Raw genomic sequence first — 57,671 nt, 5'->3', positions numbered from 1 at the left:
CAAGCATTGGCTGCAACAGAGACAAGGCCTTTTGCGCCTGCCTGAGCAAAGTAGGGGATCAACCCATCGTCGCCGCTATAAATAGCCAGTTCAGGTGCAGCTTCACGGAATTGCTCAAATTTACTGATGTCACCGCTGGCTTCTTTTAACGCCCATAAGTTGTCGTGGTGTGCAAGATTCTTTAGTACTTGTGGTGACACTTCGACGGCACTGCGACCCGGTACGTTGTAAAGCATACAAGGTAAGTCAGTGGCGTTAAGTAATGCATCAAACCACTGAGTCTGACCAATTACACCCGGCTTAGCATAAAGCGGTGAACCAAGTAGGTAAGCGTGAATAGGGTGCTGATTGCAAAACTCAACCCAAGCTAATTGTTCTTGTAAGTTGATACCACCTACCGCGACCATAAGGGGGACGTTAGGGGTCAAGTTACAAACAAATTCAACAATCGCTTGTTGTTCAGGCAGGGTAAGGGCTAAGCCTTCACCTGTGCTACCAAGCAACAAAATGCCATTGCCAGCGTGTTCTTGCTGACGAACGAGTGTTGTGAGTGTGTCAAAGTCAACTTGGTCTTGCGCGTCAAAAGGCGTCACCAAAGCTGTCCATAAAGGATAGTTGGATAAATCGTATTGTGATTTCATCTCTACCGAACTTATAGCATGTTCGGAGTAAGGAGGGTGTCCATACTTCGAACAATTAAAATTCGAAGAGCAATGGACTTAAAAAAGATAAGGCAAACTGGCCTTATTTATTCTAAGACCAGAAGCTCTCCACCAAAATTCTTGCGCCTTGCGCAATTGGTGACAGTCGCTGGGATTCAGCCCAGTCGCCCGAAGTAAACGTCTAGCAAATACGCTTGCTTCTCGGCGTTAATTCCCCTCGCTACGGCATCAATGGAGTTTGCTCTCCTCAACCGCGCTACCTGAATAACGCACCTCTTCCAGCCCTGGCAGCCGAGTCAATGCTCCACTGCGCTCAAATAGGGTGAGGCGGCATTGAAACATTTTAGCCGTCTAGGTGTCAAGTATCTTCGTTATAATCAACGTTTGTTTGATTTTTAAGTGTAATTGTTACATTTATTTTAATTTTGTTGTAAAATTATTAGTTGGTTATTCAATAAGGAAAGGAAATATGACCAGTAAATTACTTATATCAACTCTATTGTTTATATCGTTTTTATCATTCGGTAAAGATAAACTAGAAGTCATAGGGTGTTGGGACACGGGCTCGGCCTTATGCAGTCAAGTTAGCAAGCAACGTGAATATAGTCGCTTTTTAGCACAAACTGACGCATCAGAGGCGCTGTCAGACAGTGACAGTGCCATACTCAACTATGTAATCCAATCTGACACCAGCAATACGGTGACGCATTTTAAATTTCACGTATATAAAGACCAAGAATGGGCAGAAGGCCCAGATGGTCATGATATGTTCTATCCGGTAACGCGTATACGCATGATAAGTGAGACTGGCATTTATGGTGCCGCAAAGGCAGACATAGAGCGTGCCGTTTCACCTAGGGTGGCAACCGAGCAATTTATAGAAAAATACGGCAACAAAGGGGCTGTTAATGGTTCGGGAAGTGAGGTTATTAGAGACTCCAATGGGTATATAGATTATGACTCTGCTTGCGGGCCGACAGGTATTCATGTGTTAGCGCGAGAGGCTTGGAACATGAGGCAAAATTGCCATGATTTTATGGTCAGTATTGGTATGTTCTCGGGAGTAAAAGAGATCGAGTTGCTAATTTCTACCACAGAATCGATAGCAGGCAATGTAGAGTCAGGTATTGAAGGGATTATTAGTGCTGGTCTTGAGGCGAAAGTAGATTATACACAAGCCCAAAAAGTGACTATTAGGGCAAACCGACCGCTTCACTTTAACACTCCTGATGGGTACAAAATCATACTTTTCCCTAACCCCAACGGAGAAGCTGAGGTTGTTTCGTTTTATCTACCCAATGGCATTAAAATCCCTGTAGACCCAGACGGTAGCGTTAAGTTAAAAGAGGCGGCCGAAGAGCTGTTAAGTGGCAAGTACAATGTAACCAAAGATAACCTGATTTTTATTCAGCTGATGAATAAAAGAATGAATCACCTTGCATTAAGAAGACTAGAAGCGCTATTAAATGCCGGGTTGCAATGTGATAGATGCACAGTGACCATAGTTGATGAGATGACAGAATAAACGAAATAAGAGTATTTAGGAAAAGGCTTTTATAGCCTTTAACAAAAAGCCCGGTGCAAGGCCGGGCTGAGGATAAAGGAAATGATCAAGCAATTACTTATATCAACTCTATTGTTTATATCGTTTTTATCATTCGGTAAAGATAAGTTAGAAGTCATAGGGTGTTGGGACACGGGCTCGGCCTTATGCAGTCAAGTTAGCAAGCAACGTGAATATAGTCGTTTTTTAGCAGAAAATGATGCGCCAGAAGCGCTGTTAGACAGTGACAGTGCCATACTCAACTATGTCATTCAATCTGACACCAGCAACACGGTCACGCATTTTAAATACGAAGTTTATAAAGACCAAGAGTGGGCTGAAGGCCCTGATGGCCAAGATATATTGCATCCGGTAACGCGTATACGCTTTATAAGTGAGACAGGCATCCATGGTGCAGCAAGGGCAGACATAGAGCGTGCCGTTTCACCTAGGGTGTCAACCGAGCAATTTATAGAAAAATACAGCAACAAAGAGGCTGTGCAAGAGTACCGCAACCGTGCTCTCAATGACTTGGGGAGTGAAGTTATTGTAGATGAATGGGGTTACATTGATTATGACACTACTTGCGGTCAAGAAGGTGCTCCACTGGAGCGAGAACCATCAAAGATGAGGCAGCATTGCAATGATTTTGTGGCCAAAGTAAACCGACCGCTTCGTTTTAACACTCCTGATGGGTACAAAATCATATTTTTCCCTAACCCCAACGGAGCAGTTGAGGTTGTTGAGTTTAGACTACCCAATGGCATTGTAATCCCCGTAGACTCAGATGGTAATGTTAAGCTTAAAGAGGCGGCTGAAGAGCTGTTAAGTGGCAGGTATACTGTGACCAAAGATAACCTGATTTTTATTCAGCTGATGAATAAAAGAATGAATCACCTTGCATTAAGAAGACTAGAAGCGCTATTAAATGCCGGGTTGCAATGTGATAGATGCACAGTGACCATAGTTGATGAGATGACAGAATAAACGAAATAAGAGTATTTAGGAAAAGGCTTTTATAGCCTTTAACAAAAAGCCCGGTGCAAGGCCGGGCTGAGGATAAAGGAAATGATCAAGCAATTACTTATATCAACTCTATTGTTTATATCGTTTTTATCATTCGGTAAAGATAAGTTAGAAGTCATAGGGTGTTGGGACACGGGCTCGGCCTTATGCAGTCAAGTTAGCAAGCAACGTGAATATAGTCGTTTTTTAGCAGAAAATGATGCGCCAGAAGCGCTGTTAGACAGTGACAGTGCCATACTCAACTATGTTATTCAATCTGACACCAGCAACACGGTCACGCATTTTAAATTTCACGTATATAAAGACCAAGAATGGGCAGAAGGCCCAGATGGCCAAGATATATTGCATCCGGTAACGCGTATACGCTTTATAAGTGAGACAGGCATCCATGGTGCAGCAAAGGCAGATATAGAGCGTGCCGTTTCACCTAGGGTAGCAACCGAGCAATTTATAGAAAAATACAGCAACAAAGAAGTTGTGCAAGAGTACCGCAACCGTGCTCTCAATGACTTGGGGAGTGAAGTTATTGTAGATGAATGGGGTTTCATTGATTATGACACTACTTGCGGTCAAGAAGGTGCTCCATTGGAGCGAGAACCATCAAAGATGAGGCAGCATTGCAATGATTTTGTGGCCAAAGTAAATCGACCGCTTCACTTTAGCACTCCTGATGGGTACAGAATCACACTTTACTCCAATCCTAGAGGGAAAGTTGAGGTTGTTGAGTTTTATCTACCCAATGGCATTAAAATCCCCGTAGACTCAGATGGTACCGTTAAGCTTAAAGGGGCGGCTGAAGAGCTGTTAAGTGGCAGGCACAATGTGACCAAAGATCACCTAGCTTTTATTCAGTTGCTGAATAAAAGAATAGATCATCTTGTATTAAGAAGGCTAGAAGCGTTATTAAATGCCGGGTTGCAATGTGATAGATGCACAGTGACCATAGTTGATGAGATGACAGAATAAACGAAATAAGAGTATTTAGGAAAAGGCTTTTATAGTCTTCAACAAAAAGCCCGGTGCAAGGCCGGGCAAAGGGAGTTTGTTAATTTAAGTGCCGTGGCTTAGTGGCGCACTTTGATATTGCCTACACCCACTTCAACTTCTAAGTTGTATTGCCCAGAGCCGAAGTATTCTGTTTGTGAGCTGACCATTTTCTTATGAGACTGCGCTTTGCCTACAAAGCCTGATAGACTCGTTTTTCCTACACCAGATTCAAGGTTTACTTGTTTGAAGTCATCAATGGCTGTGTCGATCCGCACTTTACCCACACCAACTTCAACATCCGCTGTATTTTCAAGTGCTTGTATTTCAATTTTACCAACGCCGACTTCAACATCTAGACGCATACTTTTAGGCACTTTGACCTCCCAAGTTTGCTCTAAATTATCATCATCAATAGACAGTGATAACTCTTGGCGTTGACGCGAAGATTTGAGTTGTACTGCACTTAAGTCTACTTTGTCAGTAAACCAGCCATCATTATCTTTTGGCTCTAAACGAATTGTGACTTGAATTTGATCGCCTTCGTAGCTCGTCATTTCTAGGCTGCCGACTGGAAAATCGATTTCTAATTCAGTGCTGTTTTCAAGATTAAATGATTGTTCAATGGTTCTCGTGTCTTCGGCACAAACTGGCGCAGAAATAACAGCAGAGGTTAAAGCAGCTAATAATAATTTTTTCATCGTCGTCACCCTGATTGATGTTGTTTAATAAGTTAGACGACAGGTGGGTTGAAAAAGGTTTAAAAGAATTTAAAAAATTTTTAAGGCAACAGCGAAAAGAAATGCGATTGCCTTAGCGGTAGCTTTTTAACTAACTGATTTATAAGCGAGTTACATTAAAGCCTTGTGCTTTTAATTGAGTGATTAAGCCATGCTTTTCAGGTAAGTGAAGGGCACCCACAGCAATAAATAACGACTCTTTTGTTAATCTTGGAGCTAATTGCTCAACCCAATTATTATTACGCTGAGTCAGCATTACCTCTTCACTGAACTTACCATAGTCTGAATCATCAAAGCTTAGTTGGTAATACTTGTTTAAGGTGTCCATATCACCTTTTTTCCAGGCATTAACCAAATCTAGAAAGTAGTGTTCAACATCTTTTAATTGCGAAAGCGTAGTGCTTATCATCAAGTCGCTTTTTACGCCTAGTGAACTCATCATTTCAAGTTGTTGCTCTAAAGTTTCTAACTCGCCGATAGGTTTATTGTGCTTTTTAGCATGGACAATGACCTGTTTGTCGATCCCATAGTCTTCTAGGTAGCCCAAATTTTGATACTCAATCTGCATCATAGTGACCATCACAGCCCAAGGTGCTAGGTTTTCAAAAAGCGCAATATTGATCTGTTTTGCTGCAAAATATTGCTTTAATGCTTCGAAGTGCTCGGTGCTTATTTCATCTTTTAACGTTCTACCGTGCGGTAAAGTCATAAAAGGAATGGAGCGTTTTTGTATTTCAAATGCGTTGAGTGCCTCAACGTTTACTTCAACGATGACTTCATCAGTTTGCTCAATTGCTTGTGTGATCTTCTTTGGTAAACCATCCATGCTTTTATCACCAACATGAACCGTGCCAAATAAATAAGATGTGACACCCGCTTTTTCGACCTTGAACAGGGCCGGAGAAAGTGCGACGGAGTGACTAGAAAAGCCAATTAAAAAAGCTAAAAGCAGCGTAAAAAAAACGCGGTTTACAGTGCTGAACATAGTATTCCCTTGTAAAAAAATTTCCCCAACATAATAACAAGTTTGTATAAAAATGGGAGATTTGGTGATTTTTTGAATAAACAAAAAATGTGTTGTTAAATTTTGTATGTATTGAATAAGGCTGAGTTATTTTAAATTGATTGGATATTTATTTCTTATTTTTGGTTTTATTGAATTATAAATGTGCTTGGTAATGCTTTGAATCTGCAAATAACATAGGGTTTGCTGTTGACTTAATAGGCTACTCGCGGTACTAATAGAAAAAGAACGCAACGTGATGAATATTGTATACCGTTGCCGTAAATAATTCAGGTGATTTTTAAATGCTCAAAACAGCACATTCTCTACTAGTCGTGATTATCAACGTGGTGATTATTATTACCGCGGGGGCTGGTTAGTGCTGAAAGAAAAGTATTAAGCAAAAAGCCCCCCGCACTGAAAAGTTCGGGGGGCTTTTTCGTTTTAGGGTCGAATTTAAGTTAAATAGCAGTCAGATTGGGAATGAGGAACGAAGATGACAGGCGCAGAGTTACTAATAGATTTACTAGCCAAACATGGCGTTAAAGAGGTATTTGGTTACCCTGGTGGGGCAATCATGCCAATCTACGATGCGTTGTATGGCGCGCCTGTCAAACATTACCTAACTCGTCATGAGCAAGGTGCGGGATTTGCGGCAGTAGGGTATGCCCGCAGTACTGGCAAGTTAGGGGTATGTTTTGCTACGTCGGGCCCAGGCGCAACTAACTTAATCACCTCACTTGCCGATGCCATGATGGACTCAGTGCCTGTGTTGGCCATCACAGGGCAAGTTCCTACGGCGGCTATCGGCTCTGACGCATTCCAAGAAGTTGACGTGTTAGGCATGTCGCTTTCGTGCACTAAGCACAGTTACATGGTTGAGCGCGCTGAAGACTTAGCAGAAGTATTGCAAGAAGCCATGCATTTAGCATTATCAGGTCGTCCGGGCCCTGTGTTGGTTGATATTCCAAAAGACATTCAGCTAGCACAAGTTCCATTTCACCCCTGGCTTGCGCTTGAAGAAGAAGCGCCCGAGCTCGACATGAACGAAGTTGTCAAAGCGGAGCAACTGCTAGCACAAGCGAAAAAGCCGGTGGCTTATGTGGGTGGTGGGGTGCACAACGCCAATGCGCAAGCTGAGTTGATGCAATTTTTAAATAAAACGCACATGCCGGCTGTTTCAACATTGAAAGCGCTAGGCAGTGTTTTACCTAACTATGAATATGACCTAGGCATGTTAGGTATGCACGGTGGTCAAGCTGCCAACCTAGCTGTACAAGAGTGTGACGTTTTAGTCTGTATCGGCGCGCGTTTTGACGACCGCGTAACGGGCAATCTTTCTAAATTTGCCTCGAAGGCGAAAGTAATCCATCTAGATATCGACCCAGCAGAAGTTGGCAAGCGCAAGCCCGCTGCGGCATCTATGATTGGCGACCTTAAAGCCACCATCCCTCATTTAGCGTGCTTTGTGACAGATGCACAGTGGTTAGCACACACTTTGGAAATGAAGAAAATACATGCTTGGCGTTATGACTACCCAGGCGAAAAAGTCTTTGCGCCTTATCTTCTAAATGAACTCAGTAAGCGTATGCCAAATACTGGCGTGGTGTGTTGTGATGTGGGCCAGCACCAAATGTGGGTGGCGCAGCATATGAAATTCACCAGCCCACACAACCATTTAAGCAGTGGCGGTGCAGGTACCATGGGCTTTGGTTTACCCGCGGCAATCGGTGCACAAATCGCACGTCCTGATGACATGGTGATCACTGTCTCAGGTGATGGGTCAATCATGATGAACATCCAAGAGTTGGCCACCATTCGCAGAAATAATCTTCCTGTAAAGATCTTAATATTAGATAACCAAAGACTGGGTATGGTGAGGCAGTGGCAACAGCTGTTTTTTGAAGGGCGCTACAGTGAAACGAATTTATCGGATAACCCAGACTTTGTGCAGCTTGCAGCTGTTTTTGGTATTCCGGGGCAAACCATTACCCATGCAAGCGAAGTAGATGCGGCGGTGGATGCGCTAGTGGCATCTGAAGGGCCTTATATCTTACACGCTTGTATAGATGATAAAGAAAACGTATGGCCGCTGGTTCCGCCGGGTGCCGCAAATGATGAAATGATGACGGAGAATGCATAATGAAACACCAACTAAATATTGCAGTAAAACAACAAAGTGTCGCAATTGAACGTTTCCTACGTGTGGTCCGTCACCGTGGATTCCAGTTATTAGACCTAGCCTTGGAGGGACAAGATGAATTGTTTCAAGTCAAAATGACCGTGGACAGTGACAAACCCATCTATCTATTAACCTCGCAACTGAGTAAGCTGGTTGAGGTAAAACAGGTTGAGCTGCAACCGATGCAGCAACAGGCTATTGGATAATTGCTCTGCTATAAAGAGCGAAAGAAAAGAATAATTAATACAAGGTAATAAACATGAGTAATAAATCTGACCTGATCTGGTTCAATGGTGAAATGGTACCGTCTGAGCAAGCGACGACACACGTATTAAGCCATGCGCTTCACTATGGTAGTTCAGTGTTTGAAGGTGTGCGTGCCTATGACACACCAAAAGGTCCGGCGATTTTCCGTTTACAAGATCACACTAAACGCTTATTCGACTCTGCAAAAATCTATCGTATGCAGATCCCTTACACGGCTGAAGAAATCAATGAAGCCTGTAAAGCAGCGGTACGCGAAAATGGTTTAAAGAATGCCTACTTACGTCCATTCGCATTCTTAGGCAATGTGGGTTTGGGTGTAAATCCTAAATCACACAAAGCCGATGTTGCCGTTGCAGCAATGGAATGGGGCACTTACTTAGGTGATGGTGCATTAGAAGCGGGTGTTGATGCCTGTATTTCTTCTTGGAATCGTTTAGCACCAAATACGATGCCTACAGCGGCTAAAGCTGGTGGTAACTATTTATCTTCGCAACTTATCTCAGGTGAAGCAAAGCGTAATGGCTATGTTGAAGGTATTGCGCTAGATGTGAACGGTTACCTAAGTGAAGGCGCAGGTGAAAACTTATTCGTGATCAAAAATGGCGTGTTATTCACCCCCCCTACCACAGCGGCCATCTTACCGGGTTTGACGCGTGACACTATGATGCACCTTGCTCGCAAAGCTGGTTTAGAAGTACGCGAAGAACCAATTGCACGTGAAGCACTTTATCTTGCGGATGAATTCTTCATGACAGGGACTGCAGCGGAAGTAACACCGGTTCGCAGCGTAGACCAAATTGAAATTGGCACAGGTAAGCGTGGTGAGATCACCGAGCTATTACAAACTGCTTATTTTGATTTAGTAAAAGGTCAAAGTGAAGACGAAAACGGTTGGTTAACTTATATCGACTAAGACGCTTTTGGCGTTTAAGGTCTGGCTGCGACCTTAATAGCAGCCAACGAATTGAATATTGGGAATGAGGAAAGTCGGCAAGCAACCAGAAACTGCCGCATATTATTGAGGGCTAAACCATGGCTAAACTACGTAGTAAGACCACCACTGAAGGTAGACAACGCGCAGGTGCTCGTGCACTTTGGCGTGCAACAGGGATGACAGACAGTGACTTCGAAAAACCGATCATTGCTGTTGTGAACTCTTATACGCAGTTTGTACCGGGTCATGTGCACCTCAATCAGCTCAGCGATTTAATGGCGGATGCCATTCGTGAAGCGGGCGGTGTGCCTCGAGAATTCAATACCATTGCTATCGACGACGGTATCGCCATGGGTCATGGTGGTATGCTGTACTCACTGCCTTCACGCGACCTAATTGCTGACTCAGTTGAGTATATGGTGAACGCCCACTGTGCCGATGCCATGGTATGTATCTCTAACTGTGACAAGATCACCCCGGGGATGTTACTGGCGGCACTGCGTTTAAACATTCCGGTGATCTTTGTTTCTGGCGGCCCAATGGAAGCGGGTAAAACCCGTTTAGCCGACATTGATATTAAGCTTGACTTAGTGGATGCCATGGTAAAAGGCGCTGATCCATCGGTGAGTGATGAAGATTCAGAACAAGTTGAGCGTTCTGCCTGCCCAACGTGTGGTTCTTGCTCGGGCATGTTCACTGCGAATTCGATGAACTGTTTAATGGAGGCGTTAGGCCTAGCCTTACCGGGTAATGGCACAACTTTGGCAACACACAAAGACCGACATCAACTTTATATGGGTGCCGCAAAACGTATTGTGGCGCTGTGTTATGAGTATTATCGCAACGACAATGAAGCGGTTTTACCACGTAACATTGCTAATCAAGCGGCGTTTACTAATGCCATGACCCTAGATATTGCTATGGGTGGCTCTTCGAATACGGTTTTACACCTGATAGCAGCGGCGCGCGAAGGTGAAGTTGATTTTGACATGAGTGATATCGACCGCCTTTCACGTACTACACCATTCTTATGTAAAGTTGCCCCTGCGACTCAGCAATATCACATTGAAGACGTGCACCGTGCGGGTGGCATCATGGGCATCCTGAATGAGCTCGCCAAAGCTGAAAAGTTAGACCTATCAGTAGGCCATGTAGCAGGTGGTTCATTGGGCGATGTGTTACAGCGTTGGGATGCTACTGACAGCAATAATGAACGTGCGCAAACCTTCTACCGTGCAGGTCCTGCGGGTATTCGTACTACTCAGGCAATGAGCCAAGAGTATCGTTGGGACACCCTTGATATTGACCGCGAAAATGGCTGTGTGCGCAGTGTTGAGCACGCCTTCCGTCAAGATGGCGGGTTAGCGGTACTTTCAGGTAACCTGACCCCAGATGGTTGTATTGTAAAAAGTGCCGGTGTAGTTGACGAAATGCTTGATTTCACGGGGCCTGCCGTAGTGTTTGAATCACAAGATGACGCTGTGGATGGCATCTTAAATGGTAAAGTGCAAAAAGGTGATGTGGTTGTCATCCGTTACGAAGGGCCGAAAGGTGGACCGGGCATGCAAGAGATGCTTTATCCGACCAGTTATTTAAAGTCGATGGGCCTAGATAAAGATTGTGCACTGCTAACGGATGGCCGTTTCTCGGGTGGTACTTCTGGTTTATCTATCGGTCACGCTTCGCCAGAAGCGGCCAGTGGTGGTGCGCTCGCGCTGGTTGAAAATGGTGACCGCATTCACATCGATATTCCGAATCGCGGCATCCATCTATTAATTGACGATGCTGAAATGGCTGCGCGTCGTGAAAAGCAAGATGCCCGTGGCAAAGACGCTTATAAGCCATTAGATAGACAGCGCTTAGTGTCGCCAGCACTAAAAGCCTATGCTTTATTAGCAACCAGTGCCGATAAAGGCGCGGTGCGTGATTTAGCGAAACTCGAGGAGTTAAGTTAGTCATGGTGGCACAAGAGCTCGATTACTTTCGGGCCATCATCCAAGCGGATATGGCTCCGCTTGCGAAAGTCACAGAGGTCAGCGAGCTGACCTCGCTTAGCAAGCAACTTAACCAGCAGGTGTTTTTAAAACGCGAAGATCAACAACCTGTTTATTCATTTAAATTACGTGGTGCTTACAATAAGCTTCGCCAATTGCCTAAGGGCACTAAAGTGATCACCGCATCTGCAGGAAATCACGCCCAAGGTGTGGCATTGAGCGCGGCGCATTTAGGTCATCAAGCGACTATAGTGATGCCCGTCACAACGCCTGATATCAAGGTAAACTCAGTACGAAACCTTGGTGGTGAAGTGGTTTTACATGGCCATAATTTTGATGCCGCACAAGCTCATGCTTATGCACTGACTGAGCAACAAGGCGCGGTATTTGTACCGCCATTTGACGACCCAGATGTGATCATCGGACAAGGCACTGTCGCTCGTGAATTAATGCAGCAATTACATAACCTCGATGCTGTATTTATTCCTGTTGGCGGTGGAGGCTTACTCGCGGGAATGGCGGTTTATATCAAATCGTTACGACCAGATATTAAAGTCATCGGTGTTGAGGCAGCAGAAAGCGCCTGTTTAGATGCTGCACTGACTGCTGGTGAGCCTGTTGAACTTGAGCAAGTTGGCAGTTTTGCAGACGGCGTTGCTGTGAAAATCATAGGTAAAGAAACTTTTCGTTTAGCGCAAAAGTTCTGTGATGAAGTAGTAACGGTGAGCTCAGACGAAATCTGTGCTGCAGTGCAAGATATCTTTGTTGCCACACGTGCTATCGCTGAGCCGTCAGGAGCATTGGCCACGGCGGGCTTAACTAAGTGGAGCAAACAATGTGGTCAGACTGGGCTTAAACTCGCCGCAGTTTTGTCTGGTGCTAACTTAAACTTCGATCGCTTACGCTATATTGCTGAGCGCACCGCGTTGGGTGCAAAAAGTGAGGCACTTTTTGGTGTCACGATTAAAGAAGAAAAAGGTAGCTTCAAGCGCTTTTGTCATGCTTTGGGGGGCAGAGCCATCACTGAGTTTAATTACCGTTATGCTGGTGAAGGTGATGCGCAAATCTTTGTAGGCGTTGGCTTGCGCGGTGGGCAGCCAGAATTAGATGAGGTGAAGTCAGTACTGCAAACCAATGGGTATGGCTTTGAAGATCTTTCAGATAACGAGCTGGCAAAATTGCATATTCGTTATATGGTGGGGGGTAAACCGCCAGTGCCATTGAATGAGCATTTGTATCGCTTTGAGTTCCCTGAATACCCTGGGGCATTAGCACGGTTCTTAGAAACTCTTGGGAGTGAGTGGAATATCACTTTGTTCCATTATCGTAATCATGGTGCGGCAGAGGGGAATGTGCTTGCTGCGTTTGATATTGCGCCAGAGCAACTGAGTCTATTTAACCTGCATCTTGCTAAGTTAGGGTATAAGTATTGGGACGAGACTCACAACCCGTGTTTTGCTCAGTATTTACAGAACCAGGAGCTTGAACAACAGCAAGCAAGTTAAGCGCTTAGTGCTTGCAAATCACCCTTGTTTTTCTATAGTTTAGTCACGCCTAATTAGAAGAACAAGGGACTTTCATGCTCAAACGGTTTAGCTTGATAAGCTTACTGTTATTTTTTCTATCTCCAGCCTTTGCATTAGAGTCTGTGGTGCTGCAATTAAAGTGGACCCATCAGTTTCAGTTTGCAGGCTACTATATGGCGGTGGAAAAAGGCTTTTATGAGCGTGTGGGTTTGGATGTCACGATTATTCCGGCCGATATTGAAGATCCCGATACCCACTTTAAAGTGCTCTCCGGTCAGGCGCATTTTGGAGTAACTCACTCAGGTATTTTAGCCGATCGCCTACAAGGTAAACCGCTAGTTGCAATTGCTGCTATGTTGCAATCTTCTCCCTACTGCTGGATGGTCAAAGCTGACAGTGATATCTACAACCCTGTCGACTTCAAAGGAAAACGAGTCAGTCACCTTGGTGTGGCAGAGTTGATGCTGATGCTAGAGCAGGCTGGTGTCGGCAAAGATGACATTTCTTTATATGCGGGCTTTGAGCCAATTGCAGATTTCAAGGTGGGAAAGTTTGATGCCTTACAAGTGTATACCTCTAATGAGCCTTTTGAGATGCAGCAACAAGGTGTTGCCATTAGACAAATTTGCCCAAAACAATATGGGCTCAATTTATATGCTGATATTTTGTTTACCAGCGAAAACGTCTTACAGCATCGTCCTGAGCTAGTCGAAAAGTTTAAGCAAGCCAGCCTTCAGGGCTGGCGTTATGCTATGTTGCACTTACAAGAAAGTATCGAAATCACTCACCAGAAATACGCCACACATAAAAGCGTAGAGCAAATTGCCTATGAAGCTGAAAAACTCCGCCCTTATATCGCGCCACCAGGGGTGAGCATTGGTAATATGTCAGAGTTACATTGGCGATGGATAGGGCAAATTTATGGCTTAGATATGGCGCAATATGACGCTATTAGAGAACGCTTTATTTATGAGCTCAAACCGTCAGAGCCACTTTTTCCTTGGTCATGGATGTTGATAGCAGCGTGTGCAGTCACTTTATTCAGTATCCCTCTCTACTTACACCTTATATTCACCAAAAAGCGTCGCTATAAGCTGAATGAGTCAGCACAAGAAAATGAAAACGAGGTAGAATAGCCTTTTTTCGCGTCGGGGAAGTGCTGTGCCGTTATCGTCATTATTTATTCAGTTAGATCATTGCTTGCAGCAAACACGCGCCTATTGGCAGTGCGTTGCTTTTGATTACAGTGAATTTCCTTGGTGCGATGAACAGTTAACACATTTTCTAAATGAGCTCAGTGACGAGCAGGTACGAGAACTAGACGCAGATCAAACTCGTCTTTATGAAGTGTTTGCTGATTTTATTCCTGCTGTCGAAGAGTTATCACAGTTGATTTCCCTACCTTATAGCGCACAGCAAAGAGCCGATTTGCCTTTTTGGCTCAGTAACGGCATTAAAGGTCGTAAATTACTGCAGCTAAAAGATTTTGTCTCACACCTCGATAATGGTGAGCAGCCAGTATTAGAGTGGTGCGCAGGGAAAGGGCATTTAGGCCGTATCTTGGCGCATCAAGGTGCGCAGCATGTGCAAAGTGTGGAATTACAAGCCAATTTGTGTGAGCAAGGGCAGCATAGCGCAAAACAGCAGGGCTTAAACATGCACTTTCGCTGTGCGGATGTGTTGCAAGATAACACCGATGACTGTTTTACCCAGCAACAACATGCTGTGGCTCTCCATGCCTGTGGTCGTTTGCATCAGGTCTTTATCCAGCAGGCTATTAAAGCAGAGTGTGACAAAATTAGTTTATCGCCTTGCTGTTATCACTTGTTTACCGAGCCGACTTATGAGGCCATGAGTACAGAGGGCAAACAAAGCACACTGCAATTAACTCACAGTGATATGAAATTAGCGCTGCAAGAAACCGTTACGGCGCCGAGCAGAGTGACCAAGGTTAGGCAAACAGAGGTTACTTGGCGTTTGGGTTTTGATGCGTTGCGTCGAGAAGTGACGGGCATCGAGCGTTATGTCAGCGTGCCTTCTATTAATAAACAAATATTTTCTGGTGAATTTGCTGATTTCTGTCAGTGGGCGGCGGAGCAAAAGCAGGTAGAGTTACCTGAGTCATGTGACTATCAGCATTATCTGCGCTTAGGTGAGCAAAGAAAGAAAATCACCGACCGCATCGAGTTAGTAAGACACATATTCAGACGAGCCATTGAATTGTGGTTGGTACTAGATAGAGCATTGTATTTGCAACAGGCGGGCTATGATGTGCAACTCAGTGAGTTTTGTGAAAAGTCTCTAACGCCGCGCAACATACTCATTCAGGCAAATAAAATAACAAACTAAGGCCCAATTATGTGTGACCTCTACCATTTACTTAAAAACAATCAAGCTTGGGCAGAGCGCACACAAGCAAAGCCCCCAGAATTTTTTAGCAAACTGGCTGCGCAATAACAGCCTGAATATCTGTGGATTGGCTGCTATGATTCTCAGGTACCAGCGAACGAAATTGTTGATTTAATGCCGGGTGAACTATTTGTGCATCGCAATGTCGCGAACGTGGTGGTTCATACCGATCATAATTGTTTGTCGGTGATGCAATACGCTGTTGAAGTGTTAAAAGTGAAGCACATTATGGTCGTTGGTCATTATGGATGTGGTGGCGTGCAAGCTTTATTAGATGAGGCGCGATTAGGCTTGATAGATAATTGGTTAAGGCATGTTGCCGATGTAAAAGAAAAGCATCAAGGGTTGTTGTCGAGTGTCGCTGAGCAACAGCGTTGTGCAGCCCTGTGTGAGTTGAATGTCATTGAACAAGTGCGCAATGTGTGTTTAACCAATGTGGTGCAAGACGCTTGGTATAGACAGCAAGAACTCACCGTACTGGTTGGGTGTATGGTTTAGAAGATGGCTTGTTGAAAGCGCTCAACTCGCAAACTTGCCATGGCAGTGAAGTGGACCTAATGCATCGTAAGGCGGTAGAACATATTGCCGAGCGTTATCTTAAATGAGTATATGAATGTAGAAAGGAGCTGCTAGGCTCCTTTTTACAAATAGAATTAGCTTATTCAGCCTTATCTGCTGGATCTTGCTCAGCAAGTTTCGCCTCAAGCTGAGCAACTTTTTCTTCTAATTGCATCAGCTTTTCACGGGTTCTGATCAGCACTTGTGATTGAATATCAAATTCTTCACGGCTGACAAAATCCATCTCAGTTAACTTATTCTGGATAGCTTGTTTGGTTTTTGACTCGAAAGTCTCTGCTAGAGTTTTTACACCCTGTGGCATGTTGCTAGAAATCTGCTTGGCGATCTCTTCAATTTTAGCTGGGTTGATCATGATTGATTACCTGATATGAAGGCGATTAATTAAACTTACGCCATAGTAGCAAATTCGGTTTAGTTTCGGCACCTTTCTAGATCAAATGCTGTTTAATCATACTAGTTAGTCACTGGGCTTTGCGATAGAATTACCGCCCCAGAATTTCGGACCTGCCAAAAATGAAACTCAATCCTAAACAAGATGAAGCGGTTAAATATATCAGTGGCCCTTGCCTCGTTTTAGCGGGCGCAGGCTCAGGTAAAACGCGCGTAATTACCAACAAAATTGCTTACCTTGTGCAACATTGCGAATACCAAGCGAAGAACATTGCTGCGGTAACCTTTACCAACAAAGCTGCCAAAGAAATGCGCGAGCGTGTAAGTCAAACGCTGGGCAAGCAAGAGGCAAAAGGTCTATGGGTTTCTACCTTTCACACCTTGGGTTTAGAGGTCATCAAAAAAGAGCTTAAAACACTGGGATTTAAACCGGGCTTTTCGTTATTTGACGATCAAGACACCCACCAACTATTGGCAGAGTTGACAGAGAAAGAATTAGACAGAGATAAAGATTTACTGAATTTGCTGAAGATGCAAATTGGCAGTTGGAAGAATGAGCTTATTTTACCTGAACGCGCTATTCGCGAAGCCCGTGAACCACAGAAAGCCTTGTTCGCGCAACTCTATGCCCGTTATGCGGTGCAGTTACGTGCATATAACGCGTTAGATTTTGATGACTTAATTATGATCCCAACTTTACTGTTGGCGCAAAACCCAGATGTGAGAGAGCGCTGGCAGGCGCGTTTTCGTTATTTGCTGGTGGATGAATATCAAGATACCAATACCAGCCAGTATCAGTTGGTTAAATTGCTGGTGGGTGAGCGTGCGCGCTTTACCGTGGTAGGGGATGATGACCAATCAATTTATTCTTGGCGTGGGGCAAAGCCGCAAAACCTAGTATTGCTATCAAAAGATTTCCCAGGATTACGCTTGATTAAGCTGGAGCAAAATTACCGAAGTGCAGGGCGAATTCTGAAAGCTGCGAATATTTTGATCGCCAATAACCCGCATGAATTTGATAAAAAGCTGTTTAGTGAACTCGGTTATGGCGACCCAATTCGAGTGATAGCGACCAAAGACGAAGAGCACGAAGCAGAACGCGTAGTTGCCGAAATCATCTCCCATAAGTTTATGAAGCGTACCAGTTATAAAGATTACGCCATTTTATATCGCGGTAACCACCAAGCGCGAGTGTTTGAAAAAGCGCTAATGAGTAACCGCATTCCTTACAAAATAAGTGGTGGCATGTCGTTCTTTGCACGCAGTGAAATCAAAGACATCATGGCTTACTTACGCTTGTTAGTGAATCAGGATGACGACAACGCATTTTTACGTATTGTGAATACACCAAGACGAGAAATTGGCCCAGTTACACTCGAAAAGTTAGGTAGCTTAGCCAACGAAAAGCACATCAGTTTATTCGAGGCGTGTTTTGAGCCTGAACTGGCAAGCCGACTAGCAGGGCGTGGCTTTAATGCGCTCATGGGTTTCGCCCGTTGGGTGGTTGAGCTCTCAGATAGAGCAACGCGTGGAGACACATTAGAAGCGGTGAAAGACATGGTACGTGAAATTAATTATGAAGCGTATTTATATGAATCTTCACCTAGTGCAAAAGCGGCAGAAATGCGTATGAAAAACGTCTCTGAGCTATATCGTTGGATCACCGATATGTTAACGGGTGATGCTGATAACCCACCGATGACCTTGCCCGAAGTAGTCAGCAAGCTAACACTTCGCGATATGTTAGAGCGTAACGAAGAAGAAGACGATAGCGATGCAGTGCAGTTACTGACGTTGCATGCCTCGAAAGGTTTGGAATATCCGCACGTCTTTATGGTGGGGATGGAAGAGGGGTTCTTACCACACCAGACTAGCATTGACGAAGACAATGTAGAGGAAGAGCGTCGTCTTGCCTATGTGGGGATCACTCGCGCGCAGCAAACCTTGACTATGACATATGCTAAGAATCGCCGTCAGTTTGGTGAAGTATCTACACCGGAGTTGAGTCGTTTTGTGCAAGAGTTACCACAAGATGATTTACAAATTGAAGGTCAGAAGAAAACGGTGCAATCACAACAAGAACGCATGCAATCAGGCCAAGCACGCGTTGCTAATTTACGTGCTATGTTAAAGCGATAAAGGTTCTGACTCTGAGGTGAGTTCGATGAAAGAATTGCCTCGAGTATTTTTATCGTAGTTAACTTGCTTGCCGAAGAATAGCTGCAAGCCATGGTTTTCTAATAAGGTTCTGAAATTTAGAATGGCAGGGCCTTTGGCAATCACTTTGCAGTGACGCATCTTAGTCACTGCTAACACACCTTGTAGCTGCACTTCGTAACAAGGTTGCTGTAAAACGCGCTTACTAAAAGTCGAGCTGAGTAATAAGTACTGAAAGTTAATTTTACTAATCAGGCTTAAATCACAACGATCTTTACCGAAGTCATTAAGGCCAACGGCAAATTCCATCTGCGTAAGGGCTTCGAGGTTTTGCAATTGCGTACTAGATGCAAACCTGAGCTCTTCCTCACTAAATAATAAGCATACGTTATGTTTATGCTGTTTTAGTAAATGACAGAGGTGTGTAAAGTTATCGCTTTCGAGTACGACTGCGGCACAGCTAAATAAAAGCTCTTGATGATGTGTTTCACTTAAGAACAGCGCTTTTTTCAATAAAGCAAACTCGAGATCGAGTAATTCATTTTTCTCAGCGGTGAACTTCTTTAACACATCAAAACTGGTGCTGCCTAAAATAGGATGATTGCCGAAGATCTCGAGTAACTGAAGCTGTACTTGATTACTTGAGAAGTCGATGACATCGGTTGACCTAAAGTGTGTCGTTAAGCTACTTAAATTATGTTGTTCAGCTTCAACTTTATTTGAGGTAGTGCCTGCGGTCAGCAGAGGGTGATAAAACTCATAGCGACCTTTGCCTGCATTTTTAGCGTAATACATAGCGGCATCGGCATCGCGAATAATATCGTCAATATGTTGATAGCGTTTGTTTGAATAGGTAATACCAATACTGGCACCGCTGTAAACGGTTTGTCCTTTCATTACGAACGGCTGCTGCATCACTTTTATAATGCGTTTAGCGACGTCTTCAGCTTGTTGTTTATCACTGAGGTGATCTAATAAAATGACAAATTCATCACCAGCAAGACGAGCGAGTAAATCATGATCTCTAATACACTCACCAAAAGCTTTACTGACCCAGATTAAGAATTGATCACCGGCTTGATGGCCTAACTCATCGTTTATTTCTTTGAACTTATCTAAATCAATAAAGAGTACTGAAAAATTATAATCAGGGTGTCTTTGATATTTGAGTAATGTCTTTTCTAATTGAGTTAAGAATAAACTGCGATTTGGCAAACCTGTCAGCGGATCGTGATGCGCGTCGTGATAGAGCTGCTTTTCAATCTTTTTACGCTCTTCAATTTGCATTTGTAGATGCAAATTGCTTTGCTGTAATGCTTTGGTTTTATCTGCAACGCGCTGCTCTAACTGTTGGTGGCTTAGCTTCAGTGCTTGATTGGCAAGATGGGTTTGTAAAACCGATGCGATTTGATTTGAAATGAACGAAATAAGTTCAAGATCTTCATGCGTGAATTCATACGCGTCATCGTAAGCTTGGCAAGCAATGAGACCAATAACACCATTTGCTGTTTTGAGCGGTGCACCCATCCAGCTGCTTGCTGGTTTGATAATATCATCACCGCTGCGAATGACGATTTGTTGTTTAATTAGCTTATCGGCACGTTTGCGGTTAATTAGCTGACTGCGCTCTGTACTAATAACAAGCTCGCTATAGCCACTTGCAAAAGGGCGTGGGCAGTAATCACCAACTTCATCAATACAATAAGGAAAACTTAACCAGTTAGATTCTTTGTCATATAAAGCAATATAGAGATTATCAGCAAACGTAATTGAACGAATAATTCGATGTACTTGTTTGTATACATCGTCTATGTCAGTAAACTGTGTTGCTAGCTCAGAAATTTTGAAAAGAATTTGCTGGCGGTCTAACGCACGTTTTCGACTTTCTATTTCTTTATTGAGCGCTTCGTTACTTTGCATGACCGCACGAGTACGAATTTTTACTTCAGACTCAAGTAACTCACGTTTCTTAACACGCTCTATGGCTGTACCCAAATAAAGTGAGATAAATTCAAGTAGTTCCACTTGCTGTTCATTATAGCTTAGAGCAGCTTCATAGCTTTGCGTCACCATCACACCAATAATGTGTCTATTTTGGCGGATAGGCACGCCTAACCAGTGCTCAGCAGGTGTACCAAGCAATTTGAACTGGCCTTCCTCACTAAGACGACTCATTTCTTGCTTATTGATATGAACGGTTTCGCCTTTTCTAAAAGTAAAACCTGTCACACCTTCAGAAAAGTGATGTGACTCTTGAATTGGCACAGAGATACCATCTTTTTCATCAATAAAATAAGACAACTCTAAGGACTGGGTATATTGGTTTTGCAACACGACATAAAAGCTGTTGCTAGGTAAGTATTGCTTAAGAATATCGTGAATAGCCGGGTACAGCAGAGTTAGCTCAGCCACAGTATTCGCCAGCTCAGACAATTGTATGAGTGCATTCTGTAATTGATCTCGCTGTTTATACTTTTGTAAGAGCTTGTTTAGCTTCTTATTTTTATACTTTAGGCGAGTAGCTAAAAGTGCGGGATCTTCCAATGATTTTACCCAATTATTATTAATATTGCTTATTTATTAAGCTTATGATTCCACTTTTGTCATGGAGGGTCAAGGAGAAAATAGGGAGCAAAAAGGGGAGTTGAGAAAAATTGAATTTAAATGAGAGGTGATGGCCACCTCTCATTAAAAAGTATTACTTTTTAGTCATGAAATCGACTGCTGCTGCAATCTCTTCATCAGAACAATCCATACAAGTACCGCGAGGTGGCATTGCATTAAAACCATTAATTGCATGCTCTACTAATAACTCACGACCTTTTGTCAAACGAGCAGCCCAGTCATCAGCTGTTTTTGGCGCGCCTAGTGCACCTGTACCATGACAAGCAGCACATGACACCTGATAAACTTGCTCACCTGAACGAGGGCCGGTAGGCGCTGCTGGAGCGGCAGCTGCTGCACCTGCTAAGTATACTGAACCTACTGGTGCTAAGCGTTTTTTAATCGCTTCGTCAGTTAAAGCGTTATCAAAAGGTTGTGCGTAAACAGTTGTTGATAGCAATAATAAAGCTGCTGAAAGTTTTTTCATTTGTCTTGCTCACTTCGTTGGTGATGTGCTCAATCACGATAGATGACGGAATAATCACGCGATTATAACGCCACCTATTGATTTATAAAACGTTAACTTGGCAAATTAGACTAAAAACTGATTATTTTTTGCGTTAACGCAACTTTAGCCACTGACTTAGAGCGGATTAAGCTAACTCTACAAGCTTGGCCATGGCTTTTTGAATACCTGCGGATGCCTCTGAAATAGACTGAGCAAGCATGTAGGCTGGCGTACTAATTACCTTTTGAGCTTCATCAATAACTATGTCATCAACTGCACAGTTAATATGTTCAGCACCTAATGCAGACATAGCAGCGGCAGTGTCTGCGTCATTGCCAATGGTTGCTTTGATACCTTTAGCATGTATATGGCCAACCAATGCAGGGGCGATACAGACATAAGCGATAGGTTTCTTTTGCTGATTAAATGCTTCACAAGTAGTTTTTAAAGCCGCAAGAATTGTCGACTCACCGCCTTTAAACGCAAAGTCACTTAAGTTTTTCGCTACGCCAAAACCACCAGGGATCGCGAGTGCATCAAAGTCATTTGCATTAAGCGTATCAAGGTCATGTATTTCACCTCTCGCAATCCGTGCAGCTTCAATAAGTACGTTGCGCTTTTGGTCCATTTCTTCGCCGTTAAGATGATTAACCACATGGTGTTGATCAATATTTGGTGCGAAGCATTGGTAACTTGCTCCTGCCATTTCTAAATGCAACATAGTTAGAACAGACTCATGGATCTCGGCACCATCAAACACGCCACAGCCACTCAGTATTATCGCGACTTTTTTCATGGTTTTTCCTTCTTTAAAGTTGATAAACCTATTTATATTGAAAGTAGTGTATGTTCAGATCAAAAAATTATAAAGGATCTTGTTTGATCTCTGATCAAATCTTGGTAGTATGTCCGCCCGCTTTGGAAGAGTGGTAAATAATAACAGTGGCAATGACCGCCAATAAATTAGCTTTTCCACATTTCGCTTTATATTTCTGTTTAAGCGCAAAATGTTAAACCCCCTTAAAATCAAAGGTTTTAGGGCTGCTTTCTCGATCTTGAAATTTACATCCTGAATATTTACATCTTTATCTACAAAGTTATCCACAGATTGTTCTGCTTCGAATAGGCTTTATCTGGACATAATTACTCGAGTTATCCGCTTGCTTATGGCATCCTTACTGGGTTTTTAAAAGTTCATTTAGGATCCACTAAATTATGTCTCAGATCCCCGAAAATCCTTTGATCTTGGTCGATGGTTCTTCTTATTTATTCCGTGCGTATCATGCTCCACCGCATTTAACCAATTCAAAAGGTGAAGCGACGGGTGCCATCTATGGTGTGATCAATATGTTGAAGAGCCTGGTTAGGCAATTTAACCCGAGCCATATGGTTGTCGTATTTGACGCCAAGGGTCCGACATTTAGAAATGAAATGTACAGCGAGTATAAAGCGCACCGCCCGCCAATGCCTGATGATCTGCGTACTCAAATTGAACCGATCCATGAGATTATCAAAGCCATGGGTTTACCTTTAGTTAGCATCACAGGCGTTGAAGCCGATGATGTAATAGGTACCTTTGCACGCATTGCGTCTGAGCAGCAACGTCATGTGTTGATCAGCACGGGCGATAAAGATATGGCTCAGCTCGTGAATGAGCATGTCACCTTAATTAACACCATGACTGATACCGTTCTTGATCCACAGGGTGTGGTTGATAAGTTTGGTATTGGTCCTGAGCTTATCATTGATTATCTTGCTCTGATGGGTGATAAGGTCGATAACATCCCAGGTGTGCCAGGTGTGGGTGAAAAAACGGCACTGGCTATGCTGCAAGGCATTGGCTCAATTAAGTCACTCTATGAAAGATTGGATGATATTGCGGGTCTTGGTTTCCGTGGTTCTAAAACCATGGCTAAAAAACTCGAAGAACATAAAGCGCAGCTAGAGCTGTCTTATGAATTAGCGACCATTAAACTAGACGTTGAAGTTGAGCAAAACCTAGAGACTTTCGCGATTGCTGACATGAATAAAGATCGTTTGATCGAACTTTATGGGCAATGTGAATTTAAGCGTTGGCTCAGTGAATTACTAGACGGTAAAGAAGCGCCTAAAACAGCAGCAGAGCAAGCACTGCCTGAAGCGAAAAAAATCGAAGCGCATTACGAAACCATTTTAACTGAAGCTCAGTTAACCGCTTGGGCCGAAAAGCTTAAAAGTGCAGAGCTAATAGCATTTGATACCGAAACAACCAGCTTAGACTATATGCAAGCTGATTTAGTCGGTATGAGCTTTGCGGTGACAGAAGGCGAAGCCGCTTACTTACCGATTGCGCATGATTACATGGGCGCGCCGGAGCAACTTTCGAAAGCGCTAGTATTCGACGTATTAGGTCCAATTCTGGCTGATGACAATGTTAGAAAAGTAGGACAGAACCTTAAATACGATAAAAGCGTATTGGCTAGAGCTGGTTTAGAACTCAATGGTATTGCTTTTGATACTATGCTTGAGTCTTATGTATTTAATAGTGTTGGCACACGTCATGATATGGACTCATTGGCATTAAAATACTTAGGCCATAAGAATATCAGCTTTGAAGAAATTGCCGGTAAAGGCAAAGCGCAACTGACATTTAATCAAATTGAGTTAGAGAAAGCTGCACCTTACGCCGCAGAAGACGCTGACATCACATTGCGTCTGCATAATCAACTATGGCCTATGCTGGAAGAGCAATCAGATCTACTCCCTGTATTTAACGACATTGAGCTGCCGTTACTATCTGTGCTATCAGATATCGAACGTACCGGTGTGAAAATCGATAGCCAAATGTTGGCAGAGCAAAGTGTCGAAATCGCTGCGCGCCTAACTGAGCTTGAAAAAGAAGCGTACGAGATTGCAGGCGAAGAATTTAACTTAAGTTCGACTAAGCAATTACAAGCGATCCTATTCGACAAGCTTGGCTTGCCGGTATTGAAGAAAACCCCTAAAGGTGCCCCTTCAACGGCTGAAGAAGTACTGCAAGAATTAGCACATGATTATCCGTTGCCGAAACTTATCATTGAGCACCGTGGTTTAGCTAAGCTTAAATCTACTTATACCGAGAAACTGCCTAAGCTAGTGAACCCTGAAACGGGTCGTGTACATACCTCTTATCATCAGGCTGTGACCGCAACAGGTCGTCTAAGCTCAAGCGATCCAAACTTACAGAATATTCCAATCCGAAATGAAGCGGGTCGTCGTATTCGTCAGGCATTTATTGCCGATGAAGGGCACGTGATTTTGGCGGCGGACTACAGCCAGATTGAATTGCGTATTATGGCGCACTTGTCACAAGATGCAGGCTTATTGAAAGCATTCGCTGAAGGTAAAGACGTACACAGTGCAACAGCATCTGAAGTATTCGGTGTACCACTTGAAGAGGTCACCTCGGATATGCGTCGTAAAGCAAAAGCGGTTAACTTCGGTTTGATCTACGGCATGAGTGCCTTTGGTTTAGCGCGTCAGCTCGATATTCCACGTAATGAAGCACAACATTATATGGATAAGTATTTTGAGCGCTTCCCGGGTGTACTTGAATATATGGAACGTACGCGCGAAGAAGCAGCTGAAAAAGGGTATGTCGAAACGCTATTTGGCCGTCGCTTGCATTTGCCAGATATCAAGGCAAGAAATGGTGCGCGTCGTAAAGCGGCTGAGCGCGCAGCGATCAACGCACCAATGCAAGGCACCGCCGCTGATATCATCAAAAAAGCCATGCTGAAAGTGGCACAATGGCTTGCTACGCAAACGACCAATGACATCAAACTACTTATGCAAGTGCACGATGAATTAGTATTTGAAATAGCGAAAGATAAAGTAGAAGCGTTTAGCGAACGCATTTGTTCTTTAATGAGCGAAGCGGCCAATTTAGATGTGCCATTGTTAGTTGAAGCTGATTACGGCGACAACTGGGAACAAGCACACTAATTAGCTTACTCGAACTTTAAAAAAGAGGCTTTATGCCTCTTTTTTTATGTCTTAAGAAAATAGAGCAATTAAGTTAGTACTCAGATATAGCGGGGCTTACAAGGGCTATAAAGTAAAAAAAGCGTAAACTTAGGCAACAGAATGTTTAAAAAATATCAAATTGGCCTAAGTTTTGCTTTTTGGCATTTATTTTTTTGTATCCATTTGTTACAGTGCGCGCGTCCTCATCCTGTAGGACATCCTGTTGATGATGTATCTCTCGCAAGAAGATACTGAGTATTGATAGCTTCTCCCCAGAATTGCTATAGCGGCCCTCCTAGTTTTCGAGGGCCGTTTTTTTCTTCACGACTTTTATTATTTTTAATTCCTTCATAATTCCTCGACAGTTACACTGTACCTTTCTGACATTAATACCAATCCGCACTAACACTTAATCATTTATAGGGATTAAACCTGATGATAGCTGCGTTAAAGATTTCTCATTTAGAACAACTAAATAACGAAATATTTGCCTTGTCTACATGGATGTAGGTACCTCAGCGATAGCAGGACGCGTGAGCTGTGCTACCAACAAGGTTTTCTTGCCTCAAAATAGACCACTTGGTTAAGCGGATTGTTATAATTCAATTTTTGCGAAATCGGTTTTTAAATTCATACCGTAATGGCTAACAAATAATTTTAGATAGGACTCGTCATGCTTAAACCTGTACTTCTTTCTCTGTCTTTACTGTCGACTCAAGCATTTGCCGCCTGGCAATTAGATAATGATGCAAGCCAACTGAGCTTCACTTCTATTAAGAAAAACAGCATTGCTGAAAACCATCATTTTGAACAACTTGCAGCGCAGATAGATGACAATCAATTAAGCATGGTGATTGAGTTGGCGAGTGTTGAGTCGCTGATCCCGATTCGTAATGAGCGTATGCAAAAAATGTTGTTTAATGTCGCGCAATTTCCTAAGGCTGTGATTGAAGCCGATTTAGCGCCGTATTTAGGCAGCTTAAAACTAGGCTATCAGGTACTAAAATCAGTACCGGTGACACTTAATCTGCATGGTCAAAAGCAACAGCTCATGTTAGACCTTGCGGTTGTGCAAACGGCAAGGCAATTAATCGTTAGTCCAACTAAAGCAGTTTTAGTGAATGCTGCTGATTATAAACTTGAACAGGGTATCGAAGCGCTGCGTAAAATTGCAGGACTAGACAGTATTGCGCAATCTGTGCCTGTGACCTTTAATTTAGTATTTAACCAGCAAGACTTTTAGTTAACCTGAGCTGTGGTTAAGGGATTTATTCACGTGTTGATATTGAATTGATACATGTTTTTTAAAGTCTGCAGCCGGAAACTTTTAAGGATAACAAGGCGAGTTTACGAGTCAATAGCTCGCCTATTGTAAGTAAATTCAACGATGTTAGCGTTGAAAGTGGCCGCTGGAGAAAGATTTATTATCCAGAGTACAGGTTAGTTAGAAATGCAAAGCCTGAATGAATTACAAGCGGCGTTACTGACGCCACACGCGCCAACCGAAAAGTGGCCACAACAAACTTGCAGTAGCGGTGATATTCGCATTGATAAAGAAGGGCGTTGGTACTACCAAGATTCCGAAATTAAAAGGCAGGCACTTTGTCGGTTATTTGCCAGTGTATTGCAGTGTCAAGACGGCGTTTATACCGTTACAACACCTGCAGAACAATGTGAGGTTGATGTAGAAGATGTGCCATTTATCATTGTTGGTTGGCGAGTAATAAGTTCAGAACAAGGTAATGTGATTGTTTGCCAAGATAACCTTGAACGAGAATGGCCAATATTGGGCGAGTTTGAAATCGAAACTCGTTTATATCAAGGACAAGAGGTGCCTTACTTAAAGTTGAACTATGGCTTGGCGGCAAGGGTGAATAGGGTGGTTTATTATCAGTGGGCAGAAAGCGCTGAGCAAGATGGCAAAGGTCTCTATCTTAACTCAGCGGGGCAGTCATATTATCTGACTTAACGTGCTTATTCAGAGTCTGGCTGTTCGGGCTCTGACTCTGTTTCAACATCATCTTCAGGCTTATAAGGGCCTAAATACCAGTCATCAAGTTTCCAAGCAAGCTCTTTCAAGCCAATCCCTTTCAATGAAGAGAAAGCACACACGGTAATGTCTGCGTCGAGTTCAGCTAATTTCTTTTTAACCTGAAGGACTTCAGCTTTACGCTTACCTTGCTTTAATTTATCTGCTTTGGTTAATAGTGCTAAGACTGGGATTTCTGAATCGACCGCCCAGTTAATTAAATCCATATCCAGATCTTTAAGTGGATGGCGAATATCCATTAGGACAACGATGCCTTTTAGACTCTTACGCTTTTGTAAGTATTCGCCCAGCGCGCGTTGCCACTTTTTCTTCATCTCAAGAGGGACTTTTGCAAAGCCATAACCCGGTAAATCGATTAAGCGCTTATCTTCATCTAATTCGAAGGTATTGATAAGTTGCGTACGACCCGGTGTCTTACTGGTTCTTGCTAGCTTTTGATCGGTCAGTGCATTTAATGCGCTTGATTTACCCGCGTTCGAACGGCCAGCAAATGCGACCTCAATACCAGAATCAATTGGTAGACGGCTGATATCTGGTGCACTGGTAATAAATGTGGCTGTTTGGTATTTCATTCGTGACTTGATCACGGGCTCTCCTGACAGATTGAAGATATTAATTAGGCTATTTTATACCAGTTAGTTATTTGGCAAAAGCAAGCATTTACAGATGATTTCAGTGTGAAATGACTTTTTTATTGATTTTTAAAATTAATCTAGGTCAAAACCCTATAATTTATAAGTCTAATATGAGTAGAAAACGTGCCAGAAAAATTTAAATCGTGTAGAATAGCCAACTAGCAAAGTAAAAATAGCATTGATTTTTCCCTAGCAACCCTGAAAATAGGTGTTTCAATCGCTAGGTATTAATTACAGGGTCGGAAACAGAGAATTTACCATGAAAAAAATAGCATTAACTTTAACGATGTTGCTTGGTAGCTTGTCAGCGAGCAACGCACTAGCATTTGATGGCGATGCCGAAGCAGGCAAAGCGAAGGCTGCTACTTGTGCCGCGTGTCATGGTCCAGATGGCAACGCACCTGTAAACATTTATCCAAAAATTGCAGGTCAGCACGCTGACTATATTTATAAGCAGTTAAAAGAGTTTAAGCTAGGTATGACGTCTGGTGGTAAAGAAGGTCGTATGGATCCTGTAATGAGTGGTATGGCTATGCCGCTTTCAGATCAAGATATGAAAGACCTATCTGCTTATTTCGCTTCTCTAACTATGAGTGCAGGTACAACACCTGAAGATGTAGTTGAAGTAGGTAAAAAGTTATACATGGCAGGTGATGCTGAGCGCGGTATTCCTTCATGTGCAGCGTGTCACGGTCCACGTGGTAACGGTACATCACTTGCTAAGTTCCCGAAAATATCTTTCCAACATCCTGGATATATCAAAGCGCAGCTTGAGAAATTCCGTGATGGTTCACGTAACAATGACATGAATGGCATGATGCGTGATATCGCGAAAAAATTAACAGACAAAGATATTGAAGTACTTTCTAAGTACTTAGGTGGCTTACACTAATCGCTAAGCTACTAAAGTAGTATAGTTTAGTTATCTTTCTGATAATAAACTATATATTAGTCAAAAGGCAGCCTTGGCTGCCTTTTTTGATCCCCGAATACTTGTTAGATAATACCCATTCCATTTGTAAGACATTTGCCATAGATGCGTGTAAGTTATTGCTTAAATTTATCCATTAAATAAGTGTAAGTTATTGTTTTTATTTTGATCACATAAAGTTGATTCAGATCTTTTCAAAAAAAAGGTTATTAACCAGTTGTAACGAAATCATTAAGGAGTAGATTACTACGTGTTGCCAAGACAACAAAACAAAACGGAAACATCGCAACTGGAAGCGTAGGCAGCAATAGTTAGTACTAACTTGGTACTCTATGGATGAACAAGAAAGCGTTAGGAAGACCGAAAATAAAAAATAGTCTCATGGAAGTATAAAATAAAAACAATATGGACTATGTACGGAAGCACTAATAAAAATACGGATAGTAAATAAAAATAATAATAAGGCTTAAAAAAGTCGAAGGGAGAAGTGTCCAAGTTTGTGACGCTCAGATTAGATAGGCGGTAGAGAGCAATCTCTGCCGCCTTTTTATTTGTGCCGCGGTGCTTTGCTGGTACAATAGCCGACCAATTTCAAAGTCGGTATCTTATTCATCATGTCAGTATGTGGTTTATGTGGCTCAGATGAGTTACAGCCTTATCACCAAGATAAACGTCGCCGTTATTTACAATGTACGCAGTGTGCACTTGTGATTGTTGATGAGCGAGATCGTTTATCTCCTGAAGATGAAAAAGCCATCTACGATACTCACGAAAATAGCTTACATGATGAAGGTTATCGTCGCTTTTTATCTCGTGCTTTTGAGCCGACGATAGAAAGAGTACCTTCACACAGCAAGGGCTTAGACTTTGGTTGTGGGCCAGGGCCTTTATTGGCAGAAATGTTCAAAGAAGTAGGCTTTGAAATGGCTTGTTTTGATTTGTTCTATGCAAATGAGCCTGAAGTGCTGACTAAAACGTATGACTTCATAACGTGCACTGAAGTAATTGAGCATCTATCTCTGCCCGGTGAGGTGTTAGCAAAATTGCTGTCACTACTCGAGGCTGGCGGCCCTTTGGTATTGATGACTAAACTGATTATTGATCAAAATCGGTTTGCTCAATGGCACTATAAAAATGATTTAACCCATATCGCATTCTTTAGCCGTGAAACATTTGACTATGTCGCGGCGCGCTTTGACTGTCAGGTTGAATTTATCGGCAATGACGTCATTGTATTAACTAAGTCGAAAAAGTAACGACAGAGAAGATTTATGACTAGAAAGAAAAAATCACGTAAGGTAGCTCAAACGGGTACCCCGCGTTTAAGTAAAGAAAAGCTATTAGAGCTACGCGCTCTAAAAGACCAGCGCAAGAAAAAATCTAAGGGCGCCAAAGCTGGGTCGCGTAATGCACCGGAGGCGCTTAAAGAAGACAAGCAAGTAACTGCAGGCTCGGGTAAGAAAGACAAGCGTTTAGGCAGTAAAAAGCCAATTAGCTTGAAACCTGAAGCGGCTAAGCCTGAATCTGCTGCACCTAAGATGATGCGTCACTTAAAGCCTCAGGTTGAGTTAAAAGAGGTGAAGCCGTCACTTACTCCTGAGCAAGAGTTAGAACAGCTAGAGAATGATCCACGTCTAATGAAGCTACTGGAGCAGCATGAACGTGGTGAGTTGATTACAGGTAAAGATGCGAAGTTCTTCAATCGCTCAGTAGCACGTCACCAAGAGCTGTGCGAGCTACTCGGTATTGATGATGAGTTTGAAGAAGATGACATCATTGAAGATGATCCTTTAGAGAACTTCATGTCAGACGATTTGGCTAATGAGTGGTTTGATGACGACGATGAAGAGTATAAATAATGGCAACTGAGTGGATCATTGCACTGGTTATTGGTGCACTTATTATTGCTGGTTTATCTTTTTATGCAGGTAAGCTGATTTGGCAAGTGAAAGCTCAAAATGAACTCATTGCCAAAAAGCGTGCAGAACATGAAGCTGAGCAAAAGAAAAAGCGTCAAGAGCGTAATGCCAAGCTTGCTGACAGTATTAATCTCATTGCTAAAGCCATGAATCAAAAGCAATGTGAGTATTCGGAAGGGTGTTTGCGTATTTGGGTTCTTATTTCTCAATATGGTTTTGAGAAAGAAGTTAACCTAGAAGAAATTTACCCGGGCATTCATCAAATGTATGAAGTGGTAAAAGACATGCCGACGCACGATGCTCGTAAGAAGTACTCTAAAAAAGAAATCTTCAAAATGGACACTGAGCGCTGGCGTGCTGAAGAACGTCTTGAGAAAGACATTCTTAAAGATTGTGAGCAACTGGTTAGCGAGTTCCAAGCCTTGCCTGGCAGTGAGAACGTGGTATTCCAGTAATCACTTTTAAAAAGTAAAAGAAACGCGACCAAGGTCGCGTTTTTTGTGCTTGTTCCATTAATGACATAAAGCAGCGATAACGTTAAAATCAAAGAAAAAATAAAAGCATAAATATGGATCATTTAACTCGCGTTTATCATTTTCGTTATCTTCGACAGTTGCTTGAAGTGAAGCGCTTTTTAAAAGTTAACCCTAGTCTTTTGCCAGCTGTAATTTACTTGGTTTCAAGTGGTGCGGGTCTGTACTATCTGACGTGTTTGTTGTCTCACTTTGGTTTTGATGGGCTAAAACACATTGGGCTCGGTGATTTTCTTACGATTATTTTTTCAAGCTTTTGGTTACTCGGAGCATTCGTTGCCTTTCTGGTGCTATTGGTCTTCTTTATTCCCATAGATCGCGCTTCTTCAAGTATTCAATTTTTGTCTATTGGCAAATTTATGAGTGCCTTGAACCGGCCATTTTTAAAGATCCCCGTTTTATATGGCTTTAGCTCTTCAGTCATCGCTATTTTTTTTAGTGCAAATATTTTGGCAGAGAGTCGAGCTAGCGAAATCAAACATACAAAGCCAGATTTAGTCGAGGTCAGTTTTAACTATCCAGTGAATTGGCTAGGTAACACGATAACAAAATTAAATGCAGTAAAAGTGGTGGCCAGTACAAGTCGGTATGTGTTTATTTACCATCCAGATACAAAAAAATCGGTAGTGGTACCTCTGGGAAATATCGCCACTATTTTTAATGTAAAACAGGGGGAGATATGAATCGGATCACGACGGATGAAGCATATTTTGCTTGGTTTAAATCTTCATTAGAAAAAAACAAAGCTTTTTTCTATGAGCACCCCAGTGTGTTATTGTCCTTAACTTATCTGGCGCTCAGTTTCTCAGGTTTAATTTATCTCTATGTACTTGGGCGTGGCGTTGGTGTGGACATTATCAAATATCTAGAGCTGGTTGACTTCTTCATGGCGTTTCTGGCAACCCCTCAAATTTTATATTCTTGTATTGGAGCGATTAGCACCACTGCAATCGGGTTTTTCTTAATACAAAAAAGTGAGAAAGCAAAGTCAAAACGAACTGAGCCGAGTGTAGGTTGGAGAAGCTGGTTTGAGACATGGCGGCCTTTTTATAAAGTGAATCCTCTTATTTTAGGTATGTTTGCTCTTCTTACTATGCCAATGATTTACTCAGCTGTAAGCGGCCATAATGATGCAAAAAGTGTGCTCCAAGAGGGGGGTAAGGTTTATCAGATTGACTTGGTAAATCCAGTGTCAATTCATGAACAATCTATGCTTCGTTTTGACCATTTAAAGCTAGTCACAGAAACCGAGCGGTTTAGCTTTTTTTACTCTGTAGAGTTAAAGCAAGTTTTGTTGATTACTCGCGATAATATCGCCAGTGTGCAGCTTGCTAGCCAGGACTATGATAACTAGTCATGTCTTCTTATCGCTGTCTCTTTGTAGTGGTACCTTGAATTGGGTTTGTTGTCAGTATGGAGTCTATCTAAAGTAGATGGTGTCAGTTGTGTCGAGGGCTAAAAAAGGAAATACAAACCCGACATAAAGTCGGTGATACCTAGGGTATAGAGTCTTTTTCTGAGGGAGGCTTAACTAAACGTTTAAGATAGTAGCTGTTAGAGCGACGTAATCAATAGCCACGGGGCTATATCTATGAAGCTAATATGTTTAACTTGGTTGATATGGGGAGAGGCCATATTCGTCAACGACAGCTCATTAGACATTTCTTCAGCAGGGCGTTTTTCTTAGCAGTATGCTCAGCCGTTAATTTTATACTTACCCAAATTAAGTCGGTCAATATGCTGTATTTCAGGCACAAAAAAACGCCCAACGGGGGGCGCTTTTGATAAAGGAATTGGTTTTGCTAATTAGCCGCGAGGACCAGCTTGCTTAATCGCTTCTGATACATCGTACTTCTCAAAGTTAGCTTGGAAGTCAGTTGCTAATTTAGCTGCGTACTCAGCGTACTTCTCTTTGTCTTCCCAAGTATTGATTGGGTTAAGAAGTTCAGTTGCAACACCTGGTACTGCTACTGGTACGTCTAGATTCAGTGACTCGATGTGTTGAGTTTCAACATCAGCAAGGTTACCAGATACGATAGCATCAACAACAGCACGTGTTGTAGGGATGTCAAAACGCTTACCAATGCCGTAAGGACCACCTGTCCAACCTGTGTTAACTAGGTATACTTTCGCGCCAAACTCACGTACACGCTTCATTAGAAGCTCTGCGTAAACGCCAGCTGGACGTGGGAAGAATGGTGCGCCGAAACAAGTTGAGAACGTTGACTCGATGTCAGACGTTGAACCGATTTCAGTTGAACCTACTTTCGCTGTGTAACCACTTAAGAAGTGGTAAGCTGCTGCTTCTTCAGAAAGTACAGATACTGGTGGTAGAACACCACTTACGTCACATGTTAAGAATACAACTGCTTTTGGCTCACCTGCACGGTTTTCAACTTTACGCTTTTCAACGTGCTCTAGTGGGTAAGCTGCACGCGTGTTTTGCGTTAGGCTTGTGTCGTTAAAGTCTGGTACACGGTTTTCATCTAGTACTACGTTTTCTAGAATTGTACCGAACTTGATTGCGTTCCAGATAACAGGTTCGTTCTTTTGCGAAAGGTCGATACATTTAGCGTAACAACCGCCTTCGATGTTAAATACGCTGCCAGGTGCCCAACCGTGCTCGTCATCACCGATAAGGAAGCGCGTTGGATCTGCTGATAAAGTAGTTTTACCAGTACCAGAAAGACCGAAGAATAATGCTGTGTCGCCAGCTTCACCAACGTTTGCACTACAGTGCATTGGTAAAACACCTTTTGCAGGAAGTAGGAAGTTCTGAACAGAGAACATCGACTTCTTCATTTCACCGGCGTAATGCATACCTGCCAGTAGTACTTTGCGCTGTGCAAAGTTGATGATAACTGTACCATCGCTGTTTGTGCCATCACGCTCTGGGTCACATACAAATGAAGGTACATTTAAGATCTGCCACTGAGGTAAATCTGATGCATTGTATGATTTAGGTTCAATAAACATGTTTTTAGCGAAGATGTGGTGCCACGCTGTTTCAGTTGTTACAACAACTGGAAGGTAGTGTTCAGGATCTGCGCCAACTTCTAGGTGAGAGACGAAGTGGTCATTTTCCTGTACGTGTGCTTCTACACGTGCCCATAGCGCATCAAACTTTTCAGCATCGAAAGGACGGTTAACATTGCCCCATTGGATTTCAGTTTCGGTGCTTGGCTCTTTAACGATAAAACGGTCACTTGGTGAACGACCTGTACGACGGCCAGTTTTAGCTACGAAAGCTCCATTTGCGGCTAAAGTCCCTTCGCCACGGCTAATTGCGTGTTCGACAAGTTCAGCTGCAGTTAAATCGACAAAACGAGTAGCGCTTGATGTCATGTTATTACCTAAATGTGAGAATTGAACGGGATAGCTCTGAGTTCTTAATACTCTTAAGCTGAAATTATAGTAACAGATGAAATTGAGATATTCGAGCCTTTGGAAGGGTTAAAAAGGTATAAATTTGGTAAAAAACTTGAATAATTTCAATGATACCGGTGTCATAAAAAGCCATTTAAAATGACACCGGTATCATTTTTTAGACATAAAAAAGCCGTCGTTTTGACGGCTTTTTAGCTTATGCTGAGTCAATACTACTTTTAGTTAAAAATAGCCTTGATATCTTGTTCATCAAATCGGTAATTTTTCAGACAGTAATGACAACTGATATTTATTTCACCGTCTTCTGCAACTTGAGCCAGTAATTCATCTTGGCCTACATTCACCAGAGCATTGATGGTCTTGTCTCGACTACAGCCACAAACAAAGTTTAGCTCTTGGGGCTCGAACAATTGTGGGTTGTCTTCGTGATATAGACGTGTCAGTACCGTTTGAGCATCTAGATCTAGTAATTCTTCATCTTTGATGGTGTTACTAAGTGCTTCTAGATGAGTGAAATCTTGTTGTGATTTTTCTTTATTTACAGGTAAAACCTGTAAAAACAAACCAGCAGCTTTGAGTTGCTCACCCGAAGTGCGTGTTGCAAACCATAAACGCGTCTTTAACTGCTCAGACTGTTCAAAGTAACCTTCTAGACATTCTGCTAAATTATCAGAGGTCAAAGGTACAATACCTTGGTAGCGTTCACCTTTAGTTGGGGTGATAGTGATAACCATATATCCCTGACCCATTAGGTCTTGAATACTGCTACCCGTAACTTCGCCTTGTAAGCGCGCAATACCGCGCATATTTTGATTGTGGTCACCGTTTATTACCGCATATTTAACTGGGCCATCACCTTGCAGTTGCACCGCGATATCGCCTTCAAATTTTAAAGTGGCGGTCAGTAGGCTGGTTGCGACTAGCAACTCACCTAATAATTGCTTTACAGGTTCTGGGTAGTCGTGTTCACCGATAATGTCTTTAAACGTTTGTTCGATTTGTACTAGTTCACCACGAACGTCTAACTGATCGAAAATGTAACGGTGTAATAAATCTGATTGCATTTATAAAATCCTAGCTTGATTTTAACTTTAGTAATTCGCGACGTTGTTTTTTATCCGGTTTGGTTTCCGGGCGCGGCGCAAAAAAGCTGTTGTTCTTTCTAGCGATGGCGTTTTGCTCTCGCTTTTCTATACTGTGCTCAGCTTCTTCATATAATAGCTGAGCAAGTGGCGCGGCCTGACGCTTGTCATAGACCTTTAAAATCGTCACTTCCTTTTCCTCATAACCCTGAGCAAGGTTGACAGTCGCACCAATTTCAACCGTTTTACTGGGTTTACAGCGCTGACCGTTATAGTGTACTTTACCACCTTGGATCATTTCTCGAGCAATACTGCGGGTTTTGTAAAAACGCGCTGCCCAAAGCCACTTATCTAAGCGAACCGCTTCTATTTGGCTGTTTTGTTCAGAGGATTGTTTTTTCACAACGAGAATACCATCAAGGATTGAGGGATTTGTGAGGTGAAATTTATCATATATTCAGGCCCAACAAAAGCGGGCGCTGTTCACCCTTCCTTCAACATAATGTGGGTAATCTCACGTAATGCAAGTGTCACAAAGTTTCACATTTGTACGCTTGTTGAATTAATTTCGTCGCGGTACACTTGGCCGTTCAACAGAATAAGAAAAAGTCTCATATGGAATTACAATTACAACAGTTAACGAGCATATTTCAGAAGTTGCCGCATGCCAGACTCAGTCGTTTGGTGGTAGTACTGACTGTTGTTTATATTGCTTATCTATGCGCCCAACTCGTTTGGTTGTTTTGGCCGCAACCACAAAGCGCGAACTTAGCACCGCTTTCAAGTTCAGTAAGCAGTAAAACCAATAACGTCAACACCCAAGTAATTATTCAGCAAAACCTGTTTGGTGTTGCTAACGAAAAACCAAAAGCTCCCCCTAAGCCTGTCGCACGTGTTTCTGATGCACCTAAAACAACATTAAATGTGAAACTTACTGGTATTGTTGCTGTCAGTTTAAATGATACAGCGGGCTTGGCGATTATCGAATCACAGGGGCGACAAGAAACGTACGAAGTAAAAGATGCCATCACAGGTACGCGCGCTAAATTAGCACAAGTGTTGCCTGATCGAGTCTTGCTAGATGTAAATGGCCGTTTTGAAACGCTCATGCTTGATGGTCTTGCTTATACAAAACAAGTGGCCATGCCGGTATCTGGTCCACGTGAAGTGCGTGACGCACAGAGAAAGCCAAGCATCGACCGCTCTGAATTGGCACAGCGTCGCCAAGAGTTACTAAGAGAGCCAGGCAAGTTACTCGATTACATCAGAATCTCTCAGGCTCGAAGAAACGGTGAGTTAATAGGCTATCGTTTAAGCCCAGGAAAAGATCCTGAGCTATTTAAAAAAATGGGTTTAAAGAATAATGATTTGGCCATTGCAATCAATGGTTATCAACTAACGGATATGAGACAGGCAATGACTGCAATGCAAGAGCTCAGAGAAGCCACTGATGCCACAATTAGCATTGAACGAGACGGTCGTGTGATCGACGTACAATTCAGCCTGTAAGCACAATTTTTGGAGTTAATAATAATGAGAAATAAGCTAGACCTCAGAAAAATCAAAAAAGGGTTAGCTAAGTATGCGGCTCTGATGTTTGCAGCTGGGTTATCGTTATCTGTTTCTGCTGTTGAATACGCAGCGAACTTTAAAGGTACTGATATTAATGAATTTATTAATATCGTTGGTAAAAACCTGAACAAGACCATCATTATCGATCCTAACGTTCGTGGCAATATTAACGTGCGCAGTTATGAATTGATGGACGAAGAGCTTTATTACCAGTTCTTTTTAAATGTTTTAGAAGTATATGGCTATGCCGTTATTGAAATGGACAGCGGCATTTTAAAAATCTTACGCAGTTCAGATGGTAAGAAAAGTAATGTGCCCTTAGTTTCAGATAATACTTCGACGGATGGTGACACCTTAGTTACGCGAGTGATCCGTGTTAAGAATGTGTCTGTTCAAGAGCTTGGCCCATTAATTCGTCAGTTCAGTGACCAAAAAGATGGTGGTCATGTGACTAACTTCAGTTCTGCTAACGTGATGATGCTGACAGGCCACGCAGCGTCTGTAAATCGTCTCGTCGATATTATTAAATCAGTCGACCAAGCAGGTGACACGCTAGTTGAAATTATTGAACTCAAGCATGCAACTGCAGATGATGTGGTAAAAGTAGTTGAGAGCATTTATAAGTCATCTGGTAAAAACAGTATTCCTGACTTCCTAATACCAAAAGTTGTGGCAGATAACCGTACCAACAGTGTCATTGTCAGTGGTGAAGGTCAAGCGCGCTCTAGAGCGGTTGATTTAGTGAAGCGTTTAGATGGAGAACTAAAAAGCCAAGGTAATACGCAAGTTTTTTATCTTGATTATGCAAAAGCAGAAGATCTTGTAAAAGTACTACAAGGTGTAAGTAAAACGCTGCAAGAAGAAGCGCAAGGCGGTAACAATAAAAGCCGCAGCCGAAACAACAAGAATGAAACTAGCATTGAAGCGCACCCTGATTCAAACTCATTAGTGATCACAGCACAGCCAGATACTATGCGCTCATTGGCATCGGTGATTAAAAAACTAGATATTCGTCGTGCGCAAGTATTGGTTGAAGCGATCGTTGTTGAAGTGCTTGAAGGTGATGGTATCAACCTAGGCCTACAGTGGATTTCAGAGCAAGGTGGTATGCTGCAATTTAATAATGGTAGTAATGTGCCTGTGGGTTCATTAGCCGTTGCAGCTGAGCAGGCTCGTGATAAAACAATCAAGAAAACCATTACAGGAACCGAAAATGGCAACACAACACCATATGAAGAAACGCAAGAAGGTGATTTAGGTCCTTTGGCTGCATTACTTGGTGGCGTGAATGGTCTTGCTGCTGGCATTATTAAAAATGACTGGGGTGCTATCATTCAGGCAATTTCGACAGATACGAAATCAAACATCCTAGCGACGCCGTCTGTAACTACGATGGACAATGAAGAAGCGTCGATGATTGTGGGTCAAGAAGTGCCAATCATTACTGGTTCGACAACAAGTGGTAATAATACTAACCCATTCCAAACGGTTGATCGTCAAGAAGTGGGTATTAAGTTAAAAGTAACCCCTCAGATTAATGATGGTTCAGCGGTTCAGTTAACCATTGAGCAAGAAGTATCGAGTGTCAGCGGCGCAACTGCGGTAGATATCGCGGTGAACAAGCGTGCTATTAACACGACTGTTATTGCTGACGATGGCGGTATGGTTATTCTTGGTGGTCTAATTGACGAAGACGTGCAAGAAAGTGTGTCTAAAGTGCCACTGTTAGGTGATATTCCAATTCTTGGTCACTTGTTTAAGTCAACGAGTACAACTAAGCGTAAGCGTAACCTTTTAGTATTCATTCGCCCGACGATTTTGCGTGATAGCCGTAGCATGAACGAATTAAGTCATTCTAAGTATAACTTTATTCGTGGTGAGCAAAGTAAGCAGCGTGAAGATGGCATTGACCTGATGCCGTTTGAAGATTCGCCTGTGTTACCTGAGTGGAATGATGCACTGACATTACCACCAACATATGAGCAGTATTTAAAAGAGCAAAATAAGAAAGAGCGTAAAGATGATTGATACTCACAATCAACTAGAGAGTGAGCACGATGAGCTGCTCACTGACGCGCCATTAGAAGAGGTAGCACGCGAGCTGTCTCTTAAACTGCCTTTTTCTTATGCGCGCCGTGTAAATATGTTGCTAGCTGAAAAAGAAGACGGCCTTAAAGTTTTCTATACGGGTGATTTAAATGTTGCTCATTTGCTTGAGATTCGCCGAGTAGCAGGCGCTGAATTTAAGCTTGAACAGCTAGAAGCTGAGAAGTTTGAGTTTATGCTTGAAGAAGCTTACCAACGTGATAGCTCCGAGACTCAGCAAATGATGGAAGACATTGGTAATGAGGTTGACCTATTTTCATTGGCAGAAGAGCTACCGCAAACGGAAGATTTATTAGCGGCTGACGATGATGCGCCGATCATCAAGTTAATCAATGCCATGCTGAGTGAGGCAATCAAAGACGGTGCCTCAGACATTCATATCGAAACTTTTGAACAAGACCTAGTTATTCGCTTTAGGGTAGATGGCGTTTTAAAAGAAGTTTTAAAGCCAAATCGAAAACTTGCGTCGCTACTTGTTTCGCGTATTAAAGTAATGGCTAAGCTTGATATCGCCGAAAAACGTATCCCGCAAGATGGTCGTATTTCGTTACGTATCGCAGGTCGTGCTGTCGATGTTCGTGTATCAACTATGCCGTCAAGCTTTGGTGAGCGTGTTGTACTGCGTCTACTCGACAAAAATAATGCACGTCTAAACCTAGAAGATTTGGGTATGACAGAGCGTAACCGCGAATTATTCAGCGAGCTAATTGCCAAACCGCACGGTATTATTTTGGTGACCGGCCCAACAGGTTCAGGTAAAAGTACCACCTTGTATGCTGGTATGAGTCAAATTAACTCCAAAGACCGCAATATTCTAACGGTTGAAGACCCAATTGAATATGAAATCCCAGGTATTGGCCAAACTCAGGTTAACCCGAAAGTTGATATGACGTTTGCGCGAGGCCTAAGAGCGATTCTTCGTCAAGACCCTGATGTAGTAATGGTTGGTGAGATCCGAGATTTAGAAACCGGTCAAATTGCAGTTCAGGCATCACTGACGGGTCACTTAGTTATGTCGACCCTGCATACAAATACGGCCTCAGGTGCCATCACGCGTATGGAAGATATGGGCGTGGAGCCATTCTTACTGTCTTCTTCTCTGTTAGGTGTGTTGTCTCAACGTCTAGTCCGTACCTTATGTAATGATTGTAAAGAACCACATCAAGCCGATGAACGCGAATGTGAATTACTAGGTGTAGGCAAAGACAGCAATACAATCATTTACCGCCCTGTTGGTTGTGAATCATGTAATTACAACGGCTATAAAGGCCGTACCGGTATTCACGAGCTATTGGTCGTTGATGAAACAGTACGTGAGCTTATCCATAATGGTAAGGGTGAGCAGGCGGTAGAAAAGTATATTCGTACTTTCAGTCCTAGTATCCGTCAAGATGGGTGTTCTCGAGTTCTGAAAGGACAAACTTCTTTAGAAGAAGTGTTACGTGTAACCCGTGAGGAAGGCTAACCATGGCTGCGTTTGAGTATCGAGCGCTCGATGGTAAGGGCAAAGAAAAGAAAGGCATCTTAGAGGGCGATACCGCGAAGCAGATCCGTCAACAACTTCGAGAAAAAGGCATGATGCCTTTAGAAGTAGCGCCGGCTGCTGAAAAAGAAAAGCAGCAATCTGGAGGTGGTTTTAAACTATTTACAGGCTATAAGCCTTCTGTTTCTGATATCGCTTTAATCACTCGTCAATTAGCAACACTTATTCAGTCTTCATTGCCAGTCGAAGCGGCTGTGATGGCTGTGGCTGAGCAGTGTGAGAAACCTCGATTAAAACGTATGTTGATGTCGGTGCGCTCTAAGGTAGTAGAGGGTTACACGCTGGCTGATGGTATGTCAGAGTTTCCTCATGTGTTTGATAACCTATATCGCGCCATGGTGGCAGCGGGTGAAAAGTCAGGCCACCTTGATGAAGTACTGAATCGTTTGGCGGATTACACAGAGCAACGTCAGCATATGCGAAGTCAAATCACTCAGGCGATGGTGTATCCAAGCATTCTTGTAGTTTTTGCCATTGGTATTGTGGCGGTATTACTTGGTACTGTGGTACCGGAGATCTTGAAAACTTTCGAGAAATCTAAGCAAGCACTGCCTTGGACAACCGAGTGGGTAATGGCTGCAAGTAACTTTGTGCAAGCCTATTGGATGCCAACTTTCATTGGTATTGTGGTCCTAACAATTGGTATCAAACAGGCGCTGCTGAAATCAAAAATTCGATTTTGGTATGACACGCAATTATTGCGTCTACCAGGCTTAGGAAAAATTAGCCGCAGTATCAATACGGCACGTTTTGCGCGTACCCTCAGCATTCTGTCTTCGAGTGCCGTACCATTACTTGAAGGTATGAAAATTTCAGGGCAAGTACTCGAAAACGAGAAGATTAAATCAGCGGTCTCAGAAGCTGCGGTCAGAGTCAGTGAAGGTGCAAGCCTGAGGGCGTCGCTTCAGCAAACCAAGTTATTCCCGCCTATGATGTTGCACATGATCGCCAGTGGTGAAAAATCGGGTGAGCTAGAGCAAATGTTGGAGCGAGCAGCTAACAACCAAGATAGAGAATTTGAAACTATGGTCAGCGTGTCATTAAAGCTGTTAGAGCCTGCAATGATCGCAACTATGGCCATTATTGTGTTGTTTATTGTTATGGCAATTTTGCAACCAATTATGGAAATGAACAAAGCCATCGGCTTATAGTCAAATAAAGAGTTTAAAAATAACAGCTATTAGCAGCTAATGAGGTATTCATTGTGAAAAAGCAATCAGGTTTCTCCCTACTAGAAGTAATGGTGGTACTGGTTATCATCGGTATGATCTTATCAATCGTTGCCCCAAACATTATGGGCCAACAAGAAGAGGCTGCTTTAGATAAAGCGGGTTTAGATATTCAACAGCTTGAAGATGCGATGAATATGTACAAGCTGAAGAATAAGAAGTATCCAACGACTGAGCAGGGCTTAGAAGCACTTGTAACTAAGACGACAATTGACCCCGTACCACGTCGTTTCCCTGAAGGTGGCTTTATTTCTAAATTACCTGAAGATCCATGGGGCAACCCTTACCAGCTAGTTAGCCCAGGTGAGATGGGTAAGATCGATATCTTCTCAATGGGCCCTGACGGTGAAGTGGGTACTGATGATGATATCGGTAACTGGACTGACGAAGACGAAGTGCGTTAATACGTATGCGTTTAGGCTTAGGGCAAAATATCAATAAGGCAAAGGGCTTCAGTTTACTTGAAGTCCTTGTTGTACTTGTGATCATCGCCATGTCAGTGAAAATGGTGAGTTACACCTTTAATGATGCCGAAGCCGAAGAGTTAGAAAAACAAGCGCTCAGAGTATACAGAGTAATTAATCTTGCCTCTGAGTTTGCAGTATTGAACCAAATTGAGCTTGGCTTTCACCTTGATAAAAATGTCTTAGAATTTTTAGTCTTTGATGGTGAGAGGTGGTCGGTATTTGATGCTGAAGAATTATATGAACCCATTACCTTCGGTAAAGAATACAAAGTTAATCTGAATATCGAAGATTTATCTTGGTCGCAAGACAATTTGCTAGAGCAAGTCAACTGGCGCGAATTAATGGGCACTAGTGATGATGAAAGCTTGCTTGAACTAAAAAAGCTCAAAGTGCCGCAAGTACTAATTTTATCTTCGGGCGAAGTGAGCGCGTTTCAGTTTAGTGTTGAGCTATCAGAGCGAGATGCGGAACAAGCACGTTACTTTATCGAAGGTGAGTTTATCGCCCCTGTTAATTTACGAGTGGAGCCTGAAGTATGAAGAAGCAATCAGCTGGCTTTACTCTGTTAGAAGTGATGGTGGCTTTGGGGATCTGTGCCATGGCAGGCATTGCTGCTATGCAAGTTACAGGTGAGCATGTTTCCCATATTGCTTCACTAGAAGAACAAACCTACGCATCTTGGGTGGCAGAGAATCGTTTGGTGATGATCCGCGCACAGGGTGATAAGTGGAATGGTAAGAATAACAACAAAGGTGAAGAAGAGTTAGCTGGTATGACTTGGTACTGGCAAGAGAAAGTCACCAGAACCAATGACCCAAGTTTTGTCAAAGTGCAAGTTGAAGTATTCAGCGATGCTGAATATAAAAATTCTTTGTATGACTTAAGTACATTCATTTTAAAGGGTAAGTAACGATGCGATTTACTTATCCTCAGAAAAACCGTCAGCGTGGTTTCACTTTGCTTGAAGTCATGATTGCCCTGGGTATTCTCGGCTTTGTGGTGTTGGCGACTCACCAGATATTAAATTCAACGATTCAGGCGAAACAAGGCTCTGAAGAAGTGATTGCAGAATTAGATGCGCTCAATACGACTTTTCGCTTGATGGACCAAGATTTTAACCAAATGACCAAGCGTGAAACGCGTAACGAAGCGGGCGACTTTACACCGAGTTATATTCTTCATGGCCGTTACAATTTAGACAGCCAGTATGACGGCATTGCCTTTGTGCGTGATGGCTGGACCAACCCCATTAGTTTATTACCTCGCTCTGAATTGCAAGCTGTCGGTTATCGTGTGGTTGATGATAAGTTAGAGCGCCTTTATCGTGTCTACGTTGATCAGCTAGATGGTACAGAACCTCGCAGTCAAGTCATATTAGAAAACATCGAAGATTTAAAATTTGAATTCTTAGACGATAAACAAAAATGGCAAGAAAATTGGGAAAAGAAAGCGCTGCCCTTAGCGGTTTCTGTAACCATTAAAATGCAAGAAATGGAGCCTATCACGCGTTTTTTCCTCACACCAGGTGATGGCAAGGTGGCCAGTAGCACATCGAATACAAATGATGGTATTAACACTGGTGGTGGGAGAACAGGCCCATGAACCAGTTAACCTATAAGCATGGCCAGCAACAAGGCGCTGCACTGATCATTGTTTTATTTATTGTTGCCTTAGCAGCTGTAATTGCCGCTGAAATGGCGACGAATTTAATGATTCAGGTACAGCGAGCTCAAAATATTCAAACTCATCAGCAAGCAAAATGGTATAGCTATGGCGCTGAAGAATTAGTGAAAAAAGTTCTGATTGAAAGTAAGAAGAAAGACCCTGAGAAGGTACATTTAGGTCAACCTTGGGCGCTAGAAGAAACCCCGTTTCCTGTAGATCATGGAACCTTGAGTGGACAAGTGACCGATCTTCAAGCGTGTCTAAACTTAAACGCACTGCGTGCGCCAAAGGCACAAAATGCCAGTATTAATGATACGAATCCAGCGCATAAAGCCTTTTTAGAGCTGTTGAAGAACATAGAAGATTTACCCTCAGATGAGAGTGAAGAAACCTTGGCTGACAGTGTATATGATTGGCTTGACGCCGATAGCATCACGTTTCGTTCGGGTGCAGAAGAAGATGAATATATGTCGTTGCGTACACCTTATTTAACTGCAAATAACGCATTTGCGTCAGTGTCTGAATTACGTGTGATCAGAGGTTTTAATCCATTAGTCATGGAAAAGTTGCTCCCTTATGTATGTGTTATCCCTGGCAGTGAAGAATTAAAAATTAACGTGAATACCATTTTGCCAGAACAAGCATTATTACTCAGTGCATTAATCAATGGGTTAAGTGAATCAGATGCACAAAGTATCATCTCTGCACGCCCAGAGCAGGGATATGACAAAGTGGAAGATTTTCTTTCTGAAGCCACCGCTCAAGGGGCTCAGAATATCAAGCAAGTAACCGATCTATTTACCGTAAATAGTGACTATTTCAAGTTGCGCGCAAAAGCCATGTTCGATGAACGGCTTTTCACAATGACCTCAATTATTCAAATAAAAGAAGGTCAAGCGAGCATACTGGCGCGAAAATTTGGAGGCGTACAGTGACAGAAAAATTATTGATCCGTATTGATCAATCTGCCAAACAGGCAATTCATTGGTTAGTATATTCAACTGACCAGCAAATTATAGCCAGTGGTGAGTATAAACAACTATCAGATTTGGCCGAGTTAACTGAGAAAGCTCAGAGTCGAGAAACCAGTATATTGCTTTCTGCATCTATGGTTCAGTTAAAAACTATTGAACTACCAACAAAGTGGAATAGAAAACTAGAACAAGCACTGCCATTTATGTTGGAAGAGCAACTGGCCAGTGATGTTGATGATGTATTCATTGCAATAGGTGAGCCGGGCATTAAAGATAATAAACCGACTATTAATATTGCACTTTGTGATCGAGTTTTACTTGCTGAGTTATTTGCAGCTTTAGATGAGCATCAGATTTTTGCTAAGCAAGTAGTACCTGATTCACTATTGCTACCAGAGCAGGCAGAAAATGAACTTGCAGTTGTTGAGCTCGATGGTCAATGGCTGTGTCGCTTAGGGCAATGGCATGCGTGTGTAATTGAGCCAAGCTGGGGAGCTGACTATTTGCATGCGTTAGCGGTTGATAAAATTTCTCATTATAGTCCTGCTGACGCCTTGCCAGAGGTAGCACCTAAGGTTGCAAAAGAAGCTGAATATGAACTGCCGCTTGCATTACTGGCTAAAAATTTAACCAGCACAGCATTCAATTTACGCCAAGGCATCTTTGCCGCGAAGAAGAGTACGCCACAATGGTGGAAAGATTGGCAGTCAGGCTTAATTGCAGCATCAGTGGCCCTGTTAGGCTTTGTGGTTGTGCAAGGTATTCAAGTTGTACAATTGAAAGATCAGGCAGAAAAAGTGAGAGCTGATGCAGTTGCGACGTATCAACAAGCATTTCCAAATAAGCGAGTACGTGAAGCACTGCTTAGACGTCAAATTGAAGGTGAATTAAAAGCCATTTCAGCGACAAAACAAGGCGGTTTCTTAGATTTGGCGGACAAGTTTGTGTCAGTTTATAGCCAAGTCAAAGATTTCCAGCCTGAGACTTTACGCTATGACCATAAACGTAATGAATTGCGTATTCGTGTAAAAGCCAAAGACTTCCAAGTGTTTGGTCAAGTTAAAACGATTCTTGAGCAAAAAGGTTTAACAGTGCAGCAGGGTTCATTAAATAACGATGGTGATGCTGTGATTGGTGAAATTAGATTGCGAGGTGATGTATGAAACAACAAGCAATCAACTACTGGGGCTCGCTAAAAGAGCAAGAACAACGTTTACTTATTATCGCGGGAGTTGTTTTTATTGTTTTCGTTTTAGTCATGGGAATATTAAAGCCACTCAATAAAGCGGTTGCTGAAGCTGAGCAAAAACTAAAGCGTGAGCAAAACTTTCAAGTGTTTGTTGAACAAAGCATTGGCAAGTTGAAAGCGGCGGGTAACTCAGCCCGTACTTCTTCAGGCAATTTGTCGCAGCTCGTGAATCGCAGTCGAGGCCGCTACGGCATCGTTATCAGTCAGATGCAGCCAAATAACGACAGTCTTCGTGTGAATATTGAAAACGTTGAATTTAATAAATTGGTTGGTTGGCTCGACGAACTTGTACATCAACATGGTGTCACTGTGGCAAACCTAGATATCTCACAAGGTGAAGACACAGGCTTTGTGCGTGTAAGTCGATTGGTGTTAGAGAAGTAGTATGAAGCAAAAAATTTATTTAGTTCTATTATTTATTTTCTCGTTTTTGGCTTTTGCTCTATCTCAGCTGCCCGCATCAGTTGCGGTGCAAGTCGCACAAAGTTACTTGCCTAAAAACGTGGCTTTTGGCAATTTGACCGGCTCAATTTGGCAGGGGCAAGTTAGTGAAGTACGCGTGAATAGAGTTCAGGTTTTCAACGTTCGTTGGCAGTTAGAGCCTATCGCTTTACTAACAGGCAACCTTGCTGGTGATTTAACTTGGGGTAACCCGAGAGCGAGCGAAGAAATGTCAGGAAAAAGCCATTTCAGCCTGTCATTGTTAGACCAACAAGCAAGCTTGAAAGATGCTGTACTGCGTTTTGAAGTTGAACAGCTAATGGGACAGTTAAACCTCCCGTTACCTGTTAAGGCAACGGGTCGCGTGATTTTTAACATTGATGAATTTGAAAGTGGTAAACCTTACTGTCAGCAAATTAAAGGCGATGTATTTAGTCCAAATATTCGTGTTGAAGGGTTAACTGGTTGGTTCTCAATTGGTGAGTTGGGCGCAGATTTAAACTGTAAATCGGGTGACCTAGCTGCGGTGGTTCAGCCTGATAATCTATTGGGCTTGCAAGCGGATGTTCATTTAGGAAACAACTTTCAATTTAAAGTTGCTGGTAATGTAAAACCAGATGCCTCATTACCGAAAGAAGTGCATGATGCGGTTAAATTCTTAGGTCGTCCTGATGCCCAGGGCCGTTATCCGGTGAACTTGTAAGGCTTGTTATGTTAGAGTTTTCGTTTACAGAGCAACATAAAGCGTTGCTCATCGATTATTTATCTAGCACAGAGCATGCTCTGCCTTATGCTGTTTGTGAAGGCTACCTGTTTGCAATCATTTGCAGCCCAGCAGGTATTGAAATGGAGCAGTGGCTTACAATCGTCAGTGGCGGTGATGAGCAAATTGCAGAAGAGCATGTTTTTGCTTTAATGGCACTGCATCACGATATCAGTGAGCGCGTTTTTTCAGGTCTGTTCCAGTTGCCTTATGCGTCAACAGCTGTAGTTGAACTGCAGCAATGGAGCCAGGGCTTTTTAGCTGGGATTGAGCACTTTTATGCTGAGCTAGTTAATAGTGCAGTTTTAAATGATGAGCTTAAGCAAGCATTGATTAGTAGTACAGAGCAACTAGGTTTCTTCGCTCTAGAGCAGTCGCAAATTGCCGCTTACTGTGATGCCAATAATGTTGAGCTAAATAGCTTTTGTCAGCAGCAGCATGCAATTGCGAACGAGTTTGCCTTGGCTTATGTGCAATTAGTAGAAAACAGCGCTGTTGAGAGTGGCTTGTATGATGAAGAGGGTTAAAACCTGAGAGCCATTTACAGGGTAAGCGAGCGCTTACCCAAGCTCTAATTCAATACTCGTGCAGCCTTTTGCACAACTTACCAAACCTTTATTCTTATCTTGCCCATTTAAATCTAATTGTAGTGGCTTGTTGCATTGCTCGCATAACAAGGTTTGCCCTTTGCTTAGTTTTTTAAGTATGTTTTTGTGCTGGTTAAATGCTGCTGCACGCTTTTTATTAAAAGCGTCAATATCGATATTCATTACAACGACTTCCCTTCAAAAATAGATTCACCAACGATTTTACAAATCACATTTAGCTTATTGCCATAAAAATAGAGGTTCAAATCATTTTCTTTGCAGTAACGAAGGTGGAAGGCCTTTAATTTATCATCAGTGCCTAACGCATCATTTAAATATTCTAATTCGGTTTCATCTAATTCAAGTTTTTGCGAAATTTGTGTTCTAGCTATTTTAGCTGAAGTGCTTCTCGCTACTTTACTTTGTTCACTCAGCAAGCTCACGCCTTCACCTAATAGTGCTTCTCTTGGCTCTTTAATGGCCGGATGATCGATAGTAAAAAGTGCCAGAATGACAACAACAAGTAACAAAAACTTTTTCATTGGATACCGTAATATTGATCTAAACAGGAAGAAACAATTGAGAGTGTAATAAAATGGGGCTTTCAAAAGCAAGTGATTAAGTTATAAACACTATACAAGCTCGTGCCCAGTTAAGGGAAACTTCAATAATTTCTGAACCAATTGTACCCAGCTTGAATTTGCTTGCATATAATATCCTTATAGATAAAAAGGTCACTGTAGCAAGTACCTGTCGATCACAGCCATAAGGAGCCGAGATGGACAAACAAATAAAAGTAAAAAACATTCCGAGCGATGTAAAAATACAGAAGCCGGAACTCCAACCTGATAGGTTTAACCCTCGCAGCCGAATTTATGTGCGTGCAGTTAAAGGACTACACCAGCAACTTCGCAAGCGCTTGGGTTTTATCGGCATGCTTGCGTTCATGCTTATGCCCTGGATAAATTTTGAGGGGCACCAAGCCGTTTATTTTGATCTCTACGAGCAAAAGTTTAATATTTTCGGATTAACGCTGATGCCACAAGATTTAACGGTGCTGGCGTTTTTCCTTATGATCGCTGCATTTGCACTGTTTGTAGTGACCACGTTTTATGGTCGTGTTTGGTGTGGTTACACTTGTCCGCAAACCGTTTGGACTTTTATTTTCTTGTGGTTTGAAGAGAAGTTTGAAGGCAGCGCTAATCAACGTAAAAAACTCGATAGTCGAAAAATGGACTTTGATAAATTTTGGCGAAAAACGGCAAAGCATAGTAGTTGGATTTTATTCTCTTTGTGGACCGCCATTAGCTTTGTTGGATTTTTCACTCCAATACGTGAATTAGTGCCTGATTTACTGACCTGGAGCGCAGGAAGTTATGCAGTTATCAGCATCTTAGTGTTTACGGCGTGTACATACGGTAACGCAGGCTGGATGAGGGAGATTATGTGCTTACATATGTGTCCTTATTCACGTTTTCAATCTGCCATGTTCGATAAAGACACCTTTACAGTTAGCTATGACGCGAAACGCGGTGAGTCACGTGGTCCTCGCTCTCGTAAACAAGATCCCAAAGAAATGGGGCTGGGTGACTGTATCGACTGTAATCTGTGTGTTCAGGTATGTCCTACAGGCATCGATATTCGTAATGGCTTGCAATATGAGTGTATCAACTGTGGTGCATGTATAGATGCGTGTGATGGGGTGATGGATAAAATGAATTACCCTCGTGGTTTAATTTCTTACACCACAGAGCGCAACCTTGAAACACCAGATAATAAAACTAAAGCATTCCGTGGTAAGTTGGCAGGTTATTTATTAATCATGACAGTGTTAATTGCTGCACTGGTGGTGAATATTGCGATGCGCAAGCCAATGGAACTCGATATTATTCGTGATAGAAATCAGCTTTATCGAGTCAATTTCGATGGTTTAGTTGAAAACACTTACACCCTAAAAGTCATCAATAAAACCCAGCAAACACAACAATACGACATTGCGGTTGAGGGGCTAAATAACTTTAATGTGCTTGGCAAACTAGCGATTGAAGTTCAAGCGGGTGAATCGATGAATGTGCCACTTTCTGTGATCATTGACCCTTATGACCTTAAAAAGCCAGTGACTGAATTCCATTTTAGAGTTCAAGTGAAAGGCGACCCGACAGTGTCACTATCACAGCCTACCAACTTTTTTAAAGGCAAATAATTAGATACACTAATTAAACCAAGCAAAAGCGGGTATTCCCCGCTTTTTTTATGCCAAATGAGGAATACATGAGCGAGTTTAGTTTTGCGAATTTAAATCCAGATCGTATCTTGGATGCCATAGAAAGCATTGGCGTTTACCCTGAGACAGGCTTGCTACCTTTGAACAGTTATGAAAATCGCGTTTATCAGTTTAAAGCCGAAGACGGTAAGCGTTATGTCACTAAATTTTATCGTCCCGAGCGCTGGAGTGAGGCGCAAATAAAAGAAGAACATGCTTTTGCATTTGAGCTCGCTAATGAAGAAGTGCCTATCGTCGCGCCAGTCGAAATAGCTGGCGAAAGCCTATTCGAGCATGCCGGCTACAAATTTGGGCTCTTTCCTAGTGTGGGTGGGCGTCAGTTTGAAATTGACAATTTAGACCAGCTTGAAATGCTTGGCCGATATATCGGACGACTACACCTAGTTGGTAAGAGTAAACCATTCCAGCATAGACTGAGTATTAATACCCAGAGCTACTTATTCGACGCCAAGGAAGTTATTGAAAATAGTAAGCTTGTGCCTATACATATAGAAACCGCATTCTACACTATTTTAGAACAGGTTATTTCGCAAACTGCGCAAATGTATCATGTCGATAAGCCTATTCGTTTGCATGGTGATGCACATGCTGGCAATATTCTCTGCACAGGCGATTCACTGACCTTAGTGGATTTAGATGATTGTCGCTCAGGCCCAGCAATCCAAGATTTATGGATGATGCTCAATGGTGATAAAAACGAGCAATTAATTCAGCTCGATACACTATTGATAGGGTATGAAGAATTTAACTCTTTTGATGCAAAAGAGCTGCAACTGATAGAACCGCTACGTGCGATGCGAATGGTGCATTACATGGGGTGGTTAGCTGCCAGGTGGGAAGATCCTGCATTTACACGGAACTTTTCTTGGTTTGCAACAGACAAATACTGGGAGCAGCAGATCTTAGCATTGAAAGAACAGCTTGCAGCGTTACAAGAACCTGCATTACAACTGTTTCCATAAAAAATTGAGAAATAACTATGTTAAAAGCGTTAAAACTATCCATTCTATTTTTCTGTTTGCCGTTGTTAGCCATGGCTGCAGAATTTGATTTTAAAGAAGGTGTGCACTACCAAACTTTAACCACCCAAAAAAGTGAGCAAGAAAAAGTAACTGAGTTTTTTTCATTTTACTGCCCGCATTGCTTCCGTTTTGAACCGGTTGCTAAAGCGTTAGAGCAAAGCTTGCCAGAAGGTGCTGTGTTTGAAAAAAGCCATGTGAACTTTTTAGGTGGTTTGCCTGCGCAAGTACAAAGTAATTTAAGCTATGCCTATATCGTGGCAAAGCAAATGGGCAAAGGTGATGAAATTGCAGCTAAAATCTTCGACAGTATCCATTTAAAAAAAGCGCCATTGAATGACATTAAAGATGTGAAAAAGCTACTGGATCTTAATGGTATCAGCGAAAAGCAGTTTGATGCTGCACTAGCAAGTATGCCAGTAATTGCGGCTGAAAAGCTGATGCAAGACGACCAAAATCGTTTTTCAAAAGCGGGCGCACTTTCTGGCGTGCCTACATTTATCGTGAGTGATAAATATAAAGTAAATACCAACAGTTTAAAAAGCCAAGAGCAATTCAACGCATTGGTTAAACATTTATTAGCAAAATAATACGGAGAATAAGATGTTAAAGCTAATTAAAGCCGCTGCGCTGGCACTCATGCTTCCTGTAGTTGCAAACGCAGCTCAGTTTGAAGAAGGCGTTCACTACGAAGTGGTTGCCGAGCGTGGTACTAAGAAACCTGAAGTGACAGAGTACTTCTCATTTTTCTGCCCTGCATGTAATGCGTTTGAACCATTGATCGCTCAGGTAAAACCTAAACTGAATGAAGGTGTAAAGTTTAAAAAGAGCCACGTAGATTTTTCAGGCCCTCGTGATCCAGAAGTACAAAAGATTATGGCTCAAGGCTTAGCACTTGCTGAAGTGCTTCCTCAAAAAGATAAAATCATTGCTGCAATTTTTACGCATATTCATGCAAAGCGTAATAAGATCAATGAACTTGCGGATATGAAAGACATCTTCGTTGCACAAGGCGTAGACGCTACTAAGTTTGATAAAATGTACAAAAGCTTTGCTGTACGTACTAAGACTTCAAAAATGGCGCGTATGCAACAAAAGTGGTCTGAAAAGCGTGCGCTTACAGGCGTTCCAACGTTTATCGTAAATGGTAAATATAAACTGCGTTTACGTGAGTCAAAAACGACGACTCCAGAGCAGATCAGTGCATTAATTAATTATTTAGCTGCTAAATAATTAATCATAAATTGAAATAGAGCCTCGCACTTGCGAGGCTTTTTTATTGGAAAAGATATGCATAAGATATTGGTTTCAAGTTGCTTACTCGGACAACCCGTCCGTTATGATGGGCAATCTAAAGGTTTAACAAATGATATTTTGACTCGGTGGCTGCAAGAAAAGCGAGTTGTTGCATTTTGCCCTGAAGTTACGGGTGGCTTACCAACCCCCAGGGCACCTGCAGAGATCAATGCCGAAAGGGTAATCATGACAACAGGTGAAGATGTCACCAGTGAATTCCAGTTGGGTGCTCAAAAAGCACTCGCATTATGTGACGCGCAACAAATCAAATTTGCGTTGTTGAAAGAATCTAGCCCTTCATGTGGTAGAAATACTATTTACGATGGGTCGCATAATGGAGTTAAAGTGGCTGGAATGGGTTTAACTGCTAAAAAGCTTGTTAAAGCAGGCATACAGGTTTTTAGTGAAGAGCAATTGCCACAGCTAGTCAGTGCTCTGGCAATTGCTGAAAAGAATTAGCGGGATTATTTACGCTGTAAAAATACACCAGACTCCACATGATGTGTATATGGGAACTGGTCGAAAATCGCAATGCGAGATACAGAATGTGTTTCGCATAGCATGTCTAAATCACGCTCTAATGTGTCTGGATTACATGAGATATATATAATATTGTCGTAATTAGATACTAAACGACAAGTGAGTTCATCCATACCTGCACGAGGTGGGTCAACCAAAATAGTTTGGCAGTTGTAGTCTTGAAGGTTAATGCCATTTAATCTTGAAAATTGGCGTTCCCCTTTCATTGCTTGCGTAAACTCTTCACTCGACATGCGAACAATATCTAAGTTCTCAACTTTATTCGCTGCAATATTAATTTGTGCCGAGTTTACCGAAGATTTAGAGATTTCAGTTGCTAGCACTTTATTAAAGCTACCAGCTAAAGCAATTGAAAAGTTACCGTTACCACAATATAGCTCAAGTAAATCATTCTCCAGTGGTGCACAAAGGTCTTGCGCCCATTCCAGCATTTTCTCATTTACTTTCGCATTTGGCTGCGTAAAGCTATTTTCAACTTGTTGGTACTGATACGTTTGGCCATTTACAGTCAACTGCTCTGTAACAAAATCATTGCCTAAAACAATCTTTTGTTTGCGAGCGCGACCAATAAAGTCAATCTTATAGGTTTTCTGAAGCTCAAAACGTAATGCATTAATTGCAGCTAACCATTCATCATCAAGCTGTTTGTGATAAAGCAGGCTTACCAGGATCTCACCACTTAGCGTCGATAAATAATCGATTTGGAAAAGCTTGCGGCGAAGTATCTCGTTATGACGTAACTTTTCCATCATAATTTGCATGATTTCACTAATAAGCGGCGCGGCAGGGTCAAATGTTTCCACTCGAATTTTTTGCTTGCTCTCTTGATCAAACATAATGTGATAGAGATCGTCACCATCGTGCCATACTCTAAATTCAGCACGTTGACGGTATTGCGTTTTTGCTGATACAAAGACTTCAAGCTCTGGTGCGTTAAAGCGAGCAAATTGAGCACTAATACGCGTTTGCTTTTCAGCAAGCTGCTGTTCATAAGTGGCGGTATCAATAGTGATGACTGGCATAGTTAAACTGACCTTACAAATTCGAGAGCGGGTATTGTAGGGGGCATAGGTGATTTGTCCAGTTTCTCGCTAAAATTTGTTGTTTTTTTATACTAAACGCTCAAGGGTCAATAACTACTGCCGATATAAAGTAATAATTAAGATGTACGCATGGTTGCTACTATTTTGGAGATAAACATGAAAATCGGACAATTAAACCAGCTTCTCAACCCTTCTTTTGCTAATAAAGCAAACAGTAAAGCGGGTTTTAAACCGAATATCCAAAGTAGTACTGATGGTTTTCACGGAGATAAAGGTAAAATTGCAGCAAAGCTGCTTGATGATAAGTTAGCAAAAGCCTTGGATATTGAAAAAACAGAGCCTAAGGCAGCGCCTTTATTTGATTTTGATACCGTTATTAATAATGTGCTTGATTTCGTAAAGGGGTCAATAAGTAAAGCGAAAGCTGATGGTCGAGATGACCAAGCAATTCAAGATATGTTGAATGCAACACGTAAAGGTGTGCAGATGGGCATAGATGATGCGACATCAGAATTGAAAGCTTCGGGATTATTTAATCAAGACATAGAAGAAGGGATCGAAAAATCTAAAGAAGGGATTTTTAAGGGATTAGATGATTTTGAGGATGAGCTTTTTAATCCACAACCTGACTCTATGCAGGTGAGCGCTGCGCAGTATGCGAGCTTGTCGAATCAAGCTGATTATAGTTTCACAACAGCAGAGGGAGACGAAGTAACCATATCACTGAGTGATGTTCGCTCAAAAGGTCAAGCTGTCAGCTATGCTCAAAACGGTGATAATTATGGTCTTGTTGTATCAGAGCAATCAAGTGAGGAAGTCAGTTTTTCGATTAGTGTTAATGGCGAACTCAATAAAGAAGAGCAAAAAGCTATTAATGAAATGATGAAAGACATTCGCAATGTCAGTGATGCGTTCTTCTCAGGTGAATATGATGATGCGTTCGAAAAAGCGTCGGCATTAAATATAGAGAGCGATCAAATTACCAACTTCACGATGGATTTGCGTCAGACAAAAACAACCGCTGCAATTGCTCAATATCAACAAGCCAACCCCATAAAAGAGTTAGAACAAGCGTTTCAACCTCTAGATAAACAATTAGAGAGTATTCATTCAGAAGGTAAAGCATTAGGCATTGAGCAGCAATTGCCAGATATCATGGCGTGGATGAACGATGGACAAGCAAGAATGGCTCAGCTTTTAGATTATGCGCAAGGTTTCTTCAATCAACTTGATAATAAGTCATAGAAATCAGCTTAAGTGACTTGGCAACTTATATAGGCTCGGGCAAACTTGCACCTCTATACAGAGGAGTCTTAGTTTGCCGCACATTTTAGTTTTTGATTCAGGTATTGGTGGGACCAGTGTCCTAACACATATCCAAAATACACTACCAGGGGCAGACTATACCTACATAATGGATAATGCTTTACTGCCCTACGGTCTTCAGACTGAAGAAACAATTCAAAATAGACTGGCAAGTCTCGTTAATAAAATATCTTCAAATCTTTTTGGGGAAGTTGACTTAATAGTGATCGCTTGCAATACAGCTTCAACTTACGCACTGGCACATATTCGCCAGTTTACTCAAATTCCGATTGTTGGCGTGGTACCTGCAATAAAGCCTGCTGCACAAATTAGTATTAGAAAGCATATTGCTTTATTAGCAACGCCTGCTACTTCAAATAATCAGTATACGCAATCTTTAGTGAGTGAGTTTGCTAGTGATTGCCAAGTAAGTTTCTACCATTCAACAGAGTTGGTAAGGCTAGCAGAGCGTAAGTTTTGGTTAAATGAAGATGTACGAGAGGGTGTTAATAAGGAGCTATCAGCTATTAAGGTCGATAATCAAGCTGATGTTCTGATTTTAGGGTGCACACATTTTCCAATATTGAAGTATGAAATAGCTGAGTTTTATCAGACGCAATGTGAATTAATCGACTCCGGAACTGCAATAGCAAAAAGAGTGCAGTACTTATTGGCTGACAGTATAGGTGAAATAGTTATAAAAAAGCCGCTACAGTTTTATGCAACGGCTTTAAATGAGGTCCCTGCTAATACAGGGTACGATGTGAAAAGTTTACATCTTTAACTTGCAACAGCTTCTTCAGCTGTCTCTGGTTTTTGTTTTGCAGCTCTAACCTTCAACGTACGTTGTTGGAACTCTTTTTCATTCAATGCTGCAATGGCTTTATCAGCATCAGCTTCTGCCATCTCCACAAAACCGAAACCACGACGTTTACCTGTATTTTTATCTTTTAATAAACGAACGTTGAATACACGGCCCTGTTCAGAGAAAAGCTCTCGAACGACACTTTCATTTGCTTTATAAGGTAAGTTACCTACATAAAGCGTTTTTGTTTTTACTTCAGCATTGTCAGATTGTGGGGTTACATTACTTGCCGACATAACAGTTGCAATGAAACCACCGATGAGTGTGCCAATAGAAAAAGTAGCACCAAGACTAAGAGAAGAGTCTGCAAAAAGAGCATTAGCAGCAAAATAGCCGATTATCGCAATTGCTAAAACAATAAAAAGAGACTTTTGTTGAGTTGGGTTCATAGGGATCTACCAATATACAATGGGTATACAATAATTTAACAAACGAGCTGCTATCTTAGCGTCTTAAAATGTTTAAGCAATAATTAAAAAGAGAAATTAGCTATTCGAAGTGGGTAAATAGAGCGTTTTTTATTCTAATAAGTCTTTTTTGTTCTCTTTTTGAGCGGTTGAGCATGTTTCTTAAAATTAATTGAAAAAAGGGCTTGCGCACTTTTAATTTCTCCCTATAATGCGCACCCACTGACACGGAGCGAGACGCTGAAAAGCAAATCAAAACGATGTCGAGTCAAATAAAACTTAATCTT

General features: G+C 42.2%; 55 protein-coding genes, 1 pseudogene and 1 riboswitch (1 of these 57 running past the window's edge). Of the genes and pseudogenes, 41 read left to right on the top strand and 15 right to left on the bottom strand.

The window, feature by feature from the left end; genetic code table 11:
* On the bottom strand, positions 1-641 hold the 5' portion of the coding sequence (gene dapA, locus ACGHEH_RS13215; RefSeq protein WP_390446128.1) for a 4-hydroxy-tetrahydrodipicolinate synthase. It extends 244 nt beyond the left edge of the window; 641 of the gene's 885 nt are visible here — the first part of the coding sequence; the start codon lies at positions 639-641; the stop codon falls past the left edge of the window.
* Between the two features lie 114 nt (positions 642-755).
* A riboswitch (Lysine riboswitch) is annotated at positions 756-948 on the bottom strand.
* A 183-nt stretch (positions 949-1,131) separates the two neighbouring features.
* Between dapA and ACGHEH_RS13210 the strand changes: the two genes are divergently transcribed.
* The 3 genes from ACGHEH_RS13210 (at position 1,132) to ACGHEH_RS13200 (ending at position 4,197) form a co-directional block, all read left to right on the top strand.
* Positions 1,132-2,187, top strand: a complete 1,056-nt coding sequence (locus tag ACGHEH_RS13210; protein ID WP_390446126.1) for a hypothetical protein — start codon at positions 1,132-1,134, stop codon at positions 2,185-2,187.
* A gap of 81 nt (positions 2,188-2,268) precedes the next feature.
* Positions 2,269-3,192 carry a hypothetical protein gene (locus ACGHEH_RS13205; RefSeq protein WP_390446124.1) on the top strand — a complete coding sequence of 308 codons (924 nt, stop codon included), beginning with the start codon at positions 2,269-2,271 and terminating at the stop codon, positions 3,190-3,192.
* A gap of 81 nt (positions 3,193-3,273) precedes the next feature.
* Complete coding sequence (locus ACGHEH_RS13200) at positions 3,274-4,197, top strand: hypothetical protein (RefSeq protein WP_390446122.1); 924 nt, start codon at positions 3,274-3,276, stop codon at positions 4,195-4,197.
* 98 nt (positions 4,198-4,295) lie between these two features.
* Here the strand turns inward: ACGHEH_RS13200 and ACGHEH_RS13195 are convergent, their stop codons facing one another.
* Entirely contained in the window at positions 4,296-4,916 is a 621-nt protein-coding gene (locus tag ACGHEH_RS13195) for a hypothetical protein (protein WP_390446120.1), read from the bottom strand.
* Between the two features lie 139 nt (positions 4,917-5,055).
* The gene (locus ACGHEH_RS13190; protein ID WP_390446118.1) at positions 5,056-5,940 is read right to left on the bottom strand and encodes a TraB/GumN family protein; all 885 of its coding nucleotides are present in this window, start codon (positions 5,938-5,940) and stop codon (positions 5,056-5,058) included.
* Between the two features lie 514 nt (positions 5,941-6,454).
* On the opposite strand from ACGHEH_RS13190, the gene ilvG reads away from it, so the two are divergent.
* From ilvG to can, 8 genes and pseudogenes are all read left to right on the top strand, one after another.
* Positions 6,455-8,101 carry an acetolactate synthase 2 catalytic subunit gene (ilvG, locus tag ACGHEH_RS13185; RefSeq protein WP_390446116.1) on the top strand — a complete coding sequence of 549 codons (1,647 nt, stop codon included), beginning with the start codon at positions 6,455-6,457 and terminating at the stop codon, positions 8,099-8,101.
* Entirely contained in the window at positions 8,101-8,346 is a 246-nt protein-coding gene (gene ilvM / locus ACGHEH_RS13180; protein ID WP_058031265.1) for an acetolactate synthase 2 small subunit, read from the top strand. The genes ilvG and ilvM overlap by 1 nt, the downstream gene beginning before the upstream one ends.
* 53 nt (positions 8,347-8,399) lie before the next feature.
* Positions 8,400-9,320: a branched-chain amino acid transaminase gene (locus ACGHEH_RS13175; RefSeq protein WP_390446114.1), complete on the top strand. Its 921-nt coding sequence runs from the start codon at positions 8,400-8,402 to the stop codon at positions 9,318-9,320.
* Positions 9,321-9,439: 119 nt separating this feature from the next.
* Positions 9,440-11,296, top strand: coding sequence for a dihydroxy-acid dehydratase (ilvD, locus tag ACGHEH_RS13170; RefSeq protein ID WP_390446112.1), 1,857 nt, complete (start codon positions 9,440-9,442; stop codon positions 11,294-11,296).
* A 2-nt stretch (positions 11,297-11,298) separates the two neighbouring features.
* Positions 11,299-12,840, top strand: a complete 1,542-nt coding sequence (gene ilvA / locus ACGHEH_RS13165) for a threonine ammonia-lyase, biosynthetic (protein ID WP_390446110.1) — start codon at positions 11,299-11,301, stop codon at positions 12,838-12,840.
* Between the two features lie 74 nt (positions 12,841-12,914).
* Positions 12,915-13,997 carry an ABC transporter substrate-binding protein gene (locus tag ACGHEH_RS13160; protein ID WP_390446108.1) on the top strand — a complete coding sequence of 361 codons (1,083 nt, stop codon included), beginning with the start codon at positions 12,915-12,917 and terminating at the stop codon, positions 13,995-13,997.
* Between the two features lie 25 nt (positions 13,998-14,022).
* Entirely contained in the window at positions 14,023-15,210 is a 1,188-nt protein-coding gene (locus ACGHEH_RS13155; RefSeq protein ID WP_390446106.1) for a methyltransferase, read from the top strand.
* Between the two features lie 9 nt (positions 15,211-15,219).
* A pseudogene (gene can, locus ACGHEH_RS13150) lies at positions 15,220-15,875 on the top strand (carbonate dehydratase).
* 53 nt (positions 15,876-15,928) lie between these two features.
* Here the strand turns inward: can and ACGHEH_RS13145 are convergent.
* Entirely contained in the window at positions 15,929-16,201 is a 273-nt protein-coding gene (locus ACGHEH_RS13145) for an accessory factor UbiK family protein (protein ID WP_138477818.1), read from the bottom strand.
* A 161-nt stretch (positions 16,202-16,362) separates the two neighbouring features.
* Here ACGHEH_RS13145 and rep point away from each other — a divergent pair, with 161 nt between their 5' ends.
* Positions 16,363-18,378 (top strand): DNA helicase Rep, encoded by a 2,016-nt coding sequence (gene rep / locus ACGHEH_RS13140; protein ID WP_390446104.1) that lies wholly within the window; start codon positions 16,363-16,365, stop codon positions 18,376-18,378.
* Here rep and ACGHEH_RS13135 read toward each other — a convergent pair.
* The 3 genes from ACGHEH_RS13135 to elbB form a co-directional block, all read right to left on the bottom strand.
* Positions 18,367-20,940, bottom strand: a complete 2,574-nt coding sequence (locus ACGHEH_RS13135) for a diguanylate cyclase domain-containing protein (RefSeq protein ID WP_390446103.1) — start codon at positions 20,938-20,940, stop codon at positions 18,367-18,369. The genes rep and ACGHEH_RS13135 overlap by 12 nt on opposite strands.
* Before the next feature lie 154 nt (positions 20,941-21,094).
* Positions 21,095-21,487 (bottom strand): cytochrome c5 family protein, encoded by a 393-nt coding sequence (locus ACGHEH_RS13130; RefSeq protein ID WP_058031255.1) that lies wholly within the window; start codon positions 21,485-21,487, stop codon positions 21,095-21,097.
* Positions 21,488-21,653: 166 nt separating this feature from the next.
* Complete coding sequence (elbB, locus tag ACGHEH_RS13125) at positions 21,654-22,304, bottom strand: isoprenoid biosynthesis glyoxalase ElbB (RefSeq protein ID WP_390446101.1); 651 nt, start codon at positions 22,302-22,304, stop codon at positions 21,654-21,656.
* A 419-nt stretch (positions 22,305-22,723) separates the two neighbouring features.
* Between elbB and polA the strand changes: the two genes are divergently transcribed.
* The 3 genes from polA (at position 22,724) to ACGHEH_RS13110 (ending at position 27,461) form a co-directional block, all read left to right on the top strand.
* Positions 22,724-25,471, top strand: coding sequence for a DNA polymerase I (polA, locus tag ACGHEH_RS13120; RefSeq protein WP_390446099.1), 2,748 nt, complete (start codon positions 22,724-22,726; stop codon positions 25,469-25,471).
* A 694-nt stretch (positions 25,472-26,165) separates the two neighbouring features.
* A complete protein-coding gene (locus ACGHEH_RS13115) occupies positions 26,166-26,735 on the top strand; it encodes a YceI family protein (protein ID WP_390446097.1) in 570 nt (189 codons plus the stop codon).
* 207 nt (positions 26,736-26,942) lie between these two features.
* Positions 26,943-27,461, top strand: coding sequence for a DUF1285 domain-containing protein (locus ACGHEH_RS13110; RefSeq protein ID WP_138477832.1), 519 nt, complete (start codon positions 26,943-26,945; stop codon positions 27,459-27,461).
* A gap of 5 nt (positions 27,462-27,466) precedes the next feature.
* Here ACGHEH_RS13110 and yihA read toward each other — a convergent pair whose 3' ends face one another.
* Entirely contained in the window at positions 27,467-28,129 is a 663-nt protein-coding gene (yihA, locus tag ACGHEH_RS13105) for a ribosome biogenesis GTP-binding protein YihA/YsxC (protein WP_390446095.1), read from the bottom strand.
* A gap of 307 nt (positions 28,130-28,436) precedes the next feature.
* On the opposite strand from yihA, the gene ACGHEH_RS13100 reads away from it, so the two are divergent.
* From ACGHEH_RS13100 to ACGHEH_RS13075, 6 genes are all read left to right on the top strand, one after another.
* On the top strand, positions 28,437-29,069 hold the full coding sequence (locus ACGHEH_RS13100; protein WP_349285281.1) for a c-type cytochrome: 633 nt from the start codon (positions 28,437-28,439) through the stop codon (positions 29,067-29,069).
* Between the two features lie 653 nt (positions 29,070-29,722).
* Entirely contained in the window at positions 29,723-30,364 is a 642-nt protein-coding gene (locus ACGHEH_RS13095; protein WP_390446093.1) for a class I SAM-dependent methyltransferase, read from the top strand.
* A gap of 15 nt (positions 30,365-30,379) precedes the next feature.
* Positions 30,380-30,967: a Der GTPase-activating protein YihI gene (yihI, locus tag ACGHEH_RS13090; RefSeq protein ID WP_390446091.1), complete on the top strand. Its 588-nt coding sequence runs from the start codon at positions 30,380-30,382 to the stop codon at positions 30,965-30,967.
* Positions 30,967-31,482: a DUF2489 domain-containing protein gene (locus tag ACGHEH_RS13085; protein ID WP_390446089.1), complete on the top strand. Its 516-nt coding sequence runs from the start codon at positions 30,967-30,969 to the stop codon at positions 31,480-31,482. The genes yihI and ACGHEH_RS13085 overlap by 1 nt, the downstream gene beginning before the upstream one ends.
* Positions 31,483-31,649: 167 nt before the next feature.
* Positions 31,650-32,243: a hypothetical protein gene (locus tag ACGHEH_RS13080; RefSeq protein ID WP_390446087.1), complete on the top strand. Its 594-nt coding sequence runs from the start codon at positions 31,650-31,652 to the stop codon at positions 32,241-32,243.
* Positions 32,240-32,914 carry a hypothetical protein gene (locus ACGHEH_RS13075; RefSeq protein WP_390446085.1) on the top strand — a complete coding sequence of 225 codons (675 nt, stop codon included), beginning with the start codon at positions 32,240-32,242 and terminating at the stop codon, positions 32,912-32,914. The genes ACGHEH_RS13080 and ACGHEH_RS13075 overlap by 4 nt, the downstream gene beginning before the upstream one ends.
* 452 nt (positions 32,915-33,366) lie before the next feature.
* Here ACGHEH_RS13075 and ACGHEH_RS13070 read toward each other — a convergent pair whose 3' ends face one another.
* The 3 genes from ACGHEH_RS13070 to hslR form a co-directional block, all read right to left on the bottom strand.
* On the bottom strand, positions 33,367-34,905 hold the full coding sequence (locus ACGHEH_RS13070) for a phosphoenolpyruvate carboxykinase (protein ID WP_058031243.1): 1,539 nt from the start codon (positions 34,903-34,905) through the stop codon (positions 33,367-33,369).
* A 260-nt stretch (positions 34,906-35,165) separates the two neighbouring features.
* Positions 35,166-36,011 (bottom strand): Hsp33 family molecular chaperone HslO, encoded by an 846-nt coding sequence (gene hslO, locus ACGHEH_RS13065; RefSeq protein ID WP_390446083.1) that lies wholly within the window; start codon positions 36,009-36,011, stop codon positions 35,166-35,168.
* Positions 36,012-36,021: 10 nt separating this feature from the next.
* Entirely contained in the window at positions 36,022-36,432 is a 411-nt protein-coding gene (gene hslR / locus ACGHEH_RS13060) for a ribosome-associated heat shock protein Hsp15 (RefSeq protein ID WP_058031241.1), read from the bottom strand.
* A gap of 212 nt (positions 36,433-36,644) precedes the next feature.
* Between hslR and gspC the strand changes: the two genes are divergently transcribed.
* From gspC to ACGHEH_RS12995, 13 genes are read left to right on the top strand one after another with little or no spacing between them, the layout of a single operon-like run.
* Positions 36,645-37,538 carry a type II secretion system protein GspC gene (gspC, locus tag ACGHEH_RS13055; RefSeq protein ID WP_390446081.1) on the top strand — a complete coding sequence of 298 codons (894 nt, stop codon included), beginning with the start codon at positions 36,645-36,647 and terminating at the stop codon, positions 37,536-37,538.
* 24 nt (positions 37,539-37,562) lie between these two features.
* Positions 37,563-39,629: a type II secretion system secretin GspD gene (gene gspD / locus ACGHEH_RS13050; protein WP_390446079.1), complete on the top strand. Its 2,067-nt coding sequence runs from the start codon at positions 37,563-37,565 to the stop codon at positions 39,627-39,629.
* A complete protein-coding gene (gspE, locus tag ACGHEH_RS13045) occupies positions 39,622-41,172 on the top strand; it encodes a type II secretion system ATPase GspE (protein ID WP_390446077.1) in 1,551 nt (516 codons plus the stop codon). The genes gspD and gspE overlap by 8 nt, the downstream gene beginning before the upstream one ends.
* A gap of 2 nt (positions 41,173-41,174) precedes the next feature.
* Entirely contained in the window at positions 41,175-42,401 is a 1,227-nt protein-coding gene (gene gspF, locus ACGHEH_RS13040; RefSeq protein WP_390446075.1) for a type II secretion system inner membrane protein GspF, read from the top strand.
* 53 nt (positions 42,402-42,454) lie between these two features.
* On the top strand, positions 42,455-42,883 hold the full coding sequence (gene gspG, locus ACGHEH_RS13035; RefSeq protein ID WP_390446074.1) for a type II secretion system major pseudopilin GspG: 429 nt from the start codon (positions 42,455-42,457) through the stop codon (positions 42,881-42,883).
* A 5-nt stretch (positions 42,884-42,888) separates the two neighbouring features.
* A complete protein-coding gene (locus ACGHEH_RS13030) occupies positions 42,889-43,485 on the top strand; it encodes a prepilin-type N-terminal cleavage/methylation domain-containing protein (protein WP_390446072.1) in 597 nt (198 codons plus the stop codon).
* A complete protein-coding gene (gene gspI / locus ACGHEH_RS13025; RefSeq protein WP_390446070.1) occupies positions 43,482-43,856 on the top strand; it encodes a type II secretion system minor pseudopilin GspI in 375 nt (124 codons plus the stop codon). The genes ACGHEH_RS13030 and gspI overlap by 4 nt, the downstream gene beginning before the upstream one ends.
* A gap of 2 nt (positions 43,857-43,858) precedes the next feature.
* On the top strand, positions 43,859-44,548 hold the full coding sequence (gspJ, locus tag ACGHEH_RS13020; protein WP_390446068.1) for a type II secretion system minor pseudopilin GspJ: 690 nt from the start codon (positions 43,859-43,861) through the stop codon (positions 44,546-44,548).
* Positions 44,545-45,546: a type II secretion system minor pseudopilin GspK gene (gene gspK, locus ACGHEH_RS13015; protein WP_390446066.1), complete on the top strand. Its 1,002-nt coding sequence runs from the start codon at positions 44,545-44,547 to the stop codon at positions 45,544-45,546. Before gspJ ends, gspK begins: the two co-directional genes overlap by 4 nt.
* Positions 45,543-46,748: a type II secretion system protein GspL gene (gene gspL / locus ACGHEH_RS13010; RefSeq protein ID WP_390446064.1), complete on the top strand. Its 1,206-nt coding sequence runs from the start codon at positions 45,543-45,545 to the stop codon at positions 46,746-46,748. Before gspK ends, gspL begins: the two co-directional genes overlap by 4 nt.
* Complete coding sequence (gene gspM, locus ACGHEH_RS13005) at positions 46,745-47,218, top strand: type II secretion system protein GspM (protein ID WP_138477862.1); 474 nt, start codon at positions 46,745-46,747, stop codon at positions 47,216-47,218. The genes gspL and gspM overlap by 4 nt, the downstream gene beginning before the upstream one ends.
* 1 nt (position 47,219) lies before the next feature.
* On the top strand, positions 47,220-47,978 hold the full coding sequence (locus ACGHEH_RS13000; RefSeq protein WP_390446062.1) for a type II secretion system protein N: 759 nt from the start codon (positions 47,220-47,222) through the stop codon (positions 47,976-47,978).
* Between the two features lie 8 nt (positions 47,979-47,986).
* The gene (locus tag ACGHEH_RS12995) at positions 47,987-48,565 is read left to right on the top strand and encodes a UPF0149 family protein (protein WP_390446060.1); all 579 of its coding nucleotides are present in this window, start codon (positions 47,987-47,989) and stop codon (positions 48,563-48,565) included.
* A 33-nt stretch (positions 48,566-48,598) separates the two neighbouring features.
* Here ACGHEH_RS12995 and ACGHEH_RS12990 read toward each other — a convergent pair whose 3' ends face one another.
* Positions 48,599-48,808: a hypothetical protein gene (locus ACGHEH_RS12990; protein ID WP_390446059.1), complete on the bottom strand. Its 210-nt coding sequence runs from the start codon at positions 48,806-48,808 to the stop codon at positions 48,599-48,601.
* Complete coding sequence (locus ACGHEH_RS12985; RefSeq protein WP_390446057.1) at positions 48,808-49,167, bottom strand: hypothetical protein; 360 nt, start codon at positions 49,165-49,167, stop codon at positions 48,808-48,810. Before ACGHEH_RS12985 ends, ACGHEH_RS12990 begins: the two co-directional genes overlap by 1 nt.
* A 236-nt stretch (positions 49,168-49,403) precedes the next feature.
* Between ACGHEH_RS12985 and ccoG the strand changes: the two genes are divergently transcribed.
* The 5 genes from ccoG (at position 49,404) to ACGHEH_RS12960 (ending at position 53,683) form a co-directional block, all read left to right on the top strand.
* A complete protein-coding gene (ccoG, locus tag ACGHEH_RS12980) occupies positions 49,404-50,828 on the top strand; it encodes a cytochrome c oxidase accessory protein CcoG (RefSeq protein WP_390446055.1) in 1,425 nt (474 codons plus the stop codon).
* Between the two features lie 68 nt (positions 50,829-50,896).
* Complete coding sequence (locus tag ACGHEH_RS12975) at positions 50,897-51,871, top strand: serine/threonine protein kinase (protein ID WP_390446053.1); 975 nt, start codon at positions 50,897-50,899, stop codon at positions 51,869-51,871.
* Positions 51,872-51,888: 17 nt separating this feature from the next.
* Entirely contained in the window at positions 51,889-52,518 is a 630-nt protein-coding gene (locus ACGHEH_RS12970) for a thiol:disulfide interchange protein DsbA/DsbL (RefSeq protein ID WP_349285258.1), read from the top strand.
* A gap of 13 nt (positions 52,519-52,531) precedes the next feature.
* Positions 52,532-53,161 carry a thiol:disulfide interchange protein DsbA/DsbL gene (locus ACGHEH_RS12965; protein WP_390446051.1) on the top strand — a complete coding sequence of 210 codons (630 nt, stop codon included), beginning with the start codon at positions 52,532-52,534 and terminating at the stop codon, positions 53,159-53,161.
* Positions 53,162-53,218: 57 nt separating this feature from the next.
* The gene (locus ACGHEH_RS12960; RefSeq protein WP_390446049.1) at positions 53,219-53,683 is read left to right on the top strand and encodes a DUF523 domain-containing protein; all 465 of its coding nucleotides are present in this window, start codon (positions 53,219-53,221) and stop codon (positions 53,681-53,683) included.
* A 5-nt stretch (positions 53,684-53,688) separates the two neighbouring features.
* Here the strand turns inward: ACGHEH_RS12960 and trmA are convergent, their stop codons facing one another.
* Positions 53,689-54,786 (bottom strand): tRNA (uridine(54)-C5)-methyltransferase TrmA, encoded by a 1,098-nt coding sequence (gene trmA, locus ACGHEH_RS12955; RefSeq protein ID WP_390446047.1) that lies wholly within the window; start codon positions 54,784-54,786, stop codon positions 53,689-53,691.
* A 177-nt stretch (positions 54,787-54,963) separates the two neighbouring features.
* On the opposite strand from trmA, the gene ACGHEH_RS12950 reads away from it, so the two are divergent.
* A complete protein-coding gene (locus ACGHEH_RS12950; RefSeq protein ID WP_390446045.1) occupies positions 54,964-56,052 on the top strand; it encodes a DUF5610 domain-containing protein in 1,089 nt (362 codons plus the stop codon).
* Positions 56,053-56,125: 73 nt separating this feature from the next.
* Positions 56,126-56,896, top strand: a complete 771-nt coding sequence (gene murI, locus ACGHEH_RS12945; protein WP_390446043.1) for a glutamate racemase — start codon at positions 56,126-56,128, stop codon at positions 56,894-56,896.
* Here the strand turns inward: murI and ACGHEH_RS12940 are convergent.
* Entirely contained in the window at positions 56,893-57,366 is a 474-nt protein-coding gene (locus tag ACGHEH_RS12940; protein ID WP_390446041.1) for an RNA recognition motif domain-containing protein, read from the bottom strand. The genes murI and ACGHEH_RS12940 overlap by 4 nt on opposite strands.
* Between the last annotated feature and the right edge of the window lie 305 nt (positions 57,367-57,671).

Source organism: Pseudoalteromonas sp. MTN2-4, from assembly GCF_042848605.1.
Taxonomy (GTDB): domain Bacteria; phylum Pseudomonadota; class Gammaproteobacteria; order Enterobacterales; family Alteromonadaceae; genus Pseudoalteromonas.
The sequence above is the reverse complement of the archived record's forward strand: the minus strand, read 5'-3'. Positions and strand labels throughout refer to the sequence as shown.

Coding starts and splice junctions, on each gene's coding strand:
- ACGHEH_RS13210 (WP_390446126.1), top strand. CDS start 1,132: ATGACCAGTAAATTACTTATATCAACTCTATTGTTTATATCGTTTTTA.
- ACGHEH_RS13205 (WP_390446124.1), top strand. CDS start 2,269: ATGATCAAGCAATTACTTATATCAACTCTATTGTTTATATCGTTTTTA.
- ACGHEH_RS13200 (WP_390446122.1), top strand. CDS start 3,274: ATGATCAAGCAATTACTTATATCAACTCTATTGTTTATATCGTTTTTA.
- ACGHEH_RS13195 (WP_390446120.1), bottom strand. CDS start 4,916: ATGAAAAAATTATTATTAGCTGCTTTAACCTCTGCTGTTATTTCTGCG.
- ACGHEH_RS13190 (WP_390446118.1), bottom strand. CDS start 5,940: ATGTTCAGCACTGTAAACCGCGTTTTTTTTACGCTGCTTTTAGCTTTT.
- ilvG (WP_390446116.1), top strand. CDS start 6,455: ATGACAGGCGCAGAGTTACTAATAGATTTACTAGCCAAACATGGCGTT.
- ilvM (WP_058031265.1), top strand. CDS start 8,101: ATGAAACACCAACTAAATATTGCAGTAAAACAACAAAGTGTCGCAATT.
- ACGHEH_RS13175 (WP_390446114.1), top strand. CDS start 8,400: ATGAGTAATAAATCTGACCTGATCTGGTTCAATGGTGAAATGGTACCG.
- ilvD (WP_390446112.1), top strand. CDS start 9,440: ATGGCTAAACTACGTAGTAAGACCACCACTGAAGGTAGACAACGCGCA.
- ilvA (WP_390446110.1), top strand. CDS start 11,299: ATGGTGGCACAAGAGCTCGATTACTTTCGGGCCATCATCCAAGCGGAT.
- ACGHEH_RS13160 (WP_390446108.1), top strand. CDS start 12,915: ATGCTCAAACGGTTTAGCTTGATAAGCTTACTGTTATTTTTTCTATCT.
- ACGHEH_RS13145 (WP_138477818.1), bottom strand. CDS start 16,201: ATGATCAACCCAGCTAAAATTGAAGAGATCGCCAAGCAGATTTCTAGC.
- rep (WP_390446104.1), top strand. CDS start 16,363: ATGAAACTCAATCCTAAACAAGATGAAGCGGTTAAATATATCAGTGGC.
- ACGHEH_RS13130 (WP_058031255.1), bottom strand. CDS start 21,487: ATGAAAAAACTTTCAGCAGCTTTATTATTGCTATCAACAACTGTTTAC.
- elbB (WP_390446101.1), bottom strand. CDS start 22,304: ATGAAAAAAGTCGCGATAATACTGAGTGGCTGTGGCGTGTTTGATGGT.
- polA (WP_390446099.1), top strand. CDS start 22,724: ATGTCTCAGATCCCCGAAAATCCTTTGATCTTGGTCGATGGTTCTTCT.
- ACGHEH_RS13115 (WP_390446097.1), top strand. CDS start 26,166: ATGCTTAAACCTGTACTTCTTTCTCTGTCTTTACTGTCGACTCAAGCA.
- ACGHEH_RS13110 (WP_138477832.1), top strand. CDS start 26,943: ATGCAAAGCCTGAATGAATTACAAGCGGCGTTACTGACGCCACACGCG.
- ACGHEH_RS13100 (WP_349285281.1), top strand. CDS start 28,437: ATGAAAAAAATAGCATTAACTTTAACGATGTTGCTTGGTAGCTTGTCA.
- ACGHEH_RS13095 (WP_390446093.1), top strand. CDS start 29,723: ATGTCAGTATGTGGTTTATGTGGCTCAGATGAGTTACAGCCTTATCAC.
- yihI (WP_390446091.1), top strand. CDS start 30,380: ATGACTAGAAAGAAAAAATCACGTAAGGTAGCTCAAACGGGTACCCCG.
- ACGHEH_RS13085 (WP_390446089.1), top strand. CDS start 30,967: ATGGCAACTGAGTGGATCATTGCACTGGTTATTGGTGCACTTATTATT.
- ACGHEH_RS13075 (WP_390446085.1), top strand. CDS start 32,240: ATGAATCGGATCACGACGGATGAAGCATATTTTGCTTGGTTTAAATCT.
- ACGHEH_RS13070 (WP_058031243.1), bottom strand. CDS start 34,905: ATGACATCAAGCGCTACTCGTTTTGTCGATTTAACTGCAGCTGAACTT.
- hslO (WP_390446083.1), bottom strand. CDS start 36,011: ATGCAATCAGATTTATTACACCGTTACATTTTCGATCAGTTAGACGTT.
- gspC (WP_390446081.1), top strand. CDS start 36,645: ATGGAATTACAATTACAACAGTTAACGAGCATATTTCAGAAGTTGCCG.
- gspD (WP_390446079.1), top strand. CDS start 37,563: ATGAGAAATAAGCTAGACCTCAGAAAAATCAAAAAAGGGTTAGCTAAG.
- gspE (WP_390446077.1), top strand. CDS start 39,622: ATGATTGATACTCACAATCAACTAGAGAGTGAGCACGATGAGCTGCTC.
- gspF (WP_390446075.1), top strand. CDS start 41,175: ATGGCTGCGTTTGAGTATCGAGCGCTCGATGGTAAGGGCAAAGAAAAG.
- ACGHEH_RS13030 (WP_390446072.1), top strand. CDS start 42,889: ATGCGTTTAGGCTTAGGGCAAAATATCAATAAGGCAAAGGGCTTCAGT.
- gspI (WP_390446070.1), top strand. CDS start 43,482: ATGAAGAAGCAATCAGCTGGCTTTACTCTGTTAGAAGTGATGGTGGCT.
- gspJ (WP_390446068.1), top strand. CDS start 43,859: ATGCGATTTACTTATCCTCAGAAAAACCGTCAGCGTGGTTTCACTTTG.
- gspK (WP_390446066.1), top strand. CDS start 44,545: ATGAACCAGTTAACCTATAAGCATGGCCAGCAACAAGGCGCTGCACTG.
- gspM (WP_138477862.1), top strand. CDS start 46,745: ATGAAACAACAAGCAATCAACTACTGGGGCTCGCTAAAAGAGCAAGAA.
- ACGHEH_RS13000 (WP_390446062.1), top strand. CDS start 47,220: ATGAAGCAAAAAATTTATTTAGTTCTATTATTTATTTTCTCGTTTTTG.
- ACGHEH_RS12995 (WP_390446060.1), top strand. CDS start 47,987: ATGTTAGAGTTTTCGTTTACAGAGCAACATAAAGCGTTGCTCATCGAT.
- ACGHEH_RS12990 (WP_390446059.1), bottom strand. CDS start 48,808: ATGAATATCGATATTGACGCTTTTAATAAAAAGCGTGCAGCAGCATTT.
- ACGHEH_RS12985 (WP_390446057.1), bottom strand. CDS start 49,167: ATGAAAAAGTTTTTGTTACTTGTTGTTGTCATTCTGGCACTTTTTACT.
- ccoG (WP_390446055.1), top strand. CDS start 49,404: ATGGACAAACAAATAAAAGTAAAAAACATTCCGAGCGATGTAAAAATA.
- ACGHEH_RS12975 (WP_390446053.1), top strand. CDS start 50,897: ATGAGCGAGTTTAGTTTTGCGAATTTAAATCCAGATCGTATCTTGGAT.
- ACGHEH_RS12970 (WP_349285258.1), top strand. CDS start 51,889: ATGTTAAAAGCGTTAAAACTATCCATTCTATTTTTCTGTTTGCCGTTG.
- ACGHEH_RS12965 (WP_390446051.1), top strand. CDS start 52,532: ATGTTAAAGCTAATTAAAGCCGCTGCGCTGGCACTCATGCTTCCTGTA.
- ACGHEH_RS12960 (WP_390446049.1), top strand. CDS start 53,219: ATGCATAAGATATTGGTTTCAAGTTGCTTACTCGGACAACCCGTCCGT.
- trmA (WP_390446047.1), bottom strand. CDS start 54,786: ATGCCAGTCATCACTATTGATACCGCCACTTATGAACAGCAGCTTGCT.
- ACGHEH_RS12950 (WP_390446045.1), top strand. CDS start 54,964: ATGAAAATCGGACAATTAAACCAGCTTCTCAACCCTTCTTTTGCTAAT.
- ACGHEH_RS12940 (WP_390446041.1), bottom strand. CDS start 57,366: ATGAACCCAACTCAACAAAAGTCTCTTTTTATTGTTTTAGCAATTGCG.